Annotated in this window: 43 protein-coding genes and 1 riboswitch; of the genes, 31 read left to right on the forward strand and 12 right to left on the reverse strand. The window is 40.2% G+C overall.

All coding sequences use genetic code 11. The annotated features are described in order from the left end of the window. The 9 genes from FY557_RS07350 to FY557_RS07390 form a co-directional block, all read right to left on the reverse strand. Positions 1 to 710, reverse strand: a 710-nt coding sequence (locus FY557_RS07350; RefSeq protein ID WP_149246637.1) for a WbqC family protein, incomplete at its 3' end; no start/stop codon positions are given. Position 711: 1 nt separating this feature from the next. Then, entirely contained in the window at positions 712 to 1,794 is a 1,083-nt protein-coding gene (locus tag FY557_RS07355) for a DegT/DnrJ/EryC1/StrS family aminotransferase (RefSeq protein WP_149246638.1), read from the reverse strand. Between the two features lie 7 nt (positions 1,795 to 1,801). Further along, positions 1,802 to 2,839 (reverse strand): ABC transporter ATP-binding protein, encoded by a 1,038-nt coding sequence (locus FY557_RS07360; RefSeq protein ID WP_228451725.1) that lies wholly within the window; start codon positions 2,837 to 2,839, stop codon positions 1,802 to 1,804. A 163-nt stretch (positions 2,840 to 3,002) separates the two neighbouring features. Continuing rightward, positions 3,003 to 3,845, reverse strand: coding sequence for an ABC transporter permease (locus FY557_RS07365; protein WP_149246640.1), 843 nt, complete (start codon positions 3,843 to 3,845; stop codon positions 3,003 to 3,005). Positions 3,846 to 3,944: 99 nt separating this feature from the next. After that, a complete protein-coding gene (gene rfbA, locus FY557_RS07370; RefSeq protein ID WP_149246641.1) occupies positions 3,945 to 4,808 on the reverse strand; it encodes a glucose-1-phosphate thymidylyltransferase RfbA in 864 nt (287 codons plus the stop codon). Positions 4,809 to 4,825: 17 nt separating this feature from the next. After that, positions 4,826 to 5,905 carry a dTDP-glucose 4,6-dehydratase gene (rfbB, locus tag FY557_RS07375; RefSeq protein WP_149246642.1) on the reverse strand — a complete coding sequence of 360 codons (1,080 nt, stop codon included), beginning with the start codon at positions 5,903 to 5,905 and terminating at the stop codon, positions 4,826 to 4,828. Continuing rightward, positions 5,902 to 7,161: a hypothetical protein gene (locus FY557_RS07380; protein ID WP_149246643.1), complete on the reverse strand. Its 1,260-nt coding sequence runs from the start codon at positions 7,159 to 7,161 to the stop codon at positions 5,902 to 5,904. Before FY557_RS07380 ends, rfbB begins: the two co-directional genes overlap by 4 nt. A gap of 3 nt (positions 7,162 to 7,164) precedes the next feature. After that, a complete protein-coding gene (locus tag FY557_RS07385) occupies positions 7,165 to 8,088 on the reverse strand; it encodes a glycosyltransferase family 2 protein (protein ID WP_149246644.1) in 924 nt (307 codons plus the stop codon). Continuing rightward, a complete protein-coding gene (locus tag FY557_RS07390) occupies positions 8,075 to 9,400 on the reverse strand; it encodes a UDP-glucose dehydrogenase family protein (RefSeq protein WP_149246645.1) in 1,326 nt (441 codons plus the stop codon). Before FY557_RS07390 ends, FY557_RS07385 begins: the two co-directional genes overlap by 14 nt. 219 nt (positions 9,401 to 9,619) lie before the next feature. Here FY557_RS07390 and rimP point away from each other — a divergent pair, with 219 nt between their 5' ends. The 7 genes from rimP to FY557_RS07425 all read left to right on the forward strand — a co-directional run bounded on the left by rimP (position 9,620) and on the right by FY557_RS07425 (position 18,544). Next, positions 9,620 to 10,087: a ribosome assembly cofactor RimP gene (gene rimP, locus FY557_RS07395; protein WP_149246646.1), complete on the forward strand. Its 468-nt coding sequence runs from the start codon at positions 9,620 to 9,622 to the stop codon at positions 10,085 to 10,087. 14 nt (positions 10,088 to 10,101) lie between these two features. Then, complete coding sequence (gene nusA, locus FY557_RS07400; protein ID WP_149246647.1) at positions 10,102 to 11,337, forward strand: transcription termination factor NusA; 1,236 nt, start codon at positions 10,102 to 10,104, stop codon at positions 11,335 to 11,337. A gap of 79 nt (positions 11,338 to 11,416) precedes the next feature. Next, positions 11,417 to 14,461, forward strand: coding sequence for a translation initiation factor IF-2 (infB, locus tag FY557_RS07405; protein ID WP_149246648.1), 3,045 nt, complete (start codon positions 11,417 to 11,419; stop codon positions 14,459 to 14,461). A 384-nt stretch (positions 14,462 to 14,845) separates the two neighbouring features. Then, positions 14,846 to 16,468, forward strand: a complete 1,623-nt coding sequence (locus tag FY557_RS07410; protein WP_149246649.1) for a hypothetical protein — start codon at positions 14,846 to 14,848, stop codon at positions 16,466 to 16,468. 19 nt (positions 16,469 to 16,487) lie between these two features. Then, on the forward strand, positions 16,488 to 17,060 hold the full coding sequence (locus tag FY557_RS07415; RefSeq protein WP_149246650.1) for a DUF6705 family protein: 573 nt from the start codon (positions 16,488 to 16,490) through the stop codon (positions 17,058 to 17,060). A gap of 426 nt (positions 17,061 to 17,486) precedes the next feature. Beyond that, positions 17,487 to 17,882: a hypothetical protein gene (locus tag FY557_RS07420; RefSeq protein ID WP_149246651.1), complete on the forward strand. Its 396-nt coding sequence runs from the start codon at positions 17,487 to 17,489 to the stop codon at positions 17,880 to 17,882. Positions 17,883 to 18,091: 209 nt separating this feature from the next. Further along, positions 18,092 to 18,544: a hypothetical protein gene (locus FY557_RS07425; protein WP_149246652.1), complete on the forward strand. Its 453-nt coding sequence runs from the start codon at positions 18,092 to 18,094 to the stop codon at positions 18,542 to 18,544. 199 nt (positions 18,545 to 18,743) lie between these two features. Here FY557_RS07425 and FY557_RS07430 read toward each other — a convergent pair whose 3' ends face one another. Beyond that, a complete protein-coding gene (locus FY557_RS07430; RefSeq protein WP_149246653.1) occupies positions 18,744 to 19,442 on the reverse strand; it encodes a hypothetical protein in 699 nt (232 codons plus the stop codon). A gap of 352 nt (positions 19,443 to 19,794) precedes the next feature. Beyond that, on the reverse strand, positions 19,795 to 21,708 hold the full coding sequence (locus FY557_RS07435) for a S8 family serine peptidase (protein ID WP_149246654.1): 1,914 nt from the start codon (positions 21,706 to 21,708) through the stop codon (positions 19,795 to 19,797). A 142-nt stretch (positions 21,709 to 21,850) separates the two neighbouring features. Here FY557_RS07435 and FY557_RS07440 point away from each other — a divergent pair, with 142 nt between their 5' ends. The 9 genes from FY557_RS07440 to pckA all read left to right on the forward strand — a co-directional run bounded on the left by FY557_RS07440 (position 21,851) and on the right by pckA (position 36,915). Beyond that, on the forward strand, positions 21,851 to 24,733 hold the full coding sequence (locus FY557_RS07440; protein ID WP_149246655.1) for a SusC/RagA family TonB-linked outer membrane protein: 2,883 nt from the start codon (positions 21,851 to 21,853) through the stop codon (positions 24,731 to 24,733). Between the two features lie 14 nt (positions 24,734 to 24,747). Continuing rightward, a complete protein-coding gene (locus FY557_RS07445; RefSeq protein WP_149246656.1) occupies positions 24,748 to 26,298 on the forward strand; it encodes a RagB/SusD family nutrient uptake outer membrane protein in 1,551 nt (516 codons plus the stop codon). A 14-nt stretch (positions 26,299 to 26,312) separates the two neighbouring features. Next, entirely contained in the window at positions 26,313 to 27,119 is an 807-nt protein-coding gene (locus tag FY557_RS07450; protein ID WP_149246657.1) for a DUF4843 domain-containing protein, read from the forward strand. A 664-nt stretch (positions 27,120 to 27,783) separates the two neighbouring features. Continuing rightward, on the forward strand, positions 27,784 to 29,715 hold the full coding sequence (locus tag FY557_RS07455) for a putative porin (RefSeq protein WP_149246658.1): 1,932 nt from the start codon (positions 27,784 to 27,786) through the stop codon (positions 29,713 to 29,715). 12 nt (positions 29,716 to 29,727) lie between these two features. Continuing rightward, positions 29,728 to 31,314 (forward strand): bacillithiol biosynthesis cysteine-adding enzyme BshC, encoded by a 1,587-nt coding sequence (bshC, locus tag FY557_RS07460; protein WP_149246659.1) that lies wholly within the window; start codon positions 29,728 to 29,730, stop codon positions 31,312 to 31,314. Between the two features lie 37 nt (positions 31,315 to 31,351). Then, entirely contained in the window at positions 31,352 to 33,298 is a 1,947-nt protein-coding gene (locus tag FY557_RS07465; RefSeq protein ID WP_149246660.1) for a LysM peptidoglycan-binding domain-containing protein, read from the forward strand. A gap of 74 nt (positions 33,299 to 33,372) precedes the next feature. Next, positions 33,373 to 34,248 carry an ACP S-malonyltransferase gene (gene fabD / locus FY557_RS07470; RefSeq protein ID WP_149246661.1) on the forward strand — a complete coding sequence of 292 codons (876 nt, stop codon included), beginning with the start codon at positions 33,373 to 33,375 and terminating at the stop codon, positions 34,246 to 34,248. Positions 34,249 to 34,265: 17 nt separating this feature from the next. Beyond that, positions 34,266 to 35,168, forward strand: a complete 903-nt coding sequence (locus tag FY557_RS07475) for a GYDIA family GHMP kinase (protein WP_149246662.1) — start codon at positions 34,266 to 34,268, stop codon at positions 35,166 to 35,168. A 130-nt stretch (positions 35,169 to 35,298) separates the two neighbouring features. Continuing rightward, positions 35,299 to 36,915, forward strand: coding sequence for a phosphoenolpyruvate carboxykinase (ATP) (gene pckA / locus FY557_RS07480; RefSeq protein ID WP_149246663.1), 1,617 nt, complete (start codon positions 35,299 to 35,301; stop codon positions 36,913 to 36,915). Between the two features lie 285 nt (positions 36,916 to 37,200). Here pckA and FY557_RS07485 read toward each other — a convergent pair whose 3' ends face one another. Beyond that, on the reverse strand, positions 37,201 to 37,614 hold the full coding sequence (locus tag FY557_RS07485) for a type II 3-dehydroquinate dehydratase (protein ID WP_149246664.1): 414 nt from the start codon (positions 37,612 to 37,614) through the stop codon (positions 37,201 to 37,203). Between the two features lie 226 nt (positions 37,615 to 37,840). Beyond that, a riboswitch (SAM riboswitch) is annotated at positions 37,841 to 37,940 on the forward strand. Between the two features lie 83 nt (positions 37,941 to 38,023). Between FY557_RS07485 and FY557_RS07490 the strand changes: the two genes are divergently transcribed. From FY557_RS07490 to FY557_RS07560, 15 genes are all read left to right on the forward strand, one after another. Continuing rightward, positions 38,024 to 40,933, forward strand: a complete 2,910-nt coding sequence (locus tag FY557_RS07490) for a SusC/RagA family TonB-linked outer membrane protein (RefSeq protein WP_149246665.1) — start codon at positions 38,024 to 38,026, stop codon at positions 40,931 to 40,933. 18 nt (positions 40,934 to 40,951) lie between these two features. After that, positions 40,952 to 42,445 (forward strand): RagB/SusD family nutrient uptake outer membrane protein, encoded by a 1,494-nt coding sequence (locus FY557_RS07495; protein ID WP_149246666.1) that lies wholly within the window; start codon positions 40,952 to 40,954, stop codon positions 42,443 to 42,445. A 221-nt stretch (positions 42,446 to 42,666) separates the two neighbouring features. Next, positions 42,667 to 42,990 carry a DUF6660 family protein gene (locus FY557_RS07500; protein ID WP_149246667.1) on the forward strand — a complete coding sequence of 108 codons (324 nt, stop codon included), beginning with the start codon at positions 42,667 to 42,669 and terminating at the stop codon, positions 42,988 to 42,990. A 227-nt stretch (positions 42,991 to 43,217) separates the two neighbouring features. Beyond that, on the forward strand, positions 43,218 to 47,576 hold the full coding sequence (locus tag FY557_RS07505) for a CusA/CzcA family heavy metal efflux RND transporter (protein ID WP_149246668.1): 4,359 nt from the start codon (positions 43,218 to 43,220) through the stop codon (positions 47,574 to 47,576). Position 47,577: 1 nt separating this feature from the next. Continuing rightward, positions 47,578 to 48,819 carry an efflux RND transporter periplasmic adaptor subunit gene (locus tag FY557_RS07510; RefSeq protein WP_149246669.1) on the forward strand — a complete coding sequence of 414 codons (1,242 nt, stop codon included), beginning with the start codon at positions 47,578 to 47,580 and terminating at the stop codon, positions 48,817 to 48,819. A 10-nt stretch (positions 48,820 to 48,829) separates the two neighbouring features. Continuing rightward, positions 48,830 to 49,249, forward strand: coding sequence for a Fur family transcriptional regulator (locus tag FY557_RS07515; RefSeq protein WP_149246670.1), 420 nt, complete (start codon positions 48,830 to 48,832; stop codon positions 49,247 to 49,249). Between the two features lie 43 nt (positions 49,250 to 49,292). Beyond that, entirely contained in the window at positions 49,293 to 51,251 is a 1,959-nt protein-coding gene (locus FY557_RS07520) for a heavy metal translocating P-type ATPase (protein WP_185151677.1), read from the forward strand. A gap of 519 nt (positions 51,252 to 51,770) precedes the next feature. After that, entirely contained in the window at positions 51,771 to 52,139 is a 369-nt protein-coding gene (locus tag FY557_RS07525) for a hypothetical protein (protein ID WP_149246672.1), read from the forward strand. 171 nt (positions 52,140 to 52,310) lie between these two features. Continuing rightward, on the forward strand, positions 52,311 to 52,583 hold the full coding sequence (locus FY557_RS07530; RefSeq protein ID WP_149246673.1) for a YHS domain-containing protein: 273 nt from the start codon (positions 52,311 to 52,313) through the stop codon (positions 52,581 to 52,583). Then, complete coding sequence (locus FY557_RS07535) at positions 52,570 to 53,250, forward strand: SCO family protein (RefSeq protein WP_185151678.1); 681 nt, start codon at positions 52,570 to 52,572, stop codon at positions 53,248 to 53,250. Before FY557_RS07530 ends, FY557_RS07535 begins: the two co-directional genes overlap by 14 nt. A 270-nt stretch (positions 53,251 to 53,520) precedes the next feature. Further along, the gene (locus FY557_RS07540; RefSeq protein ID WP_149246674.1) at positions 53,521 to 54,195 is read left to right on the forward strand and encodes a superoxide dismutase; all 675 of its coding nucleotides are present in this window, start codon (positions 53,521 to 53,523) and stop codon (positions 54,193 to 54,195) included. 3 nt (positions 54,196 to 54,198) lie between these two features. Continuing rightward, positions 54,199 to 54,567 (forward strand): hypothetical protein, encoded by a 369-nt coding sequence (locus FY557_RS07545; protein ID WP_149246675.1) that lies wholly within the window; start codon positions 54,199 to 54,201, stop codon positions 54,565 to 54,567. Between the two features lie 230 nt (positions 54,568 to 54,797). After that, the gene (locus FY557_RS07550) at positions 54,798 to 55,625 is read left to right on the forward strand and encodes an MbnP family protein (RefSeq protein WP_149246676.1); all 828 of its coding nucleotides are present in this window, start codon (positions 54,798 to 54,800) and stop codon (positions 55,623 to 55,625) included. Next, positions 55,609 to 56,691 carry a cytochrome-c peroxidase gene (locus FY557_RS07555; RefSeq protein ID WP_228451726.1) on the forward strand — a complete coding sequence of 361 codons (1,083 nt, stop codon included), beginning with the start codon at positions 55,609 to 55,611 and terminating at the stop codon, positions 56,689 to 56,691. Before FY557_RS07550 ends, FY557_RS07555 begins: the two co-directional genes overlap by 17 nt. 7 nt (positions 56,692 to 56,698) lie before the next feature. Further along, on the forward strand, positions 56,699 to 57,637 hold the full coding sequence (locus FY557_RS07560; RefSeq protein ID WP_149246677.1) for a transporter: 939 nt from the start codon (positions 56,699 to 56,701) through the stop codon (positions 57,635 to 57,637). The last annotated feature ends 34 nt before the right edge of the window (positions 57,638 to 57,671 follow it).

Raw genomic sequence — 57,671 nt, forward strand, 5'->3', positions numbered from 1 at the left:
TTTATAAGTTCAAACTGATCTAACATTATATTAATTTCTTCTGGTGAATTAAACATCATTACATCAATAATAGATAATCCGTATTCAAATCCATTTCTTCTCTGATCATATTGTACGGGAATCATTTTCTGAAATGAAATCTCAATATTGTGATCGGAATATTTCTCTATATCAAAAAAATCTTTTCCTCCGATTGGATTTATATAATGAATATCTCCAGCAATATTTCTGCATATATTTAAGGCCCATTCATCTGGTGCCTTTGGTAAATCAATAATCATATCCATTTCTGAAAATATAGGAAATGATTTTTGAAACCCAAGATAGAGACAAATCTTTTCAAGTGCATATTGATTTAACGCCGTAATAGTATCAAAATCCTTTGCGAAAATTTCCTCAATCAAATTTTGTACTTTATAATAATAGGGAGCCTGTTTTTTATAAATCTGAAGTTGAGAAAGAATTTTATTTTTCCAGTCCTTCGAATGGTCGATATAACAATCTTTGATTAGTACATCTCTACTGCTTTTGAGTAATGGCACCTGAATGTAAAGCCATCCGCCATTCTGCTTGAGGATACGATTTCTTTCGATCCACCCATGTCTGATAAACTGAACAGGATCAAAAAGTATAAATAAATCAGAATGTTTGATTAAACTTATATACCCGATATACGGCATAAAATAAGGCTGCATTATAGCGACTTTCATACTAATTATTTTGAATTCTTAACATGATACGTGCAATTAATTCTATTTCCTCAAAAGTTAAATCATAATATAATGGAAGGCATAAAACTTTTTGCGAAATATCTTCTGTTATAGGTAATTCTAGTTTTGGTAAATATGGCAGAGCCGAAGCCAAGCTTGGATAAAAATATCTTCTTGTAAAGATCTCATATTTATCCATTTCTGTTTTTAATTGCAGGAGAAGTTCTTCACTTTCCAACACAATAGCATAGTATGCATAATTTTCTTTTGAATTATGATGCCAAACGGGTTTCACAGCTTTCAGATTTTTTAACTTTTCATCGTAAAGTTGAGTAAGCGCTTTCCTTTTCTCATGAATTTGAGATATATATTTCAAGTTAGCCAAACCCATGGCAGCATGGAATTCAGAATTTTTTCCGTTAAGTCCTAATTCTGAAAAAGAATCAAATCCAGATATTCCGAAGTTTCTGATATGAGCTAGCTTTTTTAAAAGGCAAGCATCTTTTGTGATAATTAAACCTCCTTCTATCGAATGATACAGTTTGGTGGCGTGTAGGGAACAGGTTGAAATATCACCATATTCAAATATGGATTTTCCGTTTATTTCTACTCCGAAAGCATGGGCTGCATCGTAAATTACCTTAAGATTATATTTTTTTGCAATACGGTCGATAGCTTCAACATCACAAGGATTTCCATAGACATGAGTAGCAAGAATTGCTGTTGTATTTTCAGTAATAGCCTCTTCAATTTTTTTGGCATCAATACATAGGCTGCTCTGATCTATATCTACGAAGACAGGTGTACATCCTTCCCAGACAATTGAGCTAGTTGTGGCTATAAATGAAAAAGGTGTAGTGATCACTTCACCTTTTATGCCGAGGGCTTTTATCGCCATCTGTATGGCAACTGTTCCGTTGGTAACAAAAAGCAGATGATTAACCTTTAAATGGTCTTTCAATTCCATTTCAAGCTGGCTGGCTAAAGGTCCCATATTGGTAAGCCAGTTTCTTTTCCAGATGCCTTCCAGATATTTTTGATATTCTTCCTTTGTTGGGAGAAAAGGTTGAGTTACGGGTATCATAGTGTCTCTAATTTAAGGTTATTACATTTTCCGATTCAAGCTCAAAAGGTATCCACAACTCTTCTTTTCCGCTGACAATAAATTCAAATATATTATTAATTCTTAATAGAGTAGCCGTTGTACTCAGATCGTAAAAACTTATATCAATATTGTATTTTCCTAATGTAAATAAAGGATTTTTGATCTTTACCTTATAGGTAATAATATCTTTTTCAGATGTACAATCAATAATATCTTTTATATAGTTACCTGCAATTGGTTTCTGTTCTTTATCTTTAAATTCAAGATACAATGCAGGGGTCTTAAGAATATTTTTTTTAATCCTAACTTTAAATGTTAATATAAAATCTTCATTACGGTGAATGGTATTACTTATCAGGTTAGTATCCTTTGCAACAAGCTCCAAAGTTCCATTATCGAAAACTATATTCTCATCATTATTAGCAAATTTACTGTAGTATAATTGTACACCTTTTCCAATATCATTTCCATAATATTCAACCTTACCATGATCCATCAGGATAATTTCATTACAAATTCTGGAAACCATCGGCATGCTGTGTGAAACAAAAATTAAAGCGGTGTTAGGAAGCAATTCATCAATTTTTTTAAAACATTTTAAAACAAATCCCAAATCACCAACTGCCAGAACCTCATCAATAATTAAAATGTCGGGCTCAAGGTGTGCGGCGATGGCAAAGCCCAGCCTCACTTTCATTCCCGAAGAATAATTCTGCACCGGCATGTCGATGAATTGTTCGATTTCGGAAAATTTGATGATGGAATCCATTTTCTCCTCAACTTCTTTCTTGGTAAATCCTAAAATTGAAGCATTGTTATAAATATTTTCCCTGCCGGTAAGAATCGGGTTAAATCCTGCTCCCAATTCAATCAGGGCTCCGATCTTGCCTTTCATGACGATCTGCCCCTTATCTGGGGCATATAGGCCGTTCAGGACTTTTAAAAGAGTACTCTTTCCTGCCCCGTTGTGTCCGATCAGTCCAATACATTCTCCCCTTCTCAGCTCAAAGCTGATGTCTTTCACCGCCCAGAATTCTTTAGGACGAAGATCTTTCTTAATCTTTATTCCCAGAGTACTTTTTATAATATCGAGCGCACCGTATTTTAAAGAAGATCTCATGTCCATCGAAAACTTTTTGGAGACATTCTGTACCGATACCAGTATTTCTTTTTCCTGATTCTTCATCCTACATTCCTATTTTTTCTATGATTATCGGCATGGATTTCCTGAAAATGACCAGGCCTATCAGCATCACCAAAAAACTGACGGCTGCTGAAATAATGATAAAAGAAGTGTTTTCCAATGGTAGATTGATAAGGCTGCTCCTTGCATCATTAAACATATAGGTTAATGGATTGAGCTCAAAAAGCTTCTTAAAAAGCCCCTGTTTAGGAACAGCATATACTACAGGGGTAATATACATAATGAAAGCTACAGCTGTGGTTAGCATTTTACCTATATCCGTATAGATCAGGCCGATTGGAGTCAAAAGAAGTCCCAGACTAAAAGAAGAAATTGTAATTACCAGCAGTATAAAAGGAAAAGCGATAAGGCTGCTTCCCGGTTTTATTCCGTAAATCAACAAGATGGCAGCAATAAGAAGCAGTTTGAGCACAAGATTAAAAACCATCTTGTATAATCCGGATATTAAAAGGGCTTCTTTAGGAAAATTAATTTTTGAAAGAATTGATTTTGCCGCATTTACGGAAGTAAGCGGAATAAGAAGACTTTCGGTAAATATGCTCCAGAGTGTTGTACCGATAATCACAAATACAACATAAGGAACGCTGCTTTCTGCATTTACATTTACTGTACCGGAACTGTTCAAAAACAGCCATACTACAGAATTGGTAATAATAGGGACAAATGCCCAGAAAAAGCCTAATAGAGATTGTCGGTATTGTGACTGCAGATCCCGCTTTGCCATCTGGTACGCCAGAAAGTTGGAAGATCGTGTATCTCTGTATATAGCTTTAAGTTCCTGAAAAAAATGGGTTTTTTTATCAGAAGTGTAGACCGTGGTTCTCAAAATAAATTTTTTAGCAGGGTTCAAATAAATTTTTTTCAGCAGAACAGAGCCTTGTTTATAAATAAAACAACAGTTCTGCCGGCCATTCAAGGTTATCAATTATACTTTCACCAGCTGCTTCAGGTATTCACCATAGCCGCTTTTTCCGTATTTTGCAGCTGTTTCCAGTAATTTTTCTTCATTGATGAATTTATTCCTGAAAGCAATCTCCTCAATACATCCGATTTTGAATCCCTGTCTCTTTTCAATAACCCGGACAAACTCAGAGGCGTCGTTTAGAGAATCGAAAGTCCCGGTATCAAGCCATGCCGTTCCTCTGTCGAGTACGCCGACTTCAAGTTTGCCATTTTGCAGGTACACATTGTTCACGTCGGTAATCTCAAGCTCGCCTCGTGGAGAAGGTTTGATGTTTTTGGCGATTTCCACCACATCATTATCGTAAAAATATAATCCCGGAACTGCGTAATTGGATTTAGGTTGTAGAGGTTTTTCTTCAATGGAAACGGCTTTGAAATCGTTATCAAACTCTACCACTCCGTAACGCTCAGGGTCTGAAACGTGGTAAGCGAAAACAACGCCTCCTTCCGGATTTGTTTTATTTTTAAGCAATGTTCCCATTTCGGAACCGTAGAAAATATTATCACCCAGAACCAAAGCTACTGCATCATCTCCTATGAACTGATCTCCTAAAATGAATGCCTGCGCTAATCCATCAGGGCTTGGCTGTACTATATATTCGATATTGCAGCCGATCTGTGAGCCGTCACCCAGCAGTTTAATGAAACCCGGCTGGTCGTGCGGCGTTGTGATAATTAAAATATCTTTAATCCCCGCCAGTAATAAAGTAGACAGCGGATAGTAAATCATCGGCTTGTCGTAAACGGGCATCAGCTGCTTGCTGACCGCAATAGTAAGAGGGTAAAGTCTTGTTCCGGAACCTCCGGCTAAAATTATGCCTTTCATCTATATTTTGTGTTGTATTAATTATATTGTTTTTCGTAGTACTTCTGGTAATCCCCGCTTGTTACATGTTCCAGCCATTCTTTATTCTCAAGGTACCAGTCGATGGTTTTTCCCAGTCCTTCTTCAAACGTTACCGACGGTTTCCATCCCAGATCTTTATTAAGTTTCGTGGCATCAATAGCATAACGTTTATCGTGGCCCGGCCTGTCTTTTACAAAAGTAATCAGTTTTTCAGAATAACCTTCCGGTCTTCCCAGCTTGGCATCCATCTGTTTGGTCAGCTCTTTTACCAGATCGATATTCTGCCATTCGTTGAATCCGCCGATGTTATAGGTTTCACCTGTTTTGGCTTCATTGAAAATCCGGTGGATCCCTTTGGCATGATCGATGACAAACAACCAGTCTCTTGTATATTTTCCATCACCGTAAATTGGTAAAGGTCTCTCATTGATAATGTTAGAAATACAAAGAGGAATCAGTTTTTCAGGAAAATGGTTCGGCCCATAATTATTAGAGCAATTGGAGATAATAAACGGCATGCCATAGGTATTCCCATAAGCTCTTACCAGATGATCGGAAGCTGCTTTGGACGCTGAGTACGGAGATTGCGGATCGTAAGCCGTTGTTTCCAGGAAAAATCCGGTTTCTCCCAGACTTCCATAGACTTCATCCGTAGAAACGTGATAAAAAAGGGTTGTTCTTTTTTCATCAGGGAATCTTCCGTGGGTATGATCAGGATTCAGGGTCCAGAATTCTTTACACAGATTCAGAAGATTGGCAGTTCCGTTGACGTTGGTATTAATGAATGCCATCGGATCGGTAATGCTGCGGTCTACGTGGCTTTCTGCAGCAAGGTGTATTACCGCATCCGGATTATATTTTTCGAATATTTTTCTTAATTCTTCAGGCTTGGTAATGTCTGCTTTTTCGAAAACATAGTTCGGCTCGTTTTCAATGTCCTTTAAATTTTCGAGATTTCCGGCATAGGTAAGCGCGTCAAGGTTAATGATCGTTGTGTCAGGGTTGTTCTTTACAAACTCTCTTACAACATGGGAGCCAATAAATCCGGCTCCTCCGGTGATGATTATATTTTTCATTTTATTGTTTTAAAAAACGAAGTTAATGTCAAAGATATTAAAAGTATAATTAATAGAAGAAACGGACAGTACCAGATAAAGAAATCAATGTGTTTGTGGATATGTGCGTGTTCTTCAAATAAAATAAGCCAACTGAGCGGGGCAATGGCGGAAAACCATGTTGCTCCTATAAGTCTTCTTTCCGTCTTCTTTCTATACAACAGTACGGAACAGATGATTCCGGCAACAAAGAGAACTGCGAAAGGAGCTTTTATCTGCGTCAGGTCTTCATTGATAAAGGAGTTTCCCATATATCGTATGATGATGTCAAGATGATATGTTTTTAAGGTATTCAGATAGGCAAATTCTTTTTCATAAGAGTAATCTCCGCTGGATCTTCTCAGGTAAGCTGAGGTTAAATGGTTGAGCCCGTCTTTGAAATTCCCGGTTAAAAGCTTAAACTGGAACAGTTGGAAAGCAATGGATAGGAGCAGGGGTATTGCCGTAATGATCAAGTGCCTCCTGATAAACTGGACGTAAAAAGAAACTTTATTTTCAAAAGTATAATATAGATAAGGCAACGCCGAGCAGATCAGGAATACGGTAATAAACTCGAACCCCGTAAACCAGAATTTAACAAAAAATAGAAATGAAAATCGGATGATGTAGTTTCTGTATTCTGTCGAACGGTACTTTTCGAAGAAAAACAAGCCGTATACAAAAGGTGAAAAATATACCCAGCTGCACCACCAGGTGCTCTTACCATAAAGGAATATCCAGTAATTCAGGAGAATCAGGACAAACGAAAGTGCAGCAGCAGCCATACCGAATTTTCTCTTAGCCCAGATTAAAAAAAATGCAAGAAGAATGCTTAAAGCTAAAGAATTAAACATCCGGAAAATAAAGAGGTTTACTTTATTGTCCAGTCTGAAAATTTTATCAAAGATACTGTATAAAATAGCCTGTCCACCGATTTGCGATTTGTAAGGCTCGTAATAAAATTTTGGTGAAACAACATGATTGAGGTAATTATCATAAGCTTTTTTGCCACCGGTACTTCTTCCTGAAATTTTATCATAATAAAACGTCCCCGTAAATCCTCCGTCATCGAATACGGATCCATGTTGTGAATCGATCAGTTTACCTATTACCAGAGTTTCCGATTCTTCGAGCCTGCTGTACTCAAATTTATCATGAGGGATCAGATAAAACAGGTTAAATTGGGTATTGAGGAAAAATACAGCGGTAAAAAGAAAAAAAATAAATTTTTCTTTCATGGATCATTTTGTGTTGTTATAGCGCACTTTAAAATTTTTTTTATCAATAATGCTGATGTTATCCAAGATCAGTCCTGTAGCAAAGGCGAGTAAGGCGACAATGGTCAGCATGATAGAGAAAATCAGTGTCGGAACCTTGTATACATATTTATATTCAAAATATTCCCGGATGGGAACGATCATGAAGATGATGCCTGCGATAAAGAGAACAATGGAAACTGATCCGAAAAATAACAATGGTTTATAAAGCCTTACCAGGTTGAAAAAGAGTTTTATGACTTTAAAGCCGTCAGTAAACGTATTGAGTTTGGAAACGCTGCCTTCGGGCCTGTCTCTGTAGTTGATTGAGTATTCTTCAATGGCCATTCCGTAATGCAGAGAATAAACAGACAAATCCGTTTCCAGCTCAAATCCTTTAATAGAACTTGAATAGTTCTTGACGAATTTCTTGGAAAAAATCCGGTAACCCGATAAAATATCCTTCAGCTCGGAATCGAAAAATACATTAATGAGGTTTCGGACAAGGCTGTTCCCGAAATTGTGGAAAGCCCTTTTGTTTTCTTTCTTGTAGCTTTTGTTTGAAAGCCGGTCGCCGACCAGCATATCACAGTTGTTTTCAATGAACTGGTCTACCATTTCCCGGATGCATTCTACAGGATAAGTATCGTCGCCGTCAATCATGATATAGACATCGGCATCAATTTCCCTGAACATTTTAAAAATGACGTTGGCTTTTCCCTGTCGTTTTTCCTGCCGTACGATAGCACCGGCTTCCCGCGCGATGGCTATCGTGTTGTCCTTCGAATTGTTGTCGTAAACATAAATGTCTGCCTGTGGAAGAAAGCTTTTAAAATCCTTTACCACTTTTCCGATGGTTAAGGCCTCATTGTAGCAGGGGACAAGCACTGCTATTTTAGGAGGCTCCATGGGCAGCAATTGTTTTACGTCCGATACTCTTATAATAAAAACCGTTCTGTTCCGGGATTTCCAGAGGATACATATTTCTGCCGTCGAAGATCGCTTTGCCGTTCATTTTCTGAGCCATCAGCTCAAAATTCGGGTTTTTAAATTCAGGCCATTCGGTGGCGATCAGCAAAGCGTCCGCATTTTCCAGGGCCTCATACATGCTTTTGGCGTATTGGATCTTATCTCCCAACAGCTTTTTAACGTTGCTTTCTGCAATCGTATCGTAGGCCACAATATTAGCGCCTTTTTCGAGCAACAGCGCAATGTTGTCCAGTGAAGAAGCTTCGCGGATATCGTCTGTATTGGCTTTAAAAGCCAGTCCCCATACGGCAATGTTTTTTCCTGTGATATTTCCACCGAAATACTTTTCAATTTCCGAAACAAGGATTACTTTTTGGGCAAGGTTTACATTTTCTGTCGCTTCAAGGATCTGGAAGTTGAAATCTTCCTGTTTCCCGGATTTTATCAATGCTTTCACATCTTTAGGAAAACAGCTTCCTCCGTATCCTATTCCGGGAAATAAAAACCGCTGGCCGATCCTGTCGTCACTTCCCATTCCCAGCCTTACTTTATCAACATCAGCTCCCACTTTTTCGCAGTAGTTGGCAATTTCGTTCATAAAAGTGATTTTTACGGCTAAAAATGAATTAGCCGCATATTTTGTAAGCTCAGAGGATTTCTCATCCATGAAAATAATAGGGATTCCGGTATTGGTAAACGGCTGGTAAATTTTAGCCATGATGTCCCGTGCTTTATCGGAACTCGAACCTACAACTACTCTGGCAGGATTCATAGAATCTTCCACGGCAAAACCTTCTCTTAAAAATTCAGGGTTGGAAACTACATCAAAAGGAATCCGGGTTTTGGAAACGATAACTTTCCGTACTTTGTCTGCCGTACCTACAGGAACTGTACTTTTGTTAACGATCACCTTATATTCAGTCATCATTTCCCCAATATCATTGGCTACTTTCAGGACATAGGAAAGGTCAGCAGATCCGTCTCCCCCCGGGGGAGTAGGCAACGCCAGGTAAATCACTTCGCTTTTATCTAATGCTTCTTTTAAATTGGTGGTGAAAAACAATCTCTCTGCCTGAATATTTCTCAGGAACATTTCTTCAAGATTCGGCTCATAAATGGGAACGATGCCGTTTTTCATACCTTCTACTTTTTTTTCATCAATATCCACACAGTATACTGAATTGCCAAGTTCTGCCAGTGTGGTTCCTGTAACCAAACCTACATAGCCTGTTCCTACAATAGTAATGTTCAAAATGTATGTTTTTAAAATTAAGACACAAAAGTAGTAAAAATACCATCATCCGGATCTTTAAATTAATGCAAATGCAAATTAACTTATCCTGTTGATAATAAGATATTTTGCATTTTTAATAAAAAGTTGTATATTTGCAATGGATTTACGGAAAAACATGGGAAGGCCTTCGGAAGAAAGCCTTTTTTCGTACAGGTAAATCAAGATTTTATAACATATATGGAGTTTAGAAAAAGAATTGAAGAATTATTACATGAGTTCCTTGACACCAGAACAGATTTATTTCTTATTGATCTGAAATTTTCTGCAGGGGACGACATTACGGTGATTTTAGATGGTGACAACGGGGTTTCTTTACAGGACTGCCTTGATGCAAGCCGGGCCATAGAATTCAATATGGATCGCGAAGAACATGATTTCAGCCTGCAGGTAATGTCGGCCGGATTAAGCGAACCTCTGGCAACTCCGAGACAGTTTGCTAAAAATCTCGGCCGCGAAATTGAGGTTTTGCTGAATGACGATACAAAAATTGAAGGCGAACTGGCGAAGACAGATGAAGAAAAAATCACACTGATCCTGCGGTACCGAAAGCCAAAAGACATCGGCAAAGGAAAAGTGGATGTGGAGGAGGAAAAAGAAATTCCGTACTCTGAGATTAAGAAAGCATTAGTAACAATTAAATTTTAAAAGAAAAAAAGTAAATGGACAATATAGCGTTGATTGAATCCTTCGGTGATTTTAAAGACGAAAAAGGGATCAGTAAGATTGATCTTATGGCAATTATTGAAGATTCTCTGAAGACCCTTCTGAGAAAACGATATGATTCGGATGATCATTTTGATGTGATTGTAAACCCTGACAAAGGGGATTTTCAGATCTTTTTAAATAAAACCATTGTGGAAGACGAAATGTCTGAAGACGATGACCTGGAAATCGAAATTTCCGAAGCCAAAAAAATCGATCCGACTTTCGAGGTAGGTGAAGATTTTACCATGGAAATTCCTGTTGCTCAGTTGGGAAGACGAAATATTCTTACCCTGAAGCAGATCTTGGCTACAAAATTGCAGGAGCACAATAATGCCATGTTGTACGAGCAGTTTAAAGACCGGATCGGGGAGATTGTGGTTGGGGAAATCCATCATATCCGTCATAAGCATGTAATTTTGCTGGATGATGAAGATAACGAATTCATTTTGCCGAAAGAAAACCAGATTCCATCCGACTTCTTTAAAAAAGGTGAAAACATCAGAGCTATTGTTGAAACAGTAGATTTCAAAGGTTCAAAGCCACAGATTATTATTTCCAGAACTGCCCCAAAATTCCTTGAGAAACTATTGGAGCTGGAAATTCCTGAAATCCAGGATGGCACGATTATGCTTAAAAAAGCAGTAAGAATTCCTGGAGAAAAAGCGAAGATTGCAGTGGATGCTTACGACGACAGAATAGATCCGGTAGGAGCCTGTGTAGGGGTGAAAGGATCAAGAATTCATGGCGTGGTAAGAGAGTTGAGAAACGAAAACATCGATGTTATTCAGTGGTCTAAAAACCCTGAAATCCTGGTGAAAAGAGCTTTAGGAAATGTAACCATTAATAAAATCGACATCAATGAGGAGCAGCAATATGCCTTGGTATATACTCCGGTTGAAGAAATTTCCAAAGTCATCGGAAAACAGGGGCAGAATATCAGGCTTGCTTCCTGGTTGACAGGTTATGAGATTGATGTGCACAGGGAGGCCAGTGAAGACGATGATGTTGAATTAAGAGAATTTAATGATGATATCGATCAGTGGATTCTGGATGAATTTAGGAAAGTAGGTCTTACTACTGCAAAATCAGTTTTGGATAAGGAAACAGAAAGTTTACTCAACATGGTAGACTTGGAAGAAGAAACGATTGAAGAAGTGAAACGTATTCTGAGAGAAGAATTCGAAGATTAAGATTTTTAAGTAAATTTTAATAAACGGGTAAAAAAGAAATACTTTAATTTTAAGAATTAAAAAATAGTAAATAATATAGATGCCAAAAATTAGATTAAATAAAGCGGTTAAGGAATTCAATATTTCGATGTCCAGGTTAGTAGAATTTTTACAGGCTAAGGGTATCGAGGTTGAAAGCAATCCTAACGCTCAATTAGAAGAAGCGGCATATTCTGCATTGGAGGCTGAGTTTGCCAAGGACGGCGAACAGCGTAAAGCTTCCCATGAGGTGGTGATTACCAAAGTTCCGGAAGAAAAGCTGGAAATCGAGGAAAAGAAAACCCCTGAAGTAATAAGAGCTAAAGCTAACAAACCGGAAACTAAAATTTTAGGTAAAATAGACTTGGAGCCTAAAAAACCTGAAGTTGAAGAAGTTCCGGCTCCGAAACCGCAGCCTGTGGTGGAAGAGAAAAAAGAAGAAGTTGCCCCTGCTCCCGAAGTAAAGGCAACTCCTGAAAAACAGGAATTCAAAGTCCTGGATAAAATAGATTTGTCACAGATCGAGTCCAGAAACAGACCCGTGAAAAAAGACAAGCCAAAGGTGGAGGATAAAAAAGAAGAGGAAAAACAACCTGTAGAAAAACCGGCAGCTCCTGTACAGGAAGCACCGAAACCTGCAGCAGAAAAATCTGTTGAAAAGCCAGCAGAAGAAAAGCCGGCTGAACCTGCAAAAGCAAGCGAAGAATCTCAGGAACCACAAAAAATTGAAACGGTTTATCAGAAACTTGACGGACCTAAAATTGTCGGTGAAAAAATCGACTTAACTCAGTTTGCCCCTAAACAGGGAGCCGGAGCTAAGAAGAAAAGAAAAAGAATCGAGAAGCCAGGCGGCGGAAACCAGCAGGGAGGTAACAACAACCAGCAGGGAGGCAATAATAACCAGGGGCAGGGCAACCGGCCTCAGGGTCAGGGTGGCCAGGGACAAGGTGGAAACCGTAACCAGGGACAAGGTGCACAAGGCGGCAACCGTTTTGGCAACAACAACCAGGGCGGCGGACAAGGCAACCGGCCTCAGGGTCAGGGCGGACAAGGCCAAGGCGGTGGAAACCGTTTCGGAAACAATCAGGGCAACCGTCCACCGGGACAGGGCAATCGCCCGCCGGGACAAGGGGGCCAGGGTGGAAACCGTTTCGGAAACAACAGACCGGGACAAAGAACCATGCCTGTTGAGCTTACTGACGAACAGGTTAAAAACCAGATCAAGGAAACCCTTGAGAAGTTAACCAATAAAGGAGGTAAATCCAAATCTGCAAAACACAGAAAAGACAAAAGAAATTTCCGTAGGGAACAGGATGAGCGTCAGCAGGAGATTGATGCAGCAGACAGAACATTGAAAGTAACCGAATTCATCACGGTAGGTGAATTGGCAAGTTTGATGAACGTGTCTCCGACGGAAGTAATTTCTGCATGTTTCTCCCTGGGAGTAATGGTGACGATGAACCAGAGGCTTGAAGCCGATACCTTACTATTGGTAGCGGATGAATTCGGATATAAAATTGAATTCTCCGATGCTGATCTTGAAGAGGCGGAAGCAGATGAGGAAATCGACAATGAAGAGAATTTAGTATCGAGAGCACCGGTAGTTACTGTAATGGGACACGTTGACCACGGTAAAACTTCATTGCTGGATTATATCAGAAAAACAAATGTTATTGCAGGGGAATCCGGAGGGATTACCCAGCATATCGGAGCTTATAACGTAAAGCTGGAAAACGGACAGAGAATTACATTCCTGGATACTCCGGGTCACGAAGCCTTTACGGCGATGAGGGCGAGGGGAGCGCAGATTACGGATATTGCGATTATTGTAATCGCTGCCGATGATGATGTAATGCCTCAGACCAAAGAAGCGATCTCTCACGCACAGGCTGCAGGAGTACCGATGATCATTGCCATCAACAAGGTAGATAAGCCGAATGCCAATCCGGATAACATCCGTCAGCAGCTTTCGGGCCTTAATCCTCCGGTTCTTGTAGAAGAGTGGGGTGGAAACGTTCAGGCTCAGGAAATCTCTGCAAAAATGGGTAATAATATGGATCTTTTATTGGAGAAAGTATTGTTACAGGCAGAATTACTGGAATTAAAAGCCAATCCGGATCGTTCAGCGAACGGAGTGGTCATTGAAGCATCATTGGACAAAGGAAGAGGATATGTGGCCACAATGCTGGTACAGTCCGGAACTTTGAAAGTCGGAGATTATGTAGTAGCAGGTAAAAACCACGGTAAAGTAAAAGCTTTGCTTGATGAAAGAGGGAAAAACCTTGCAGAAGCAGGTCCTTCGATTCCTGCTACCATCTTAGGTCTTGACGGAGCACCTACTGCGGGAGATAAATTCCGGGTATACGCTGACGAAAGTGAAGGTAAAGCCATTGCGAATAAGAGAGAGCAGCTTCAGAGAGAATTATCGATCAGAACTAAGAAACATACGACGCTTGAAGAGCTGGGCCGACGTATTGCTTTAGGTGAGTTCAAAGAATTGAACATTATCCTTAAAGGTGATGTGGACGGTTCGGTAGAAGCGCTTTCGGATCAGTTGCAGAGATTGTCAACGGAAGAAATCAGCGTAAAAATCCTTCACTCCGGTGTAGGACAGATTACAGAGTCCGATATCAACCTTGCCGCTGCATCTGACGCCATTATCATCGGATTCAACGTAAGAGCTGGTGCTAATGCAAAAGAGCTTGCCGACCGTGAGGAAATCGAGATCAGAACGTATTCTATCATCTATAAAGCCATCGATGAAGTAAAAGAAGCGATGGAAGGAATGCTTTCTCCGGAGATTCAGGAGCAGGTAATCGGTAACGTAGAAATCCGTGAAGTATTCAAGATTTCCAAAGTAGGTACCATTGCAGGTTGTATGGTTCTTACCGGAAAAGTGACTCGTCAATCGAAAATACGTTTGCTACGAGACGGTATCGTAAAATTCGAAGGGGAACTGGAAAGCTTGAAACGTTTCAAAGACGACGTAAGAGAAGTGACGAAGGGCTACGAATGCGGATTGAACCTGAAAGGCTATAACGACATTGAACAAGGCGACATTCTTGAGGTTTATGAAGAGGTTGCTGTGAAGAAGAAATTGAAGTAATTTAATTTTATATATTTTTAAGCTCCGCCCGCATCTTCGATGCGGGCGGAGCTTGTTTTACCGGGTCTCGAAGTAGTTTCTATATCAGTTATTATGTTTTTAATTATTACAGCTATTCGAAGCAATAAGTAACTGTAATTCAATTTTATTCATAAACCGAGGACGGCTGCATCAAACGTTTTTGCAATGTGTTCTTGTTTACTCCACTTTTTCATTTTCTAATGAATATCATAGTGGACTGTTTTTTTTAAGTACATAAAAATTTCTTTTAATAACATAATACGGAAACCAGTAGTTTTCTCCCGTTTGTTTTTAGAATATTTGTCACCTGTTTGTAGAGTAATTAAAATTTTATATTTTTAACCTTTAATTTAAAAAAAAACAATGATAGAAAAAAAACTATTTTTCAGGCTCTGCCTGATTCTTCTGGTCACCCTTTCTGCGTACTCCTGCAGGACCGACCAGTTTAATGAAAACGACCACTACCGCGACAGCTCAAAATCCCAGCTTATCTCAAAGCGAATTTCCCTGGACGAAGCCAGGCACAAAGCAAAGCTTCTTCCCGAGCTGGAAAAGGCGGAGGCGAAGTTTAAGGAAAAAAGCTTTGCACAGGGTAAAACCGTAAATTACGGAAACGGTATCTCCATCGACACCGATGATGTAACGTATATTGAAAACGGACCCAATTACCATACCTACACCTTCAACATCAAGCGGGAAAATGCTCCGGCAGATGCTCCTGTAGAAAATCTCGTCTTGAGCCCTCTTACCGACGGCACTTACAGAGAGCTTCTGTTTTCTTACAGTCTTAGTCCGCAGGAAAAGCAGATCCTGATGGATAGAGGCTTTGTAGATACCAAAAATAAAGTCACCGTTACCGATCTGCAAAAAGATACTTTCAACACTGGCGGCCAGCTTGCTAAAAGCACGGTATGCACCTGGACCATAGACACCCATTATACGACCTGCAGCGAAGGGCTGCACTCCCATGGTGAGACTGCGGGAAGTGGAGAGCCCGGCAGCGGCACCTGTAATGCGGAAACATTGTCTCAATTGGTTGTACTGGTGGTCGGCGCCTGTAAATCGATAGGCGACGACGGTGTTCCCGGAGGATCTACCGGTCCGGGAACAACCGGCCCCGGAACCTCACCGGGAGGATTGGGCAGCGGTGAAAATGACGGCAGCGGAAACACCGGCTCCCCATCCAACGGACCCGGAGACTGCAACGGTGGCCTTACGGCTCCCCAAACGCCTAATTACGATATAAGTGACGGAGGGTGCGGCGGCGGAATACCTACACAGCCCACTTTGCCTGTTAAAAATATAACACCCTGTACGATGCTCAAAAGGAACTCTAATGATACGGTGTTTCGGGATAAGCTTGACGATTTAAAAACACGGGTGATTCCATCAACAAACGGGTATGACGAGCATGAAACGGCTGTTGTGGTAACCAATGATCACGGGCAGCTGGTTTATAACACCTATATTATGCCAAAAGAAATAGGCCCCAATGTACAAGCTGTAAAAATAGAAGTTACCGATTCTGATATTGCGGTAATGCATAACCATACGGTGAAATCTGCCTTTCTGGCCCCTTCGTATCTTGATCTGGTAGACTTCTATGATCATTACAAATTTTTGAATGCTGCGGTAAAACCCTATTATATTTATTACCTTGCATGCTACAATGGAGAAGTCTATGCCCTGAAGGCAGATGATATGGCTGCTTTAGATGCTTTCTTTGCAGATTTTACCACCATTGGAAGCGGAAATTTTTCTAAAGATGAACAAACAAAGGCTTATAGCAAAATGAGAGGGTTTTATATTGATAATGGAATGAACGGAGATAATCCTCACGATAAAGACAAGTCTGAAAAAATATTTTTGAATATTGTCCAGAGTTTCGGTAACGGAATCAGCTTATACCGCATAGATGATTCAAGATGGGGAAAGCTGAGATTAGATCCTGACGGAACGGTAAAGAAAGATGATTGTCCTTTATAATTTTAAAAAAAAACAAAAAATGAACAAAATAGCTTTAATATTTATTTTAATATTTTCAATCAGCTGTAAAAGCCAAACAAATATTATTGACTTAAAGGATAGGTGCAATTATAATCCAATGAATAGAACGAATGGTTCATTGTATAAAAAAGATATAAGTAATGAATATGGCCCATTTATAGGAGTATGGAAATGGATGTCAGGAAACAGAGAAATGATTCTTACTTTAATTAAACAGACTAAATATCACTATATATCAGGTAATGATAATTATTATGCCGATAGATTGGTTGGTTATTATACCTATAAAGAAAACGGGTTGATAATCATAGATACTTCTGGAGATAATTTGATGGAGGATTATGGATTGAAAGTTGAATTTGATACCCAATGTGGTGGTGGGGTTTTGGGAGCATCTTTTAAAGATGTAAAAAAAGATAAAAATTTTAGTGTTAAACTAGAGAAACTCTCTCCAACCCAAATGAAATTTACAGGCAAAGTATTCGAAGGTACTTATCAGATTGGGAGAACACCTACTACGGTATATCTGGGAAGTACTTTTCCTTTGGAGATGGTTTTTACAAAGCAGTAGAATATTAATATCCAGCTAGAGGTAATTAAATAAAAAACTCCAAATTGTTTTGGAGTTTTTAGTTATGAGAGATAAGTCTTAAAGGTACAAAGACAAGTCTGAAAAAATATTTTTGAATATTACCAAGAATTTTGGTAACGGAATCAGTTTATACCGCATAGATGATTCAAGATGGGGCAAGCTGAGATTAGATCCCGATGGAACGGTAAAGAAAGATGACTGCCCTTTATAACTTTAAGAAACAAAAAAATGAGCAAAATAATTTTATTAATAATATTACTGCTAACTGTTAATTGTAAAAGTCAGACTAATATTATTGACGCTGCTGATGTTTGCAATCATAATTCTATTAACTTAAATGATGGAAGTCTGTATTTGAAAGATATAAGCGATATAATTATGCCTTATTTAGGTGTATGGAAATAGATGTCAGGAAATCGAGAAATGACTCTAACATTGATTAAGCAGACTAAATATCACTATACTTCGGGTACAGATAATTACTACGCTGACAGATTGGTTGGCTATTATACCTACAAAGAAAATGGATTCACAATTATAGATACTTCTGGAGATAATTTGATGGATGACTATGGATTGAAAGTTGAATTTGACATAGAATGTGGAGGCGGCGTTGTAGCTTCTTTTTTTAAGGATGTCAAAAAAGAGAAAAGTTTTATAGTAGTATTAAAAAAACTCTCAACCACACAAATGAAGTTTAAGGGTAAAGTAGGAGAAGGTACTTATCAGATTGGGAGAACACTAACTACGGTTTATCTGGGAAGTACATTTCCTTTGGAGATGGTTTTCAAAAAGCAGTAAGAATATGAAGATTGCTATATTTATCTTAAGCTTTATTTATTGTTTTTACATATTCACAGAAATATGAATATCGATATCAATTTTTTTTTATAGGAGAAAAAATAGAAGAAAAACAAGAATTAAAACTTAGCAATAGAATTATTATTCCCAGTTATAAATATGAGCATGATTTTTTTAAAATAGATGATGATGCTGTTCTTTTACCGTTAATGAAAAGAAATGTTCCTTTGAGAGAAAGTATTGAAAGCCAAAAAACTTACAAGGTCATAAAAGTAATAAAAGGACAGTATGCTGAAAAACTGTTAAGTTCTGTTCATACGACATATATCTCTGAGCCCCCAATCTTTGAAATTCAAGAAGCCAAAAAAAGTCAATATGTTCTTATTGGTGTTATAAGATTAGAAAATATGTGGTGTCAAAGTTTTGTAGAGAAAGTCTACCCGATTAAAAATAATAAGTGGGTTTTGCCTTATAAAAATAATTACCCTTTTATTAATTATAAAAAGGTATTTCCTCAGAAAATAAAAAATTCTGAAAGGGTAAAAATTATAATCAACGACTCGTTTTATAAAACAAAACATTACTCTATGCCTGAGTTTGTAAAACCATACTATAAAAAAAAGAAAAAATATATAGCAGTCACTCAAGGATTTGTTTTCTGAATTTTAAGAAAAAAGATATTTGTGAGAGTGATAAATTATCTTACTAAGAGAACACCAACTACAGTTTATCTGGGAAGCATTTTTCCTTTGGAAATGGTTTTTACAAAGCAGTAGAATAAAAAGAGATTGTCTCATAAGAAACAATCTCTTTCTATAATCCAGAAGGAAAATTTACCACTATAATTTCCGGATAAACTTTTTATTGATTTAGAAAACTAACCAGTTTTTTCAGATCTTCTTCTTTATCAAATCGAATTTTATTTTCCTTAAAAAAGCTGTTTAGAGCTTCTGTTTTTTCAGGAAATTGTGCAATAATTTCTTTCTTGTTATTTGGACGCTTGATAAATCCTTTTTCTGTATTAATATAATAAGTAGGTGGTAAAATATTAAAATTAGCAGGCTTATCCGTCGCGTAAGAATTTGGGGCAGGTGCAAAATCATTAAATTTAGCTTTCACCTTTTTATATAGTGCATTTTTACCACTTTCTACTTCAAAAAAATATCCTTTCAAATCCTCGTCAATATTTAATTTTACTAATGTTTGTTTCGTATCGGTGAATTCAACTCTTGTAAAAGGATTCTCAGGTAGAAGAGCCAGGACTTCATCTCCTTTTTTAAATTCTATATTATCAGAATAGGCATTGTAGCGTGCAGGTGCTGTTTCAGCATTCATCTTATCAGAAATAATAAATCTTGCCGGAGAAAATGTCTTGTCTAAATACGGTGTACCTTTGATTTTATCATATGATAACCCTCTTTTTGAACCCGGAGAATCTACCTTAAACATTGTACCTCCCGTTGATAATTGGCCACCACTATATGATAATGCGGCTAATTGTTGTGCTGATACAGTATATGATGATATTAATATGAGAATACTTATAATATTTTTTGTCATTTTTCTAAACTTTGTTGTAAAATTACAAAAATATATTATTGTAAGTAGGTTTTAATTTCTATATAAATGACTAAAAATCAAAATATCATTTTAATAGATAAATATTGAGATAGCAAATCTGTTAAAGGTTAAATTCAGCAGTAAAAAACATCTTTTCTATATAAATTCATGTAAAGATTCTTGGATATTTAGTGGATTCAATTCTTGATTTATCTTGGCATAAATAAAAGATTATACTTAATAGTATCAATTATTTGGGTCTGTAACGTCTGAAAAGTAATAATGGATTAAACAAATAAAAAAGAGCTTCCCAACAATGCAAGAAACTCTTTTATATTTTAAACAGATTGCCTTATTCTTTAATAAACTTGAAGCTTTTGATTTCTCCTTTTTTATTAATGAAATTTGCTATATAATTTCCTTTTGTTAAGTGGCTAATGTTTACTTTTTTATCAACTAGTTTTGAAGTTATTACTAACTTTCCGGAAGCATCATATATATTAATTAACAAATCACTATCTTTCTCATTAATCTGAATATAATCTTTTGCTGGATTAGGATAGAAATCCACTTTATTATCATTGGCTTTAATTACTTCATTGGTAGACAGAGTGCCCAGATTATCAGAGGTAGCAATTAAACTGAACCTTTGGCTATTTCCGAATAGATTTCCTTTATGTGTAACGGTAATTGTATACGTTCCGGAAGGATTGTTAATATCCACTCTTTCAAAATTATCAACATCATTTGTTCCTGTGTTTGTAGCAGGCATAGATGGATTAGACATGCCCTGAAGCTTCCACGGGAAGTAATTTACACCATTTTGAGTAACTTTAATATCAAGATCATTAACCAAATATTTTGTAGTTGGGTCCGTATCTCCGTTATTGCTAATGGGAGCTTGTGGATCTGTCCAGCAAATCGATATTTTTAAAGGGGTTGTTCCGCTGGCAGTTATCGTTTTAGTATATATTGCATTGTTGTTAAGAGTAAGTTCTTCGATAACACTTTTAGAATTTGTACTGGAATTTTTATCACGGATAGCAACTGCAGACTTCTGTGCATTTATCAACCCCCAGCCAAATCGATAATCCGGACCAATCGTTGTTCCTGCCTCATCCGCTGTATGGAGAATTAATCCTTTAACTGTTGCTGATCTCATAAAATTACTATAAAGTTGATTATGGTATTGCTGTAATAAAAGAACTACCCCAGTAACTCCGGGTGACGCCATTGAAGTTCCCGACATATATCCGATAGCAGTGTCAGAAGTAGACAAAGTAGATAAAACATTTACTCCTTTCATTGAAATATCTGGTTTGATTCTACCGTCGTCAGAAGGGCCATAGCTACTAAATGCAGACATTACAACGTTAGATGGGGTAACATAATTCAAAATCTGATTTACGGCCGCAACGGTGATAATGTTTTTTGCATTTCCATGACCAAAAATCATATCATAACCTTCTTTGCTATTAATTTGAATTGATCCTGGAGCTGTAGTCGAGTTACGATCATTACCAGCTGAAACAACTGGAAGATAATATGGGTTATTAAAACAGATATTATCAATTTGGCGAGCTCTGGAATCATAAGCTCCATAAAACCATAAACTACTTAATTGCCCTATTCCATATGAATGATTAGAGACTAGCAATCCTGAGGATGCCTGGTCTAACATTTCAGCTAAATCGTTTGTCCAATCGTAAGATAATAGGGAGGCGTTAAATGCAAGTCCTCTTACGTCAGCGTTTATTCCTTGGGCGCAAATCGTACCTGCAACATGCGTGGGATGGTTTTGAAAATTTGAACCATCAGATAATGTTATTTTGCTGTTTGTTCCCACCATAAACTCTTGATGTGTATTTCTTACATTACCACCATCCCAAATAGCAGCAGTCATATTTTGACCCTGAACATTTATACCTAAGCTTCCTCCGCCGTATAACTGATTTGCCCTTGCAGTAAAGGCAGCGCCCAAATTAGTAGTTCTTGCATATATTTTTTCTCCATTAGGTAATACATCTATCAATTCCTGTATTCCTATTTCTCCAAACTTTATTGTTTTTTTAATATTTGGATTTTGCTGTAAATATTGTTCTATTCTGATTCTACGATGATATTCTTCAGTATTTAGAGATTTTAATAGTAATTGATTAGCAATCTGGTCAGAATGGCTAGCAATATCTCTTTTTTCTTCCTGTGTTTGAGCTTTGGCTGTAAGGGATGCAAAAACTAGCCATCCAAAAAGAGTATATTTTTTCATTTTAACAATATTTTTGGCAAATATATGTAAAATATGCTATCATTAATCCATAAAATTATTTTATGCAAATTTTATTTAAAAAATTTGGCTGTTTTAATATTTATTAACATATTTGCACGAAATAATATTAAAATTTGTTAATATGAATGTTAAATTAAGTGTGTTAACGGCTGGTGTGCTGTTTTTCACTGGACAATTGGCTTTTGCTCAAGATTCTACCAAGACCAAGCCGGTTAAAGAGCAGAAGATCGAAGAGGTTGTTGTACTAGGTTATTCCAAAACTATTACAAAAAAGAACTCAACAGTTGCTTCCAATACAGTAGCCGATGTGTTTCTTGAAAATAGACCCGTTACCAATGTACTGACAACATTGCAGGGAGCTGCTCCAGGTGTATTAATGAATGGTGGATCAGGTAGCCCAGGATCTGCTAAATTCAGTCTACTTATTAGAGGAACAAGTTCAATTAATGGTAATACAGATGCATTGATTGTTATTGATGACGTACCTTCAAATGCTTCTGAATACAGAAACTTAAATCCAAATGATATAGAGTCGATGACTGTTCTTAAGGATGCCGCAGCGACTGCTATTTATGGTAACAGAGGTGCGAATGGCGTTGTTGTTATAAGAACGAAAAGAGGAAGATTTAATAGTGGTTTTAAGGTGTCATATACTGGTATGACAGGTATGTCTTTAAGACCATTGGATAAATATAATCTTGCTAATACCAATCAGTATTTGGATATTATGAGGGCTTATGGTTTGACGCCAAGTACAACTGCAACCCCTAACTCTTATGATATAGCATTGGCGGGACAGGCAGCTGGAATTGATACGGATTGGAAACGTGTATTTTTTAAGCCTGAATTGTATCAGTCTCATGATGTAGCTATTTCGGCAGGTGGAAGTACTGTAAATTCATATACTTCTTTTGGATATATGGAGCAAGGTGGTGCTGTTCCAACAACAGATTTCAAAAGATTTACTGTAAGATCAAATATTCAGGCTAAATCAAAAGACGAGAAGTTAACAGTAAATTCTCAGATTGGTCTTGCTTTTTCAAGAAGAAATGAATTGTTTGAAGAAACCAGTACGGCAATTAGAAACAACTCCATACAAAACCCACTTTTAGGTGTTTTACAAGGTTTGCCGTATTTAGCTCCTGGAGTTTATGCTAACGGTACAGATTTATTCAATACAATTGGTACGAATTTCAATAATGGAAACAATATATATGTACTAGAGAATTTATTAACTAAGGGCAATCTGCCTAATTTTGTTGATCAAGTCTCAATTACAGGTAACTTAGGAGCGTCTTATAACATTACTAAGAATTTTAGCTTAAATAATAAATTGGGTGTAGATTATAGACAAGGCGATAGAATTTCAGGGCGTGCGCCATGGTCTTATTTGGCTCAGGCAACCAAAGGAGCTAATACATATACAGGTAACGAAACGCAGACTACAACCAGGGATTTAAGTATCAATAACGTAGTATCTGCAGGATATAACGGCCAGTCTGGTGAACATACTGTAGATGCTACGGCCAGTTTGGAATATAACAAAGTTTATTACAGAACGACTACCAGGAATCAAAATGGTCTTGACCCAAGAACATATGTTCCTGGATCTGGTACTGGTTATGTGCCATTTGATGGTACCAATTACCTTCCTTCTGTGGGCGCATCAAGAATTACTGCTGGTACCTTAGGATATTTTCTAACAGCCAATTATGATTATGCAGGTAAATATGGTTTTAATGGAACAATTAGAAGAGACGCAAGTTATAGATTTATCGGAGATAATCAGTGGGCTACTTACTGGTCTGTGTCAGGAAGATGGAATATTGATAAAGAATCTTTCATGGAAGGGTCTACCTTTAGTAATTTGAAACTTAGAGCATCTTATGGTACAAATGGTAACCAAAATATCCTTGCTGGTAATCCAGGTGCTAATCCATTACTTACTGCAAGCACTGTTGTAAGGGATCAGTATACTACACCAACCGGGTATGGAAATGCATTAGGCTCAGGTTTCGGATATGGAAATCCTACGGTACAATGGGAAGATGTGGCACAGGCAAACATCGGATTAGATTTTACCTTACTGAATAATAAATTAGAAGGTACTATTGATGTCTACAATAAAGTAACAACAAACTTATTTAGTTCTATCCCTGTTTCAGGAGTATCAGGAGCTTATTCGGTATCTGGTAATAACGGAAAGATGACGAATAAAGGTATTGAATTGGGATTACGTTATAATGTTATTAATAAGAACGATATAAGATTTAGTATATTTGCAAATGGTTCTTACAATGATAACAAAATTAATGAGTACAGAATCAATGGAGATCCGGAACCAGGAACAACGACTACAATTGCAGGGCATCAATTGTTTGAATGGTTTGTATACAAATATGCAGGTGTTAACAAGAGCAATGGTAATCTTTTGTTTTACACAAAAGATGGCGGTGTTACAGAGAAACCAGATGTAAGTGATGCACAATATTTACAAGTTGGTACTGTTCCTAAGTATGCAGGAAGTTTTGGTTTTGAATCTTCTTACAAAGGTTTCTTCTTTGATGCTTTATTTACATTCCAGCAGGGAGTAAAGAAATTTGATAATGCATTATATTGGTTAGCAAATCCAGTGGGATTAGGGTCCAATGCAGTAGGTTCAGGTAACTTATCCACTGACTTGCTAGATGCATGGAGTCCAAGCAACCCAAATAGTGATACGCCGAGTTTAAGAGCTACCAATTGGGACTATACAGCGGATTCCGATTATTTTGTAAAAGATGCATCTTTCCTTAAAATAAGATCTGCAACAATTGGATATCAATTGAATAAAGACATGTTAAAAAATATGCCTATTTCAGGTCTTAGAATATATGTTCAGGCTGAAAACATTTTTACATGGACAAAATGGAGAGGTTTCGATCCTGAACCTTTGGTTGGATCGAGTTTAAGTATTTATCCGAATCCAAGGATGTATACATTAGGAGTTAAAGTTGATTTTTAAATTAAATTAAGAAAATGAAAAAAATATTTTATATACTATCAGTATTTTTAGTGATGACGTCTTGTAATGATGCACTAGACATCGTTCAGGATGGTGAGATAAACGATCAGACAACAGCATTTCAAACGGTCAATGATATGAAGCTGTTTTTAAATGGAACCGTATATCCTTCAGTAGATCCATTGAATGAAATATCATTCACATCAATCTTTACTGATGAGGTGGGATACGGTCCTGCAGGGGTCAGTACAACCGATATCCAGACACATAGATGGGTTTTAAATTCAACTAATGGAGATGTTGCAGGAATTTGGGTGAGTAATTATAATATTATCAACAAAGTAAATATTTTATTGAATGGTAGTAAGCTGATTAATTACAATAATCTTAGTGATAGTGACAAAGCATTATATACTGCTATATTAGTTCATGCAAGAGCAGTGAGAGCTTATGCATATATAACTTTAGAATCTTACTTTTCAACGGATATGAAAGATCCTAATGCTTTAGGGGTAATGTTAAGTACTGAGCCGGCAAATATATTGAATACAAAATTACCGAGAGTGAAAAATTCTGATGTTTTTGCTTTAATTGAATCGGATTTACAGTATGCAATTACCAATTTTTCTACTACAAGCGTTTCAGCAGGAGGATCACTTTTGTTAGCACAACATTATTTGCAGAAACCTGCGCTCTATGCTATTGCAGCACGATATTATAACTATAGAGGTGATAATACCAATGCAAAACTAAATGCAACAACAGCTATTAATACCAGCGGTTTAAATCTACAACCTGCTAGCGCAGGAACTGGATATCTTACGATGTGGCAGGACACCACAAGGGGTGAAATTTTATGGTCTCTATCCAGACCTAATAGTGCTGTAGGTTCATGGTCAAATATTGCAGCCTTATTTACAACGAATTCTACAGATATTAACGGATCTGTAAACTTTGATATGAGTAGAAAACTCTATTCTTTAATCAATAATCAACTTCCGGGAGACGATATTAGAAAGGATGCCTTTGTTGATCCATCATCTATCTTTGATAATTTTTATCCTAATGGTCCGAATCCTAGGGAAGAAGATGTAATTGTCATTAACAAGTATCCAGGAAAAACACCTGCTAACGTTGCTGCTACTACTCAATTGAGAAATGATATCAAGATGTTCAGATTGTCTGAAATGTATTTCATTTTAGCTGAAACTGCCGTTCGTGAAGGTGATCTGGCGACTGCTGCTGCAAGAATCAGAACAATTAGAGGAAATAGATCTAAAGGAGGGTTGGCTGCAACAATTACCTATACTTCTCCTCAGCAGGCTTATGCTGATATTCTTTTAGAAAGAAGAAGAGAACTTTGTTTTGAAGGGCATCGTTATTTAGATTTAAAAAGAATGGGTGTAGCTGCAGGTGCAGGAGTGGACCGAGATAAATATGATGATGATAATCAGACACTGCCGTTAACGCTGCCTGCTAGTGATTACAGATTTACTTCGCTTCCTATTCCATTGGATGAGATTAATGCTAATCCTAATGTTCAACAAAACCCTGGTTATAATTAATTTTAACAAAACTTATGAAAAAAATAGCATTTTTAATATTAGTCTCTTTTATCTTCTTGCTTAACAGTTGTAAAGATGAGGCAGAGGTATATGATGGTCAACCATTCCTGCATTTCAATAAAGGTACGAGCGGGGAGGCTGTTGTGAAACAAGGAACTGGATCTACAACGGTAAATATCGATTTTGGTACTATTCAGTCACTATCAGGCGCAGCTCAAGTGAAACTGGTGGTAGATAAAACTGTTTCTACAGCTGTAGAAGGAACAGATTTTCAGATTTTAACTCCTGAAGTTACAGTAAATGCAGGTCAGATCAGTGGTCAGTTTCAAGTTAAGCTTCTTGAAGCTACTGCAACTGTTGAGCCTAAAGTAATCGTATTTAAATTGCAGTCTGGAACGATTCCGAATGCTACTTTTGACCAGACTTATATTTTAAGATATACAAAGTCCTGTTTGTTTAGCATAACTCCTTTTTCCGGAACCTATACAGTTGTAACTGATACTTGGGCAGATTATAACCCAGGAGATACAGTTGTCCTGCAACAGGGGCCACTACCTAACCAATTTAAAATACTGGCTAGCAACAACCCATATATTTCTAACTTTAGTACGGCATACATGCTTGTAACTGTTAATACTGACGGGGAAATCACAGTAGCATCAAACGAAGCATTTAATTATGGTGGTTCAACTGGGGCTTTAGGTATAAGTGGAAGTGGAACAGTTAATTTCTGTACTGGTGCTATCAATATCGATGATCTTGATTTTTCAGGACCTGGTGGATCTTCACTTAATAATAAATTTACTTTAGTTAAAAACTAAATTTAATTCATTATAATATAATCCGTTTCACAACCATGTGAGGCGGATTTTTTATTAATATATTTGCTGATGTAAAAGAATGATTTAGTAATTGCTGAAAATGGGGATCACAATTCGTAGCAATTAACTTTACATCATGCAACAATGATTAAACTCTTAATGATTTTATCTGTAAATAATGCATTCATAAATGTTCAGAATTCAAAAAGATTTGTAAATACTAATTAACATAAGTTCGATTTCAGAAACAAAAAAGACTAAATAATAGCGAAAAGCTTTATCTCTGATCCGTTATAGTGAACAACTAGCGAAAATTTGAGTGTTTTTGCAGCGCAGTGGGTAAATGTATTAAAAACTTGAAATGCGACATTCAATTGATAGTTCAGAAGCTTCTCGATACGATTTTTCAGATTGTTAGAAGTGGCGTTGGTTAGAATATAAGAGATGTTTTCATTAATAGTAATTCTGTTTTTTAAATCCTAAGTTGTTCGAATTTGTTTTTTAGTGAAATGAAATGTGTTCAAATAATATATTGAAATCACAATAAATTAAACTAATTAATTTATTGTATCCTGTATCTAAAAGTACCGGGTTTTTATTCCCCATTATTTCTTATTTTTGCCTTACAAAATTTGCACTTGCATTTTTGTATAAAAATCAACACATGAAGTATATACTTTCAATAATACTCTTCTTCAGCTTTACAGTAAGTGCTCAGGTCAGAAACAAAACCGATTCCAACCAGCTTCCGAAAGAAGATACCCTGGTGGTGGATTCGGGAAAGAAGGACTCCCTGAAAATATTTAAACCGACAATTAACGATTATCTGTACCAGAAGCAATTTTCAGAGAAAAAGGTTTTTGATACCGTAATGACTTACGACAAAACCTATATTTTTTCCCAGTATAACAACCGCGACAACTTCGGAAGGGTACAGGTAGCCAACATCGGGGCGGGATTCAACCTGTTGACGTATGAAGTCATTCCGGAACAGAATCTGGCTGTGCTGCCAACCAACAAATCGTATTGGATTCTTGGCGCTGACGATATCAATTATTACGACGTCAAAACACCGACGGCCACCTTTATTTACCACAACGCGATGAAGAACGGAGCGGCTTTAAAGTCCATGTATACCCAGAATATCGGAAAACGGTTCAACTTTTCTTTAGAGTACAGCGGACTGCGTTCCCAGGGTATGTACAGAAACTCGCTGGCTTCTAACAACAATACCTTGTTCACAGGGCATTACGTTTCAAAGAAAGGAAATTATGAATTATTTGCGCATTACCTGCACCAGAATGTCAATAACCAGGAAAATGGAGGCATTGCTGTAGACAGCCTGTTCCAGCAGGGTGACAGCAATTCAAGGAACCGCCAGAACATGCAGGTAAACCTCGCCGCATCAAGTTCACAGTTTTCCTACAGGAGATATTATCTGACGCATCAGTTTGCACCGTTCAACTCAGAAAAAATTCCTTTTAAGATAAGACATACCATTTCTCATCAGGGAAATAAATATTACTACAGCCAGAATGCACCGGAGGCTTATTGGTACGATGTTCCACAGCAGCTGGTGCCTGATGCGCCGCTGAGCTCGAGAAAGTATTCAGATAATTTAAGCAATACCGTAAGCCTGGTTTGGGATAATGAGAAACTTAAGCTTGACGCAGGGATCCGGTATCAGATGCTGAAATTCGGAGCCACGGCAATCAATTTACCGGTATTGCAGATTCCGACTGAGATCAAGGAAAGCCGGCTCGGAGCAGTAGGAAATTTACAGGTTAAGCTTTTCAATAAAATCCAGCTGAATTCATTCCTGGAATTTTCAAACGGAAGTCAGTTCGGCACTTATCTGAAAACTACCAACAACTTAAAGTTTGAACCGGTAAAAGATTACTTTGTCAATGCCAAGGTGAATTTCCAGAGTGCATATCCGTCATTCAACTACATCCTGAATACTTCCATTTACAACAATTACAATTATTACCTTCAGAATGCCCAGAATCAGACGGTTTCGGAAATCGGAGGGAGCTTGGGGTTAAAGTGGTTCAGAACGGAACTTTTTGCCAATTATTACAGAATCGACAATTATACCTATTTCGACTCGAATGCAATGCCGCAGCAAAGCGAAAGCCCGGTGAATATTTCGCAGATCGGGGGTGATGCTACATTCAGCTATGGAGATTTCCATCTCAATACAAGGCTGCAGTTCCAGAATGTTCTGACCAATAAAGACCTTTTGCCGCTGCCGGAATTCATCGGCCGCGCCAATTTCTTTTATCAGACCAAAGCATTTAAAAAAGCAGCAGAGATTCAGACCGGGATCAAGGTATATTATTTCTCGAAGTTTGCCTCAAGAAGGTATTTCCCGATCCTCAACGAATATATCCTTCCGGATGCCAATTCATTTTCCATCGGGGGACAGCCGATTGCCGATATTTATTTCAATATGAAAGTGAAAAAAATGTTTTTCTTTATCGAAGGGCAGCAGGTCGGGACTTTCCTTTCACATAACAAAGCCTATGCATTTCCAAGTTATCCTGTATACGATTTCAGGCTGAATCTTGGGATTGTATGGTATTTGTTCAACTAAAATTTTACAGCGTTGAAAACGATTAATAAAATATCTTTTCAGGATATAGAAAGCATTCCTCAGTTGGTAAAGGATTTTCTGAATCACAACATTGAGGGTTTTGAAGAACACACTTTTTCTTTGGATCATTTCAGAAAACAGATTCATAAAAAGCAAAATTCTTTTACGGAAGAGCAAAGACATATTTTAGCGGATGCTTTGGAAAAACAGCTTACGCAACTTGAACTTTCATCGAAGCAGAAGGAGAATTTAAGCAATCTCAGACTTTCAAATACATTTACAATCACGACCGGGCATCAGCTCAACCTTTTTTCCGGACCTGTTTTCTTTGTATATAAAATTCTGCAGACCATTAAAACCTGTTCTTATCTAAGACAGAGCTTTCCGGATTTTAATTTTGTTCCGGTCTATTGGATGGCTTCTGAAGATCATGATTTTGCGGAAATCAACCATTTTAAAACCGAGTCCGGTTTTTATGAGACCAATGAAAAGTCTGGGGGGGCGGTCGGAAGAATTACCGTCAACGATACCTTTTTCATTTCTGAATTTGAGAAAGAATTTAAAGACTGTGTTTTTGGAACCGAGCTGATCTTAATGCTGAAAGAAGCCTATAAACCCGGGAATACTTTAACGGAAGCCATCAGGATCTTAGTTAATAGGTTGTTCTCGGAATTCGGATTGCTGATCTTGGACGGAGATTCGAAAGAGCTGAAAGCGCAGATTAAAGAAACCTTTAAAGATGAGCTTCTGAATTTCAGTTTATATAAGAACTCTGAAGACAAAGTAAATTTCCTTACGGAGAAATACGGGAAAGTTCAGGTCAACCCGCGTGAAATTAATTTATTTTACCTTTCAGAAACCAGGGACCGGATCGATTTCGATGGTAAAAAATACATTATTGTAGATAAAAACACTTCTTTTACGGAAGAAGAAATTATAAATGAACTGAATAATCACCCTGAAAAATTCAGCCCGAATGCATTGATGCGCCCGGTATACCAGGAAACCATTTTGCCGAACCTGGCGTATATCGGGGGAAATGCCGAAATCATGTATTGGCTGGAACTGAAAGACTACTTTTCAAAAATTAATATTCCGTTTCCTGTTCTGATTCCCCGGAACTCTATGTTGTTTTTAAAGGAGAAAACGATAGGGAAAATCGAAAGGCTAAACTTGAAAATTGAAGATTTTTTCAGGAATTTCGCTGCCGTTAGCAACAATAAAATACTGGAAAACAATGCCATTCTTGAAGCACTGGAGCAAAAGGAAACCCTATTGCTCACCCAGTTTTCGGAATTAAGAGCCATGGCGGAAACAACTGAGAAGTCTTTCGGCAATATGGTAAAAGCGGAAGAAGTACGGCAGCTGAAATCCTTTAAAAGAATGAAGAAACGGCTGCTCCATGCCGAAAAAATAAAAAAAAGCGAACTGCTCGAAAGATTGGAGAACTTATTTCTGGAAGTAAATCCTGCAGGCAACTGGCAGGAAAGGGTGTATAACTTCAGTGTCTTCTTTGCAGATCACGGCTATTCTTGGCTGGAAACTTGTTTAGAAGAAATGCAAATTGAGGAGTCCAAACTAATAATAGTTGCCATTTAATTTTAAAGAAGTATTTTTGTACCTATAATCACCGAATATGATAAAGAGGTTTTTTATACTATCCAGTTTATGTATGGTTTTGGGTGTCTCTGCCCAAAGATCGCATACCGTTGTGAAAGGCGATACGCCTTACAACATTGCAAAAAAATACGGACTTACGGTAGATGAACTATTGAAGATGAATCCGGCTGTGAAAGACGGAAAGCTGGCTTTGGGAGAGGTTTTAACCGTTAAAAATGATAAAACGGCCGCTGCTGCTCCGAAAATGGCAGCTCCTTCAAGACAGGCGGGCAATACGCAGACCGGCAGGATCATCCTTCAGCCGAAACAGACCATCTACGGAATTACAAAACAATACAGAATTTCGGAAACCGATCTTCGGAAGCTGAATCCGGAGCTGGATTCCAATATGAAAATCGGAGATGAAGTAATTCTTCCTCTTGAAAGCATAAAAAAATACGGCGGAACCCAGCAAAATACAGCGGTTGCTGTCTCAACACCGGCAACGCCTGTGGAAACGGTTGCTGAAATACCTGCTGTTGCTGCTTCGGAAGGCGAATATACTGTTCAGCCGAAAGACAATTATTACAGGATTTCAAAACAGTTCAACATTTCCAAAGAAGAATTGTTTGCGTTAAATCCGGGATTGGAAGAACGCGGGTTAAAACCGGGTGAAGCAATCAAAGTAAAAAAAGCAGGGAACAGAAGTACCGGTGCTGATGTCTTTGAAGAAAACACCAATCCGAAGGCAAAAGTTGATACCGGAAACGAAGAATCATCATCTGCTACAGTTACTGCGGAAGCTGATGATTATGTAACCTATACCGTTCAGCAGGGAGATACCGTCTTTTCCATCGTGAATAAGTTCGGAATTACCATTGATGAGCTGATTGCCCTGAATCCGGAACTTTCCAAAGGATTGAAATCCGGAATGGTATTAAAAATAAAAAAGCTGGATCCGGCCTATGTGAAGAAAAGCGGTGACGCACTGAGCGTAGTCATGATGCTGCCTTTCGGATATAGTACAGGCGAAACCCAATACCGTGCTATGGCGCTGGATTTCCTTACGGGAGCAAAGCTTGCCATTGAAAGAAATGCCACCAACGGGCAAAAACTGGATATTAAGATCGTCGATTCGGGAAATGAAGCGTCATTCAAGAATTCACTTACCCAGATCAATCCGAATAACACGGATCTGATCATCGGCCCGTTCTTCAAATCGAATGTAGTGGATGTTCTGGAATTTACGAAAAACCAGAAAATCCCGATTGTTGCTCCGTTTGCCAATTCTCCGGAATTATATAACTACAGCAACCTGATTATTGTGGAAACCAACGATCAGACCTATGCCGATAAAATTGTGGATGAAGTAAAATCCACCTTTTCCGACCAGAAAATATATATCGTTGCCGATGCCAAGAAAGAAAATGCCAATTACATCAAAGCCGGGCTTGAAAAAACGCTGAAAAATCCAAATATTACCATCGTTAATACTCCGGCGGATATCCAGCTGGATAAAAACATGATGACTGGCCAATCAGCTCCGGTGATTGCAATTCTATCAAATGATACCGATGCTGCTGCTGAAGGGTTTGCCAATAGGGTAATTGCTTTATCTAAAGAAGTACAGGGTGTAAAGGCATTCAGTATGTATTACGCGCCGGTATTTGAGAAAAAAGCAGATGATCTCAGCCAGGCCCACCTGGTATATCTGATGGACCGGAAGATCAATACTGAAGGCAGCTTCGAGAAAGAAATTCTTGCTGCCTATAAAAACAAATACTGCAAGACGCCTCCAAAATTTGCCATTGTAGGTTTCGATATCGTCAACGATATGCTGACCCGGGAAAACAGAAAAGGAGAAATCTTCAGGCAGATGAATAAAGTGCAGACTCAGCTGGCAACAAAGTTCGAGTTTGTAAAAGCCAAAGCAAACGGAGCGTACGTAAATACGGGCTACCGGGTGATCAGATTACTTCCGTAAAATGATGATTTGAATCGCTTTTAAAGAATATTTTTAACATTATAGTTATATTTGCATAATATTTAAATTAATACATGAAAGCACTTGTATTTCCAGGTCAGGGTTCTCAGTTCGTAGGAATGGGGAAGGAGCTGTATGATTCCAGAAAAGACATCAAGGATCTGATGGAATCGGCCAATGAAATTTTAGGGTTTGATATCCTTTCGATCATGTTCAGCGGAACGGATGAAGATCTTAAAAAAACCGAGGTTACCCAACCTTCAATTTTTATACATTCCGTTGCTGCGCTGAAAGCCGTAAACGGTTTGGGCGCTGAAATGGTAGCGGGACATTCTTTAGGAGAATTTTCAGCATTGGTGGCCAACGGCGTCCTGTCTTTCAGTGACGGGCTGAAGCTGGTTTCCGAAAGAGCAAAAGCAATGCAGGCTGCTTGTGATGCCAATCCGAGCTCTATGGCCGCAATTCTAGGATTGGAAGATGCTAAAGTTGAAGAAATATGTGCACAGATTAGCGGGATTGTAGTACCTGCCAATTACAACTGTCCGGGGCAGCTGGTAATTTCGGGTGAAACATCTGCCGTGGAAGAGGCTTGCACAAAACTGAAAGAAGCCGGTGCTAAAAGAGCTTTGGTACTGCCTGTAAACGGGGCATTTCATTCGCCATTGATGCAGCCTGCACAGGAAAGGCTGGCTGCAGCCATTGAGCAGACGAAATTTAGAAAAGCAATGATTCCGGTGTATCAGAATATTACCACAACAGCAGTTTCCGATCCGGAAGAAATCAAGAAAAATCTGATTGCCCAACTTACGGGACCTGTAAAATGGACACAATCCGTACAGAATATGATTAAAGACGGGACTACAAAATTTGTAGAAGTAGGACCGGGAAAAACGCTACAGGGGCTTATCAAGAAAATTGATGCTTCCGTAGATATGGCTTCTGCCATCTAAAATTAATTGAAAAAATCATGGGCGAGATATTTTCACCGGGAAAGCTGATGCTTACTTCAGAATATTTCGCAATGGACGGAGCTCTTGTCTTAGCCGTACCAACCCGGCTGGGACAAGAGTTTTCTTTTGAAGAAAAGCCGGACGGACATTCCCTTATCTTCTGGCAGGCCTTTCATCAGGGCAAATTATGGCTGAAAGCAGTCATCTGTTACCAAAGCTGGCGGGTTTTGGAAACCAATATCCCTTCAAGCGCTAAGTTTATTTTAAAAACCTTAAAAAATGTTCAGGCGCTCTCTTCTGTTAAATTCAAACATAATCTTTCCTATCATTTAACCACCAACCTTCAGTTTCCGGCCGACTATGGCTTAGGCAGCAGTTCTACCCTAATGACCAATCTTGCACAATGGGCAGAGATCGATCCGTTCCATTTAAATAAGATAAGCCTTGGGGGAAGCGGATACGATATTGCTGTAGCAAAAGAGAAATCGGCAGTTCTTTACCAGAGCGTTCCTGAGATTAAATATGAGAAGGTAAATTTCGACCCTTCCTTTAAAAATCAGCTGATCTTTATTCACCTCAATCAGAAACAGGACAGCCGGGAAGGAATTGCTTTTTACCGTTCAAAAAATAAGTCTCAAAAGCACGTTGATGGATTTTCGGATCTTACAAGAAATATTTTACTATGTAACGAATTGGAAAATTTTTCAAGGTTAATGTTAATTCATGAGCAAAAAATTTCGGATTTCCTTGAAATTCCCACAGTTAAAGCTCGTTTTTTTGCGGATTGCCCTGTTTTTGTTAAAAGTCTGGGGGCATGGGGCGGAGATTTTGTAATGAGTGCAAAATTTGACGGCTTTAAGGACTATTTTTGGGGAAAAGGTTTTAACACAATTTTCAACTATTCCGATTTAGTTTATTGATATTCAGTTGTTTATAAACTTGTTTTTTTATTTGTCATTCTGACTTATATCATTATATTTAAACCACTTTTAACAATTAATTAATATTAATTTTGTTAGACTCCAAAAAAGAAATAGAAATATAAGTAAAATGAAAAACACTAAAATCATCCGGGATTTAGAAAAATTAGGGATTAAGGGAAACTTTGAAGTTGTGTACAATCCGTCGTACGAGGAATTGTATCAGGCTGAAATTTCTCCTGAGAACCAGGGCTTTGAAAAAGCTGAGCTTACGGAATCTGGTGCCGTATCAGTAAAAACAGGGATTTTCACAGGTCGTTCACCTAAAGACAGGTATATAGTTCAGGATGATGTTACGAGAGAAACTATTTTCTGGGACGGTAAAGTAAACCTGCCGACGACACCGGAAACTTTCAGCTCTTGTAAAGAATTAGTGCTGAACCAGCTTTCTGATGCTAAGAAAATCTATGTTGTAGATTCATTCTGCGGAACCAATGCCGATACCAGATTAAAAGTGCGATTTATTGTTGAGGTGGCCTGGCAGGCACACTTCGTGACGAATATGTTCATCCGTCCTTCTCACTACGAGCTTGAAAACTTCGGCGAGCCGGATTTTACGGTAATTAACGGTTCCAAAACCACCAACCCGAACTGGAAAGAGCAGGAACTGAATTCTGAAAACTTTGTGATGTTCAACCTGACGGAAAAGCTTCAGATCATCGGCGGTACCTGGTACGGCGGCGAGATGAAAAAAGGAATGTTCGCGATGATGAATTATTACCTGCCGTTAAAAGGCATGGCTTCCATGCACTGTTCCGCCAATGTAGGCGAAGAAGGGGATGTTGCCCTTTTCTTCGGTCTCTCAGGAACCGGAAAAACGACCTTGTCTGCAGATCCGAAAAGATACCTGATCGGTGACGATGAGCACGGTTGGGACAACAACGGTGTATTCAACTACGAAGGAGGGTGCTATGCCAAAGTAATTGACCTTTCCGCAGAAAAAGAACCGGATATCTTCAGGGCCATCAAAAGAGACGCGCTTCTTGAAAACGTTGTCGTAAACAACGGGGTTTCCGATTATACCGACGGGTCCATCACTGAAAATACAAGGGTTTCCTATCCGATTTACCATATCAATAAAATCGTATTGCCTTCAAAAGCGGGGCATGCGAAAAAAATCGTTTACCTTTCTGCCGATGCATTTGGCGTACTGCCTCCGGTTTCCATACTGAATGAAGACCAGGCACAATACCATTTCCTTTGCGGGTATACCTCAAAATTAGCCGGAACGGAAAGGGGAATCACTGAGCCGGAACCATCTTTCTCACCGGCGTTCGGGGAAGCTTTTCTTACATTGCATCCGACCATGTATTCCAAAACCCTGATCGGAAAAATGAAAGAGCACGGCGCAAAAGCCTATCTGGTAAACACCGGTTGGAACGGTACCGGCAAGAGAATCTCTTTAAAGGATACCCGCGCCATCATTGATGCCATTATCGACGGTTCTATCGAAAATGCTCCGAAAACAAGAATCCCGATCATGAACCTTGAAGTTCCTACCGCATTGCCTAATGTTTCCGAAGGCATCTTGGATCCTAGAAATACCTACAGCAATGCAGGAGAGTGGGAAGAAAAAGCAAGAGACCTTGCTGCCAAGTACATCAAAAACTTCGAGCAGTACTGCAACACCGAAGAAGGGAAGAAGCTAATTCCTTCAGGTCCGCAGTTACAGACGCAGAACCACTAATTAAAATACAGAATCCTCAGCAACAAAATGCTGAGGATTTTTTTTAATTCTTATATACGACAATCCGGTAGCTGAGGGCCTTGAAGCAACATTATCTCTGCTTACATCTAACCGAAAAATTTCACCACAAAAGTTTTTAAAAAATCTTAGATTTTTTAATCTCATGTGTTCTGAAATATTTTCAAACTATTAAAATTCTCTCTGTGACTTATGTGTTAAGATGAAATCGCAATCATATATCCGTGAAAATCTGTGCCATCCGTGAGAAAATAAATCTACAATTAACTAAGCAGATATCAGGCTCAACACCGCCAACCGATATCCGGCCATTCCGAACCCCGATAACACTGCGTCCGTATTGGCCGCCGTCACCGACTTCTGTCGGAACTCTTCCCTTTTGTAAATATTGCTGATGTGAACCTCTACTTTTGGTTTACTGATATTCTTCAAACAATCCGCAATTGCATAGGAATAATGCGTATATGCACCGGGATTGATGACCAATGCATCAAATTCATCCTTCTGAAGGCAATTGATAATTTCCCCTTCGATATTCGACTGGTAATACTCGAGTTCCACAGAAGAAAATTCGGATCTTAAAGTATCCAGATAGTCCTCCATAGAAACGGTTCCGTAAATTTCCGGCTCTCTTGTTCCCAGCAGATTAAGGTTCGGGCCGTTGATGATTAGAATTTTCATCCTGTAAAATTAATAAGTTTTTTGGATCAGGAACTTAAAATTTAGAACATCAGATTGATGATTGCATAATGTTTAATGATATTTCTCATATTTGAAAATTTAACATTTTTTGTAATGTCTTGTATTTGTTGTTTTTAAAATAAAATTATGTTAATTTTTATAAAATTTATACGGGTAATTTTAAAGTCTACTTGTTTTGTAGACTTTTTGTTTTTAGATTTGCAACGGCTTATAAAGAAAGATGGAGGGAACTGACCCGATGAAATCTTAACAACCTGCATATGGTAAGGTGTTACATTCAGCCTTGAAAAAAGGAAAGATAAGCAATAGGTTAATCATGATCAATGGTCCTCTTTGCTGTCTTTTCTATAAAATTTAAAAATTAAATTAACAGTAAAGAAAATAGATTATGATTAACAAAGATTTAATCGGTCTTAAAGCTTTGGTTCCTCCGGTAGCTGCATTTTTCTTCGGGATAGTGCACGTTCAGGGGCAGGAGATCAAAAAAGACACCCTTCATGAGAAGGAGATTGATGAAGTGGTAGTGGTGGCTTACGGAAAAGCGAAGAAAAACAGTTATACCGGTTCGGTAGCAACCATTTCCAGCGAAAAAATCAACAACAGGCCGGTTACCAATATTACAAAAGCGCTGGAAGGCCAGGTTCCGGGACTTCAGGCGGTCAGTGCTTCGGGTCAGCCGGGTTCCACTGCTTCCATCCGGATTAGGGGAATCGGTTCGGTAAGCGCATCGAGCAATCCGCTGTTTGTAGTAGACGGGATTCCTTTCGACGGAAACATCAATTCCATCAGCCCAAATGACATTGAATCGATCAGCGTTCTGAAAGACGCGACGGCAAGTTCGTTATACGGTTCCAGGGGAGCAAACGGAGTGATTATTGTTACCACAAAATCCGGTAAAAAAGGCGAAGCCAGAATAAACTTTAATATAAGCCAGGGGTTTTCAGGCAGAGCAGTAAAGGATTATGCACAGGTAACAACGGATCAGTATTTCCAGCTGTATTGGGAAGCGTTGAGGAACGGCTATCAGTCCGGACAGATCTCCGGTCAGCAGGCTGCGCAGATGGCAACGGACAATCTGGTGAATGCTTTAGGAATCAATCCTTACGGGACACAGTATGAAAAACCTGTGGGAACAGACGGAAGGCTTTTGCCGGGTGCTACCGCTTTATGGAATGACAACTGGAAGGACATCCTGCAGCGGGTGGCATCCAGAAACCAGGCCGATCTGGATTTCAGCGGTGGAAATGAAAAGAGCAATTACTTTTTCTCTCTGGGCTACCTGGATGACAAAGGAATTGCCATCGAATCCGGTTTCAGGAAATACAGTACACGGCTAAAGCTCACTTCTGAAGTAAAAAAATGGCTGAATGTCGGGGCTAACCTGGCATACACGAACAGCCTTCAGCAGGCGCCGCCATCCTCTGATTCCAGAACCGATAATGTCATCAATGCAGCCCGGATCATCCCTTCGTTCTACCCTTATTACGAAAGGAATGCTGACGGAAGCTACAGGCTGGATTCCAATGGGAACTATCTCTACGACTTTGGAAAATACAGGCCGACCAGCGCATTGCAGAATGAAAATGCCGCCGCAACGCTCCCACTGGATAAAAATGAAAACCGGGAAGATAACTTTTCCGGAAAAGGATTTGCCGAATTTACCTTTTTACCCGAACTTAAATTTAGGTCCAGTTTCTCTATTGATCTCGTGAATTACAATGGACATTACTATACGAATCCTTTGCTGGGCGAAGGCTCAGAGATCGGCGGTTCGGTTACCAAGACCAATTCCAGGACCTTATCTTATACCACCAGCAATATTTTAAACTACGATAAAAAATTCGGGCAGCACCACATCAATATTCTGGGCGGTCAGGAATTTTACCATTACGAATACCAGACGATTTCGGGAAACAGGAGCCAGTTTTCATTGCCGTATTATTATGAGCCGGATGCTGCTGCTTTACTGGGAGGCTTTACGGGAAACAGCGATCAGCTCGGACTGCTGAGTTTCCTGGGAAAAGCGGAATATGATTTTAAAAATAAATACTTCATCTCCGGATCCGTAAGGGCTGATGGCTCTTCAAGGTTCGCTCCCGAAAACAGATGGGGAACCTTCTGGTCTGCCGGTGCCTCATGGAAAGCTTCCAATGAAGATTTCATCAGAAACCTCAACGTTTTTAACCAGCTGACCCTCCGGGCAAGCTACGGCGGACAGGGAAATGACAAACTGAATACCTACTACGCTTACCAGAGCCTGTATACCTTTTACAACAACCTGGGAGAAGGTGGAACCGTGGCCGGCAGATTGCCGACTCCGGACCTGAAATGGGAAACCAATCTTAACTTTAATGCAGGCCTTGAATTTTCAATTTTAAACAACAGGATCAAAGGAAATGTGGAATATTTCCAGCGGAAAAGTAAAGACCTCCTATTCGGGATGCCGCTGGCGCCGTCATTAGGATTCAGCGAATACCAGGCGAATATCGGCGAGCTTAAAAATACGGGTTTCGAATTTTCCCTGTTTACGACACCGGTTAAAACCAAAAATTTCGAATGGAACGTGGACGTAAACCTGAGTACCCTGAAAAATGAAATCACCAGGCTCCCGAAAGGATCGGTAGTTACCGGTACCAAATTATTACAGGTCGGAGGCTCCGTTTATGATTTCTTTATCCCCGAATGGGTGGGCGTAGATCCGTCAAACGGAAAACCTCTCTGGAAAACGATCGCAACAGATGCCGGCGGCAATACCGTGGAAGGAACAACTTCGGAATATGCAAAAGCAACAAAAACGTTACAGGGCTCATCGCTTCCTAAAGTAATAGGCGGATTTACGACCAGCCTGGCGTATAAAAACTTTGATTTTTCAACACTGGTGTCATTTGCTATCGGCGGTAAAATCCTGGATACCGATTATACCATGCTGATGCATAACGGAAGTTCTGCGGGAAGGGCGTGGAGCGCGGAAATGCTCAACCGGTGGACACCTGAAAATCGGTATACCGACGTTCCCGGCTTAAGCACCACCACCAACAACTGGACTTCAGCATCCTCCCGGTTTTTATATTCCGGTACTTATGCCAGAGTGAAAAATGTAAGCCTCGGATATACTTTGCCGTCGGATTATTTTGAAAAAATAGGATTGAAGAAATTCAGGATCTACATCCAGGCGGAAAATCTCCTGACCTTCTATAAACACAAAGGAATGGATCCAGAGCAAACCCTAGACGGAACCACCTATTACCGGTATCCGGCGATGAAAACGGTAACATTCGGCCTGCAGGCAACCCTTTAATATTTAAAATTGAAAACAATGAAAAAACTGAAATATCTGTCTTTACTGATCATCACTGCTTTGTCTTTTACAGGCTGTGAAAGCGAACTGGAAACGGCACCTACCAATCAGGCCAATGAGGAAGAAGTCTTCAAGACAGCGGAAAGCGCGGAAACAGTTATCAACGGGACCTGGGCCAAATTTAATGATGACGGGCCTACTTATGCCAACATCGGGTATTCGACCGTGTTGAGGACCAGCGATGCCATGGGAAGCGATGTTGCCGTATTAACCAACAAATATGGTTTCCCAGGAGCCTATGCTTTTACCGATCTGGTGAACAATACCGGAAGCCGGCCGCTGTTCATCTGGAGCCTATTGTACTCTACGATCAATAACATGAATAATGTACTCGCTAAAATTGATGCAGCGGAAGGAAGCCCAGAAAAGAAAAACCAGGTAAAAGGCCAGGCCAAAGCATTACGGGCTTTCTGTTACCTGAACCTCGCAAGCTTTTACCAGTTCAGCTACCTTAAGGATAAAACAGCCTTGACGGCTCCGGTCTATACCGAACCTACGACAACCGCTTCTGTGGGAAAGAAAAAAGCGAGCCTGGAAGAGATCTATACGCTGATCAAAAGCGATTTAACGGATGCCGACCAGCTGCTTCAGCAATATTCGAGGAATAACAAAGATAAAATAGACCGGTCGGTAGTCAATGGTCTTTTGGCAAGGGTTTACCTGAATACCGGCGACTGGACGCAAGCTGCTGCCTCCGCAAAGCTGGCAAGAAACGGATATGCCCTGATGACCGCTGAAAAATACAGACAGGGCTTCAATGATATCAGCAACGGGGAATGGATCTGGGGACACGGCCAGACCCAGGAGCAGTCGGGAGAAAGTTATGCGTTCCACTTCCTGGATGTTTCCTCATCGGGAAGCTATTACTACAGCTTTATGGCTGATCCGTATTTCAAGAACCTGTTTGATACCAATGACATCCGTTATTCTCTATTTTCATGGGATGGAAATCCGGGCAGGGAAGGATTGCTGAGATATGCCAAATTTAAATTCAAAGCCAACCTGATTGCCGATATCGTCTATATGAGGGCAGCTGAAATGTACCTGATTGAAGCGGAAGCGGAGGCCAGAAACGGAAATGTAGCCAATGCAATCACTGTTCTGAACCAGCTTAAAGCAACCAGAAATGCAAATCTTTATAATGGATCTCCGGCCCAGAATGACGTGATTAAAGAAGTTCTTATTGAAAGAAGGAAAGAACTCTTCGGGGAAGGATTTGCTTTGTCCGACATCATCCGGACCCAGGGAACCGTGGTAAGAAAACCTTATACCGATGCAGCCGGACAGGCCATTAAAGTGCAGGTAACCACTCCGGACGGAACGGTAAAAACCGTCAACGGAAGGGGGCACAGCATTTTTGCTTTCCCTGACCAATCAGCATTTGTTCCCAACAGCAGATATTACCTGTTCTCAATCCCGCAGAAGGAAATAGAGAACAATCCGAATCTGTAATTTTATAAAACTGAAGAAAAGCCGTTGTGTATTGCAGCGGCTTTTTATTTATCGTTAATTCAGCGGTATTTAGTTTTATATAAATTTAACTGATAAAGATGCAATTGATCATTAAAATCCCGGCTTCCTTCTTACCGCCGGCTGATCCGATTTATTGTCCGTGCTTAGGTTATTTAAAAAGGAAAGATCAACATGAAGTAAAAATACCTACCTTTGTTGAAATGAACCTCTTTCGATTCTTATTAGCGTTCTATTTCATAGCGTTGTCAATGATGCCGTGTGAAGACGTGCACAAAGAATCCGGTTCCGCGCAGGCACCGCTTTCTTTCATAGCTGATGATTCCCATTCGAAAGACAAAGGAGATATCTGTTCCCCTTTATGCACCTGCAATTGTTGCCAGATCACGGTAGCTGCTTTTAAGATGAATGCTTTGCTGGAGACACCGGTGAATGTCCAGTCTTATTTTTCAAAGAAAATCCTTTTTCGTACGAATGATTTCGCCTACCAAGTGTATGACCATATCTGGCAGCCGCCTAAGATCTAACCCTTCTGATTTTTAAAATTCCTGAAACTTTGCAATTCCGTTGCAGGGTTCCACAGGTTATTCTTACAGCTGTCATTTTCAAATGTCAGCCTATCTCTATTTTTCAACTTATGACTGTCTTTTTTTAGCAGGCATGCTGAATGAAAGTGAGTTCATTTTTAAAATGTGCTGGCCGTTCATCAGATGCTGTATTTAAAATAAAGATTTCGTCAATTAAATTTTAATTTGTGTTAGATCAAATCATACAATTCAGTATCAGAAATAAAACCGTTGTTGGTATCATGACGTTGCTTCTGGTTATCTGGGGCGTCTGGAGTGCTTTCCGGTTACCTATTGATGCGGTACCGGATATCACCAACAACCAGGTACAGATCATCACTTCCTGTCCTACACTGGCAGGACAGGAAGTCGAACAGCTCGTCACTTTTCCCATCGAGCAGAGCATTGCCAATATCCCCGGTATCGAAGAAACCAGAAGTATTTCGAGGTTCGGACTGTCGGTGGTAACCGTTGTTTTTAAAGAAAACATCGAGATCTATTTCGCCCGTCAGCTGATCAGTGAAAAACTGAAAGAAGCGGCGGAAGAAATTCCCAAAGGAACCGGGATACCCGAGCTGGCACCGGTAAGCACCGGATTGGGCGAAGTCTACCAATACATTCTCCATCCGAAAAAAGGAAGCGAAAAGAAATATGATCCCAAAGAACTCCGTGCCATGCAGGACTGGATCGTCAGAAGACAGCTGAACGGAACGCCGGGAGTCGCGGAAATCAACAGCTTCGGAGGGCAGTTGAAACAATATGAAGTTGCCATAGACCCCAACCGGCTGAGAGCCATGGGCGTAAGCATTACCGATATTTTTACCGCACTCGAAAAAAACAATCAGAATACCGGCGGTGCGTACATTGATAAAAAGCCGAATGCCTATTTCATCCGCGGGATCGGGATCGTCAAGTCTCTCGAAGGCATTAGGAATATTTCCGTAAAAAATGAAACGGGAAGCGTCCCGATCTTCGTCAAGGATGTTGCCGAGGTCCGGCTGGGAAGTGCCGTCCGCTATGGAGCCATGACTTACAACGGAAAGGTAGATGCCGTAGGAGGTGTGGTGATGATGCTGAAAGGGGCCAACAGCCATGAAGTCGTTAATAGCATCAAAGCTAAAATCCCGGTCATCCAGAAATCGCTCCCGGCAGATGTGGTGATCGAACCGTTTCTGGACAGGACCGATCTGGTGGGAAGGGCGATGAAAACCGTTGAGCAAAATCTCATCGAAGGGGCTCTGATCGTCATTTTCGTACTGGTCATTTTCCTTGGAAACTTAAGGGCAGGTCTTATTGTAGCTTCAGCCATTCCGCTTTCCTTGTTATTTGCGTTGGGAATGATGAATGTTTTTGGCGTGAGTGCCAACCTCATGAGCCTCGGAGCCATCGACTTCGGGCTGATTGTAGACGGCGCGGTCATCATTGTGGAAGCCACCGTTCATCATCTGGGACTGAGGAAATCTGCACAACAGCTTACCCAGGCGGAAATGGATGAAGAAGTTTTCCGGTCTGCCTCCAAAATCAGGAGCAGTGCAGCTTTCGGGGAAATCATTATCCTGATCGTATATATTCCGATTCTTACCCTGGTGGGAGTAGAAGGAAAAATGTTCACGCCGATGGCTAAAACGGTAGGATTTGCCATCCTCGGTGCGCTGATTTTGTCATTAACCTACATTCCGATGATGAGCGCTTTGTTTTTATATAAAAAAATAACCCAAAAGAAAACATTTTCTGACAAAATGATGAACAGTCTTCAACAGAGGTATCAGCCTTTGTTACAGAAAGCTATCCGGTTTAAATATAGCATCGTTTCAGCAACGCTGGCCGTTTTTATTCTCGCGCTGTTCATTTTTAAAAATATGGGCGGTGAATTTATTCCTCAGCTGCAGGAAGGAGATTATGCCTTTCACTGCATTTTGCCGCAGGGCAGTTCTTTAAGCCAAAGCATAGAAACCTCGATGCAGGCTTCAGGGATCATCAAACAGTTTGATGAGGTAAAAATGGTCATCGGGAAAACCGGTTCTGCAGAAGTCCCGACCGACCCGATGCCGCCTGAAGCTTCAGATTTAATTATCGTCCTGAAACCGCAGGATAAATGGAAATCCAAAAAATCATACGAAGAATTAGCGGATGAAATAATGGAAAAGCTGGAGGTAATTCCCGGCGTTTTTTTCGAAAAGAACCAGCCGATCCAGATGCGGTTCAATGAGCTGATGACCGGCGTCCGCCAGGATGTGGCCGTGAAAATTTTCGGGGAAAATCTGGATTCCTTATCCATGTATGCAGATAAAGTCGGAAAGACTATTCAGAAGGTGGAAGGGGTAACGGCTCCGCAAATTGAACGGATCAGCGGGCTTCCGCAGATCAATGTGGAATATGACCGGATCCGGATGGCCAACTACGGATTGACAATCGAAGACGTCAACGCTGCAGTAAGCACGGCTTTTGCCGGGAAAAGTGCCGGGCAGGTGTTCGAAAATGAAAGGCGTTTTGATCTCGTTGTCCGCCTAGACAGTCTGCACCGGACGAATATGGAGGATGTAAATAATCTGATGATTGCCACTGCTTCAGGAACCCAGATCCCGCTTTCCCAGGTTGCGGATATCAGCTATAAATTAGGGCCGGCACAAATCAGCCGGGAGGAAGGGAAACGGAGGATCGTCATTGGCTTTAATGTAAAAGACCGCGATGTGGAAAGTGTGGTAAAAGATATTCAGGCGAAACTGGATCATGTGAAATTGCCTTCAGGTTATTACTTTACCTATGGAGGACAGTTCGAAAACTTACAGGCAGCCAGCAAAAGGCTGATGATTGCCGTTCCGGTTTCCCTGCTGCTGATCTTTATGCTGCTGTATTTTACCTTCCGTTCCTTTAAACAGGCCGCTTTGATTTTTACCGCTATCCCAATGAGTGCTATTGGAGGCATTTTTGCTCTGGTCATCAGGGATATGCCGTTCAGTATCAGTGCAGGAATTGGATTTATTGCGCTGTTTGGTGTGGCTGTGCTGAATGGGATTGTACTGATCGGAACCTTTAACCAGCTGGAAAAAGAAGGGGAAAAGGATATCCTGAAAAGGGTGTTTGAAGGAACAAAAATCAGATTGAGGCCGGTTCTCATGACAGCTACCGTTGCTTCTTTAGGATTTTTACCGATGGCTGTTTCTACGGGTGCCGGAGCGGAAGTTCAGAAACCGTTGGCGACTGTCGTAATCGGTGGTCTGGTAACAGCAACTTTCCTTACCCTGTTCGTGCTGCCGATGCTGTATCTTATTTTTAATAACGGTATTTCATGGAAGAAATTCAAACCAAAGCCAATAACGGCAGTCTTCATGCTGGCATTTTTGTTTTCCGGGCAACTGATAAATGCACAGACAAGATCTGTTTCCATTGAACAGGCGATGGACATGGCTACCGGAAACCATTTAAATATACAGTCGAAAAATTTAAGCATACAATCGGCGGAAGCTTTAAGAGGAACGGCAAAAGAACTTCCGAAGCTCAGTTTTGATGCCCAGCTGGGACAATACAACAGCCCGAAATTCGACCAGTCGTTTTCCGTTTCCCAGAGCATTCCTTTCCCGACATTATTTAAAGCAAGGAAAGAACTGATTAACGAAACAATCAGAAGCCGTCAGATTGATAAAGAAATTACATTGAATGAACTGATGAAGCAGGTGCGGACGTATTATTATCAGATTGAATATCTGCAATACAACCAATTGAAACTGAAAAGCCTCGACAGCTTATATCAGGATTTCATCAGAATTGCGACGGTCAGATTCAAGGCAGGGGATATTAAGAAAATCGAGATCAACACCGCGGAAACCCAGAAAGGGGAGATCAGCCTTTTGCTGAATCAGAATGAAGTCTATCTGAAAAATGCCTACAACAGTTTACAGATCCTTTTAAATACTCCGGAAAACGTTGAGGTTCCATTGAACAGAAACTACGAACCTCTGAAAGCGGTCAATGTATTGGACAGTATGGCAATTAAAAATAATCCTACCGTAAAATCCTTTTATCAGGAAATGGAAATTGCGGAGAAAAATAAAGAAGTTGAAAAATCCCAGGGCCTTCCGGAACTCAGCATCGGCTATACGAACCAGTCGCTGATCGGCTTCCATACCAGAAACGGGCAGGAACAGTTTTACAATTCGGGAGACCGTTTTCATTCGGTAACCTTAGGTGTCGCGATCCCGCTTACTTTCGGAGCCACAAAAGCACGGATGCAATCTTTGGAATATCAGAAGCAGTCGGCAGAAGCGAATGCCCGGTTTCAGGAAAAACAGCTTTTCATCCGGCTTAAAAATGCATGGAGCCAGTACGAACAGGATGTACTACAGTATAATTACTACATAAAACAGGCGGTTCCGAATGCTGAAAAGATTGTAAAAGCAGCACAATTGGGCTACAAGACGGGCGAAATTTCCTATATAGAATACCTGTTCGCCTTACGGACCGCCACAGACATCCAGCTGAAATACCTGGAATCCATTCAGCAGGTTAACCAATCGGTTATTCTCATCAATTCAATCATCAATAAATAATATGAAATCAAGATATAACATCATACTGCTTTTATTTTCGGCTGTTTTTATTTTCAGCTGCGGTAAGAAACAATCAGCAGAAAGTGAAGATAAAACGGAACAGCCGGAAGAACAGCATCAGGAAACACTGCAAACCATCGCTTCATTAACGGGAGAACAGATGAAAGCGGTCGGCATTACTTTGGGCAATATTGAAATGAAGGAACTGACGGCCACCATAAAAGCCAACGGCCAGCTGCGGGTCCCGAATAACAACAAAGCGACGGTGACTTCCCTCTATGGAGGTATCATCAGAACCCTGAACATCCAGGTTGGCAGTTCCGTGAAGAAAGGACAGGTGATCGCTACCATTGCCAATCCCGAATTCATCAGGCTTCAGGAAGACTATTTAAACACCAACAGCCGGATTATTTACGCCGAACAGGAATACCGGCGGCAGCGGGAACTGTTCGACAACGACGCCGGAGCCCGAAAGAACCTGCAGAGTGCCGATGCGGAACTCAAAACCCTGCGCACCAAAAAGGCATCGCTTTTGCGGCAGCTCCAGATGATGGGGATCAACCCTGGCTCGGTAAGCAACGGCAATATGAGATCCGGCCTGGTCATCACGGCACCGATCAGCGGAACGGTCAGCAGCATTGCTTCGCAGATCGGAAGCTATGTGGATGTCTCATCGCCGGTGGCGGAAATCATCGATAACAATTCCATTCACCTCGATCTCCAGGTGTTTGAAAAGGATCTTCCGAAGATGAAAGTAGGACAGGTGGTACATTTTAAACTCACCAACAATCCCGAAACGGAATATGATGCGGAAATTTACAGCATCGGTTCCTCATTTGAAAATGACAGCAAAACGATTTCCGTTCATGCCGATGTCACCGGCAACAAAACCGGACTGATCGACGGAATGAACATCACCGGAATCGTAAGCCTTAATAAAACCGTAACCCCGGCCATTCCCGATGAAGCCATCGTGGAAGCCGACGGGAAATTCTATGTATTCATACGGACCGATAAAAAGCGTGAAGCCTACGAAAGTCATCAGAAAGAAGCCGGAAAGCCGGTTGAAACAAACCCGGAAAGCCTTAACTTTAAGAAAGTAGAAGTGGTAAAAGGATCATCTGATATGGGCTACACGGCAGTGACACCTGTAAAAGAGATTTCGCCTGATGCAAAAATTGCTGTGAAAGGCGCTTATTTCATCAATGCAAAACTGACCAATTCCGGAGAACATGAACATTAAAAACAGGAATATGAAAAAAGATACCGAAAGCCGATTACTTGATAAGAATACCAAACCCACCAGCATGCGGATCCTGGTGTATGATTTCCTGAGTTCTCAGGAAGCAGCCCTGTCTTTATCCGAAGTGGAAAGCCATTTTGAAAATGCCGACCGCACCACGATTTACCGTACCCTGAAAACATTTGAGGAAAAAGGAATTGTCCACAGCATTCAGGAAAATACCACCACGAAATACAAGCTTTGCCACGACGGCTGCAGCGAAAGCACCCATAAAGACCGGCATCTCCATTTCTACTGCAAAATCTGCAAGCAGACCACCTGCAAAGAGGAAATCTCCTTCCCGGAAACCCTGAATACGAATTTCAGGATTGATGAGATCCGGCTTTTTGCCAAAGGAATCTGCGAGCACTGCCTCGAAAATTTGCAATAGCATTGCATTTGCTTTACCGTTACCTTTGATTAAAATTATCCTTATGGAAGAATGCTGCAACACAAAACCGAAAAAAGAACATAGCCATAATCACGAAGGCCATGATCATGACCACGGTCATTCCCATGATACGGAAGGCAAATCTGCATTTCAGATGTTTCTTCCGGCCATTGTATCTTTTGTCATTCTGTTGGGAGGAATTCTATTGGATCATGTTATCAAGCCAGATTGGTTTTCAGGCTGGATCAGGTTATGCTGGTATCTTATTGCATACATTCCGGTAGGATGGCCCGTACTGAAAGAAGCTTTCGAAAGCATTAGGAACGGCGATGTGTTCTCTGAGTTTTTCCTGATGGGAATCGCCACCGTCGGTGCTTTTGCCATAGGTGAATATCCGGAAGGAGTTGCAGTAATGCTTTTTTATTCGGTAGGGGAAGTCTTTCAGGCCATGGCTGTGACAAGAGCAAAAACCAATATCAAGACCCTGCTGGATCAGCGTCCTGATGAGGTAACCGTTATCCGGGATGGAAAAGCACAAACCGTAAAAGCTGAAAAAGTGAGTATCGGTGATGTTATTCAGCTGAAATCCGGGGAGAAGCTTGGGCTGGACGGTGAACTGCTGTCGGAAACCGCTTCCTTTAATACGGCGGCACTGACCGGCGAAAGTAAGCCCGATACCAAAACGAAAGGAGCTGTTGTCCTGGCAGGAATGATTAACCTGAATACCGTCAGTCAGGTAAAAGTGATGGCAGATTACAAAGACAGCAAGTTGAGCCGGATCCTGGAAATGGTACAGAATGCCACGGCCCAGAAAGCACCTACTGAGCTGTTCATCCGTAAATTTGCTAAAGTTTATACCCCGATTGTCGTATTCCTGGCCATCGGAATTGCTTTGCTGCCGTATTTCTTTGTCGGGAATTATGAATTCCGCGACTGGCTGTACCGGGCATTGGTATTCCTGGTGATTTCCTGTCCGTGCGCTTTGGTGATTTCCATTCCGCTGGGCTATTTCGGGGGAATCGGAGCTGGAAGCCGGAACGGGATTTTGTTTAAAGGGAGCAATTTCCTGGACGTGCTGGCCACGGTTCGGCAGGTGGTGATGGACAAAACCGGGACGCTGACGGAAGGTGTTTTCAAAGTGCAGGAAGTGAATTTCAATTCTGATTTTAACAAAGATGAACTGCTGAAGCTGATAAATGCTCTGGAAAGCAACAGTTCACATCCCGTAGCTACAGCTATCCATGAATACGCCGGAGAAGTTGATCATTCCATAAAACTGGAAAATGTAGAGGAAGTTGCCGGACAGGGCCTGAAAGCGACTGTTGACGGAAAAGAACTGCTGGTCGGGAATTTCAGACTGATGGATGCATACGGCATCAGGTATGACTTCAATCCGGAAGATATCGTTTATACAGTCATTGCCGTAGCTTATAATCAGAAGTTTGCAGGCTATCTCACCATTGCCGATGAGGTGAAGGCAGATGCAAAACAAACCATTACTGAGCTGCAATCCCTGGGCGTAACAGCTACGATGCTGAGCGGCGATAAATCTTCCGTGGTACAGCATGTTGCCGCGACTTTGGGAATCCGGAACGCATACGGTGATCTGCTTCCTGAGGATAAGGTCAATAAAGTGAAAGAGGTTAAAGCTCAAAAGCAGACGGTTGCTTTTGTAGGAGACGGCGTAAATGACGCACCAGTGGTAGCCTTAAGTGATGTCGGAATTGCGATGGGCGGGCTTGGAAGCGATGCAACCATCGAAACTGCCGATGTTGTGATCCAGGATGACCGGCCGGGCAAAATTCCTATGGCCATCAGAATCGGAAAACAGACCAAAAAGATTGTCTGGCAGAATATTGTGCTGGCATTTGTGGTAAAAGCTATCGTGCTGATTCTCGGAGCCGGAGGAATGGCCACAATGTGGGAAGCGGTTTTCGCCGATGTCGGGGTCGCATTGCTTGCGATCCTGAATGCAGTGAGGATCCAGCGGATGAAATTTTAAAAACTGAAGAATACAAGCTGGGTGCTGGAAGTTTGCTTATTTAGTCCCACGGATTTTCACGGATGATGCGTGGCTTCGGGCCCCTCAGCTGCCGGATGGTCGTTTCTTAGAATCATGGAAAATCAATAGGAACGGTAGATGTTATCCTGAGCTTATTAAGAGAAGCTCGTTTTACAGGAAAAATATTCCATTCGGCTTTAACATAAGTTTTATTGAATTATAGATTTTCATATATGATGGCGTGGCTTCGAGGCCCTCAGCCGCCGGATTAGCTATACCTTAGAATCGTTAAAAAATAAAAGATTATTAAAACTTTTGAATGCTTTTGCGGCATGAGGCAGCCAACTTCTTTTATCCGGTATGAATATCTTTTATTCTTTGCGGTAAAATCTGCCACGTATTTTCATGACGTTTCTCATGTGCAAAAATCTGCTTTTGCAGTATTCCTGAAAATGACTTTCATCATAAAGTAACTATAAAACAAATTTCAATAGTATATTTGCGAGAATAAATCATCGGTTGAAATTTTTCATTTCCATATTTATCATTTTTACCATTGCATTACGTCCGGTATTGCCACTGATCGACTATGCGGTGAACTACGAATATATTGTGGACAACCTTTGTGAGAACAGAGACATTCCGCAGTCTACCTGTAAAGGAAAATGCTACTTGGAAAAGGAACTCTCAAAAACGGAGAAACAATCGAACAACGGCCAGAATGTAAAGCTTGCCGGACTGGATGTTTTTCTGTCTCATGACGTTCTTTCTTTTTCAGTTAACCGGTTTGATGTTGAGAACCAGAAAATCAAATCCGGTTCTACTGATTTTTATACTTCAGAATATCATTCCCGGATATTCCATCCTCCTTTGGCTGAAGTGATTTAACTGAATTTATACAATCCATTCGGAGACTTTATGACTTTTGCAATCATACACCGCTTGATAAAAAATCGTTTAAGAAGGTTGTATTTTGTGATGTTTACAGACTGATAAGATTAAATTCAGTTCATATTAAAATTTTTCCTTACTGATTATTAATTTCAATTTCAATAAAAAATGAAATCAAAACTTGTTTTAACGTCATTCCTGGCGGTTTCCCTGATGGCGTGCGCGCAGGAGACCCCTAAAATAAAACATAAAAAACCGACCTCCGTAAAGTCAAATACCAAAACGGTAAAGTTTGCCAATGCGGTAGACCCAATCTGCCATATGCCGACCGAACCGGATATGAAAGATACGGAAGTGTATAAAAATAAAACGTACGGTTTTTGCAGTGTGTACTGCAAAGATGAATTTAAAAAGAATCCTGAGAAATATGTCCAGAAATAAAAAGCCAGGCCAATCAAAAAGCAGGATTATCATCCCTTTGGCGGTAATGGCATTGCTTTTTCTGGGAATAGGAATCGGAATGGGTTATTTCAAAAAGAATCTGTACACCGTGATGAAGGTTCCGGATTTTCAGCTGACGGATCAGAACAATAAAAAGGTCACCAATAAGGACATGCTCGGAAAAGTATACCTGGTGGAATTTTTCTTCAGCAGATGCCCGACGATCTGCCCCGTGATGAATACCAATATGAGAGCCATTGAAGACAAGATCGACCATCCTGATTTCGGGATTATTTCCATCAGCATCGATCCGGAAAATGATACACCGGAATTGCTGAAAGAGCATGCTCAAAGAATAGGCGTAAAATCTCCAAACTGGCATTTTCTTACCGGCGACCGGGATTATATCGGAAAACTGGCCGATCAGTTCAATATTTATGTCGGAGATAAAGAAGACGAAAGCGAAAGCCTGAACCATAGCGGAATGATTGCACTGGTTGATAAAGACGGAAATATCCGTTGCCGGTACAACAAAGAGAACATGCCGATCCTCTATTACTCCGGACTGAATTATGAGGATCCGGAAGGAAAAACGCCGAAACTCACCGGGAAATACCATCCCGACCGGGAAATGCTGATCGAGGATATCAGGAAGCTGTTGAAGTGAGAGCTGGATGATGGATGATGGAAGTTGCTTTACTTAATTACAGCTTGTTGTCCTGTACAGGAATATTAGCAATTTATTGAATTTAATGCAGGATGCAGGACGCCGGAAGTTATAGTTTAATATTCAATTTTACATCAAACGGTTGATAAGCATTAAATTTGCTAAGATAGAGAAGAAGGTGAAGAAGGGACCTGAAGTGTATATAAACTTCCAGTTTCCATCACTCATTTTCCAACAAAGAAAAATACAAACCACAAAAAACGAAACGTTATGAAGATTATGAAAGTAGCTGCTCTAAGTGCAGTATTTGCGGCGCAGTTTGCGTTTGCCCAGTTTAAGCAGTCGCCTTTGCCGTATGCATACAATGCATTGGAAGGAAACATCGATGCCAAGACCATGGAAATCCATTATTCCAAACATGCAGCAGCTTATGTAGCCAACCTGAACAAAGCGATTGCCGGAACACCACAGGAAAAGCAGACCCTGTTTGAAATTATGTCAACGGCATCAAAACTGCCGATGGCCGTAAGAAACAACGCCGGCGGCCATTACAACCACGAACTGTTCTGGACGGTGCTGACGCCGGTAAAGAATACGCAGCCTTCCGCAAAACTGGCGAAAGCCATCAATGATGCTTTCGGAAGCATGGATGCCTTTAAAGAAAGGATGGCAAAAGCAGGAGCCGACCGTTTCGGATCCGGATGGGCGTGGCTGTCCGTTGACAGAAGCGGAAAACTTTTTGTTTCTTCAACGCCGAACCAGGACAATCCTTTAATGGACGTTGTGGAAGAAAAAGGAACCCCTATTTTCGGGATTGATGTCTGGGAACATGCTTATTACCTGAAATACCAGAACAAAAGAGCTGATTACCTGACTGCTATATGGAATGTAACCAACTGGAAAGAAATCAGCAGAAGGTACGAAGAAGCCATCGGCAAAAGATAATAAATGAACTTGATTTGCAGCATATTCCTCACTTTATTTGTGGTGTTCAGGCCTCTGATCCCACTGGTGGAATATGCTGTAAATTATGATTATATCGTTGAAAGACTCTGTATCAACAAAAGCAGGCCTGACCTTCATTGCAACGGAAAGTGTTACCTCGGCAAAGAATTAGCAAAAACCAACGATACCGATTCCCTTCCTCTAAACAAATCCAAAAATACAGGACAGAAGCTATCGGATATTTATATTCTTCCTGAAACAGCCGGTATTACAAAGGAAAATAAAGCCTTTTCATCAGAGTCCGGCTTTCTTTACAAAACAGATTACTCTTTCCTGTTCTTACAACACATTTTTAGGCCACCGGTTTTTTAAGTTACTTTTCACCTCTTTAACGGCAAAAGTTTCACGGTTAATCTGTCGGTCTTTACTTCAATGAATTTCAGCGAAGCTTTGACCTGCTGATTTTCAATATTCCGCTTTAATTTTTATAAAGACGGCGCGGATATTTTCTATCGTGTAAATCTCACTTTTGTCCCTATAAAATTGAATGTTTTCATTCAATCAATACTTCTATTTAAAAAAATCAACTTAAAAAATCAACAATGAAAATTTATAAATTTTTGTATTCATTACTTATTGCCATTACATTTTCTACTCTTACCGCCTGCAGGAGCAATGATGATGACGATTCATCACAGGAAACCCTTGGAAATCTTCAGCTGAAATTTGAGAACGGATTCAACAATCTCGGTAACATTGTTTTGAACCAGACCATACAGACGTCTTTTAACGGACAAAAGCATCAGTTTTCTGCCTTGAAGTACGTAATCAGCAATATTACGCTCATCGATGAAAACGGCGGGGTCTTCAGATATCATTACAACGATCCGGATCAGGGGGCTTTTATCATCGATCAGGCAGAAGCGGTTGCAGGAATCAATTACATTAATCTTACGGAAATTCCGAAAAACAATTACCGAAAAGTGAAGATCGGTTTGGGGATAAGCCGGAATGCTTATCTCATCGGGCAGGACGGCCAGGGGATTTTCTGGCAGAAGGCGAAAAAGGCAGGCATGGCTTGGTCATGGGCGGCTGGATATATTTTTACGAAACTTGAGGGGAGATACGGAACCGCTTTACCCACTAATGAATTTATGAACCATTGTGGAAATATGGGAAATACATCGGCCAACAATACCCCGGATCTTTACCGTGAAATCACCCTTGATCTGCCTACGGCTGCACGTGTTTCAAGAGACATTACGCCTTCTGTGCATATTCTGGCGGATCTTAATCAATACCTCAGCGGAGAAACCGCTTTAATACTGGATAATTCCAATGATATGGCTATGGGATCCAACCAACATCTGGTGAATGTTACCAACAATCTGGCAAAAATGTTTAAAGTAGATCATGTTCATAATGATTAAATTCTTTAAACCATCCAGGACGGAGCGGGAAACTGCTCTTCGTTTTCTGCTGTTCTTAAGCGTACTTACGCTATTTTCGTGCGCTGATGACCCTATGGAACCGTTATCAGAAGATGAGGTTTATCTTCTTGAAAAACCTTCGGGATTTCCCGAAATAACTTTTGATGTCACAGAAAACCCGGTTACGGTTAACGGAGTCGCCTTAGGCAAGCAACTGTTTTACGAAGGAAGATTATCCCGGAATAACACGATTTCCTGCGGCTTCTGCCATATTCAGGAATATGCTTTTACCCATCACGGCCATAACGTAAGCCACGGAATCGATGACAGGCTCGGCATTCGGAATGCCCCGCCCCTTCAGAACATGGCCTTTCTTAAAAATTATACCTGGGACGGTGCAGGCCATCATTTGGACGAAAGATCCTTGGTTCCCATTACCACAGATTTTGAGATGGACAGTTCTCTTCCTGAAGCTGTAGGGAAGCTGAATGCCGATCCGAAATATAAAAAGCTGTTTAAAGCGGCATATGGTAATGAAAATATTACGGGGGAAAAAGTGTTGAAGGCCTTATCGCAGTTTATGGCAACGATGGTTTCAGCCGATTCAAAGTATGACCGGATGAAAAAAGGAACAGCAGCTTTTACAACAGAAGAAAACCAGGGAATGGCTCTGTTTCAGCAGAAATGTGCCTCCTGCCACAGCGGCGGACTTTTTACGGATGAAAGCTACCGGAATACCGGGATGTATTATAATGCACAGTTCGGCGACAGGGGAAGATACAGGGTAACGCTGGACTGGAATGACAATATGAAATTCAGGGTCCCAAGTTTAAGAAATGTAGAATATACTGCGCCGTATATGCACGACGGAAGATTTTACACGTTGGAAGCGGTGATGAATTTTTATTCTGATAACGTGGAAAATCAGCCGAATATTGATCCTCTGCTGAAACAGAACGGTCATCTCGGAATTCCCATGACCGGCCAGGAGAAACAACTTATTATTGCTTTTCTGAAAACATTGAGCGATAAAAATTTCATTGCCAATCCAAAATTTGCAGAATAAGTATACCATGAAGAAGATATTTTTGATTATAAGTCTGGTGATCTGTTTCTTAAGTCAGGCCAGAATACCAGGAGACAGTTTATATTTTCCCAAGCCATTTAAGGCGGCCGTTTTCGAGGACTGTGATGCCTGTGGCTGTGCGGCGGGAAACGGATCTTCAGGTTTTGAATCTTTGCTGAATCCGCAGTTTATCGGGGTTAAATATTTTGCCCAGCATTATAAGGCAAAGGAGAATCTATTTGTTCATGACTTAACCCAGGATCAGTATTTCAATACCCTTCAGCTGTGGGGAAAGATTCCGGTTGCTGAAAAATTGAGTGTTTATGCAAATGTTCCGTTTCACTTTCACACGAAAAAAACGTTACAGGGAGACATCAGCATCCATGGAATCGGTGATGCAAATGTTATGGGCATTTATCAGCTGATCAACTCAGGCAGTTCTCACCAGCTAAATGGTGGTTTAGGAGTGAAAATTCCGCTTGGGAAATTTAATGAAAAAGGACTTTCCGGTGTAAACCCCAGTTTTCAGCTGGGAACCGGAAGCTGGGATTATCAGATGATGCTGAATTATAAATTTCAGAAAGGCAGAGCAGCGTTCCTGCTGAATACTGATTATACGGTAAAAACCGAAAACCGGAAACATTATCGTTTTGGGAACCAATGGAACTATTCAGCCACAGGCTTCTATCAGATTTCGGGAAATGGGGATATCATTTTCTCCGGAAAAGCAGGAATGCAGGGGGAAGTGTACGACCGGAACAGGCAGTTCGGCGAGATCCTGCCCAATACCGCCGGGAGCGCACTATACGGAAAGTTTGGGTTCGAGGCAGCCTATAAAAGGATCAGCCTCGGCAACGAAATTATGCTTCCGGTTTATTCTGATCTGGCCGGAGGGGATCTTGAAGCAAAATCCCGTTTCAGCCTTTTCATGAATATTGGGATCTGAAATGTTTAGGCAATGTTTATCCACTAATAATAGC

It is taken from the genome of Chryseobacterium sp. SN22, assembly GCF_008329705.1.
In the GTDB taxonomy this organism is placed as follows: domain Bacteria; phylum Bacteroidota; class Bacteroidia; order Flavobacteriales; family Weeksellaceae; genus Chryseobacterium.

Bases quoted from the DNA above. Each gene is read 5' to 3' on its own strand.
- FY557_RS07475 (WP_149246662.1), top strand. From the start codon at position 34,266: ATGGGCGAGATATTTTCACCGGGAAAGCTGATGCTTACTTCAGAATAT.
- FY557_RS07490 (WP_149246665.1), top strand. From the start codon at position 38,024: ATGATTAACAAAGATTTAATCGGTCTTAAAGCTTTGGTTCCTCCGGTA.
- nusA (WP_149246647.1), top strand. From the start codon at position 10,102: ATGGACAATATAGCGTTGATTGAATCCTTCGGTGATTTTAAAGACGAA.
- FY557_RS07435 (WP_149246654.1), bottom strand. From the start codon at position 21,708: ATGAAAAAATATACTCTTTTTGGATGGCTAGTTTTTGCATCCCTTACA.
- FY557_RS07455 (WP_149246658.1), top strand. From the start codon at position 27,784: ATGAAGTATATACTTTCAATAATACTCTTCTTCAGCTTTACAGTAAGT.
- fabD (WP_149246661.1), top strand. From the start codon at position 33,373: ATGAAAGCACTTGTATTTCCAGGTCAGGGTTCTCAGTTCGTAGGAATG.
- infB (WP_149246648.1), top strand. From the start codon at position 11,417: ATGCCAAAAATTAGATTAAATAAAGCGGTTAAGGAATTCAATATTTCG.
- FY557_RS07510 (WP_149246669.1), top strand. From the start codon at position 47,578: ATGAAATCAAGATATAACATCATACTGCTTTTATTTTCGGCTGTTTTT.
- FY557_RS07440 (WP_149246655.1), top strand. From the start codon at position 21,851: ATGAATGTTAAATTAAGTGTGTTAACGGCTGGTGTGCTGTTTTTCACT.
- FY557_RS07465 (WP_149246660.1), top strand. From the start codon at position 31,352: ATGATAAAGAGGTTTTTTATACTATCCAGTTTATGTATGGTTTTGGGT.
- FY557_RS07380 (WP_149246643.1), bottom strand. From the start codon at position 7,161: ATGAAAGAAAAATTTATTTTTTTTCTTTTTACCGCTGTATTTTTCCTC.
- FY557_RS07410 (WP_149246649.1), top strand. From the start codon at position 14,846: ATGATAGAAAAAAAACTATTTTTCAGGCTCTGCCTGATTCTTCTGGTC.
- FY557_RS07555 (WP_228451726.1), top strand. From the start codon at position 55,609: ATGTTCATAATGATTAAATTCTTTAAACCATCCAGGACGGAGCGGGAA.
- rimP (WP_149246646.1), top strand. From the start codon at position 9,620: ATGGAGTTTAGAAAAAGAATTGAAGAATTATTACATGAGTTCCTTGAC.
- rfbA (WP_149246641.1), bottom strand. From the start codon at position 4,808: ATGAAAGGCATAATTTTAGCCGGAGGTTCCGGAACAAGACTTTACCCT.
- FY557_RS07425 (WP_149246652.1), top strand. From the start codon at position 18,092: ATGAAAAGAAATGTTCCTTTGAGAGAAAGTATTGAAAGCCAAAAAACT.
- FY557_RS07385 (WP_149246644.1), bottom strand. From the start codon at position 8,088: ATGGAGCCTCCTAAAATAGCAGTGCTTGTCCCCTGCTACAATGAGGCC.
- FY557_RS07550 (WP_149246676.1), top strand. From the start codon at position 54,798: ATGAAAATTTATAAATTTTTGTATTCATTACTTATTGCCATTACATTT.
- pckA (WP_149246663.1), top strand. From the start codon at position 35,299: ATGAAAAACACTAAAATCATCCGGGATTTAGAAAAATTAGGGATTAAG.
- FY557_RS07560 (WP_149246677.1), top strand. From the start codon at position 56,699: ATGAAGAAGATATTTTTGATTATAAGTCTGGTGATCTGTTTCTTAAGT.
- FY557_RS07430 (WP_149246653.1), bottom strand. From the start codon at position 19,442: ATGACAAAAAATATTATAAGTATTCTCATATTAATATCATCATATACT.
- FY557_RS07545 (WP_149246675.1), top strand. From the start codon at position 54,199: ATGAACTTGATTTGCAGCATATTCCTCACTTTATTTGTGGTGTTCAGG.
- FY557_RS07420 (WP_149246651.1), top strand. From the start codon at position 17,487: ATGTCAGGAAATCGAGAAATGACTCTAACATTGATTAAGCAGACTAAA.
- FY557_RS07540 (WP_149246674.1), top strand. From the start codon at position 53,521: ATGAAGATTATGAAAGTAGCTGCTCTAAGTGCAGTATTTGCGGCGCAG.
- FY557_RS07450 (WP_149246657.1), top strand. From the start codon at position 26,313: ATGAAAAAAATAGCATTTTTAATATTAGTCTCTTTTATCTTCTTGCTT.
- rfbB (WP_149246642.1), bottom strand. From the start codon at position 5,905: ATGAAAAATATAATCATCACCGGAGGAGCCGGATTTATTGGCTCCCAT.
- FY557_RS07515 (WP_149246670.1), top strand. From the start codon at position 48,830: ATGAAAAAAGATACCGAAAGCCGATTACTTGATAAGAATACCAAACCC.
- FY557_RS07535 (WP_185151678.1), top strand. From the start codon at position 52,570: ATGTCCAGAAATAAAAAGCCAGGCCAATCAAAAAGCAGGATTATCATC.
- FY557_RS07495 (WP_149246666.1), top strand. From the start codon at position 40,952: ATGAAAAAACTGAAATATCTGTCTTTACTGATCATCACTGCTTTGTCT.
- FY557_RS07355 (WP_149246638.1), bottom strand. From the start codon at position 1,794: ATGATACCCGTAACTCAACCTTTTCTCCCAACAAAGGAAGAATATCAA.
- FY557_RS07530 (WP_149246673.1), top strand. From the start codon at position 52,311: ATGAAATCAAAACTTGTTTTAACGTCATTCCTGGCGGTTTCCCTGATG.
- FY557_RS07500 (WP_149246667.1), top strand. From the start codon at position 42,667: ATGAACCTCTTTCGATTCTTATTAGCGTTCTATTTCATAGCGTTGTCA.
- FY557_RS07415 (WP_149246650.1), top strand. From the start codon at position 16,488: ATGAACAAAATAGCTTTAATATTTATTTTAATATTTTCAATCAGCTGT.
- FY557_RS07520 (WP_185151677.1), top strand. From the start codon at position 49,293: ATGGAAGAATGCTGCAACACAAAACCGAAAAAAGAACATAGCCATAAT.
- FY557_RS07485 (WP_149246664.1), bottom strand. From the start codon at position 37,614: ATGAAAATTCTAATCATCAACGGCCCGAACCTTAATCTGCTGGGAACA.
- FY557_RS07445 (WP_149246656.1), top strand. From the start codon at position 24,748: ATGAAAAAAATATTTTATATACTATCAGTATTTTTAGTGATGACGTCT.